The following is a 56,470-nucleotide window of genomic DNA, read 5'->3' as shown; positions in this document are numbered from 1 at the left end:
GATCGGGAAGAGCACGTCCGCCTCGAGCTGCTGCGCGTGCTCCGTCTGCCCCTGGGCGCGGACTTCGGCGATCTTGGTGACCGTCGCGCCGTCGAGCTCCTGCGCGAACACGGCGTACTCGGAGAGCTGCTGCATGACGTCCCACAGGTTCCCCTTCTCCTGCGCGAGCGCGGCGTTGTCGCGGAGGAGCTCGTCCTGGCCGGCCATGAGGGCCTTGATGATGCGGTCGAGCTGCGTTTGGGCGGATTCGTAGCGCTGGAAGTACTTGGCCACCTTGTTGCCGCCCGGAACGAAGCCGAGGATTTTGCGGCCCGTGCCGAGGTCGGCGCGGTTGGGGGTGAGGCTCTCGACGGTCGAACGGAGTTCGCCGAGCGTCGACGCGACGTAGGTCTGGGCGGTGTCGCCGGTTTTCTTCGCGCCGCGGATCGAGGTCGACGCGCGGTCGAGAAGCCGGCCCGACGCGTCCGACGACGCTATGATCTCGCGCCCGCCCACCCGATGGAGACCCTCGACCTTGCGCGCGAATTCGGGGCTGCGCGAGTCCATGGCCGCAACCTCCGCGACCCAGGCCTTCGCCTGCGCGGCAATCTCCGTCTGCCGGTCGGCGGCGACCGGAACCATGCCCGGCGCGTCCTCTTCCCGGATCACGGGGGTGGCGTCCGGGGCCTGGAGCACGAGCGCGTCTTCGGTGGAGGGGTCGGGAGGGGTCGGGAGGGTGCTCATCTGGGGTCTCCATTCTTCGCTGCCCGATTCAACTCTCTCGCTTGGCAGCGGCGTTCGCGACGTTTGACACACGCTAACTGGGCAACGGGGGAGGGGGCGGAGTGGTTCCCCGGTCCCTCGACGCCTGGCCACCTCTCGACCAACGGTTGGCCAGCTCTCGCCTGACGCGTGGCCAGAAAGACCCTGAAGCAAATGAATTGAGTTCATTTGCTGCGCATTCTGTACTTTAGACTTCGTGACCATGGAGCCCTTGACCACTGCCGTGACGTCCGCGAAGGCCAACCTTCCGGCCGATGCGCCAGGCTCAACCGCGCCGCGCCGCCGTGGGCGCCCGTCGCGCCCGGTCCTCTCGCGCGAGGGGATCACGGCGGGCGCGCTCGCCGTCATCGCACGGGCTGGGTATGAAGGGTTCACGATGGCCGCGCTCGCTCGCGAGCTCAAGACGGCTCCCTCTGCGCTCTACAACCATGTGGCCTCGAAGGACGAAGTCCTCAACTGGGTTCAGGACGACGTGAACGAGACGATCGACGTCTCGGGATTCGGCCGCGACCCCTGGGATCTCGCGCTCATGCGCTGGGCACACTCGTATCGCGACGCCTTCGCCGAGCACTCGCCCCTCATCCCCGTGATCGCCGTCCTGCCGATCACGGGCGCGCCCCACACGCTCGCGATGTACGAGCGCGTTGCCGAGGGGCTGCGCTCGGGCGGGTGGCCCGAGGACATGGTCATCGACACGATCGTGGCCGTGGAGTCGTTCGTGCTCGGCTCCGCGATGGACGTCTCCGCGCCGGAGTGGATCTTCAACGTGGGCGATCGGCGCGATCTCGCGCCGACGTTCGCCGACGCCGTCGCGGCCCGCCGCGGGAGCGGCCGAACAGCGGCCGACGACGCGTTCGCGCTCGGCCTCAACGCCCTCGTCGCGGGGCTTCGCGCGACTCTCGCGGCGGCTCAGGCCGCCCGCCACTAGCCACGCCTGGCCACCTCTCGCCAACGCCTGGCCACCTGTGGCGGACGCCTCGCTACCTCTCGCGGTCGCCTGGCCACCTCTCGCCAACGCCTGGCCACCTGTGGCGGACGCCTGGCCACTCAGTTGCCAGGCCGCAATAGCTGGCCAATCGTGGGTGGGATCTGGCCAATCGTGGGTGGGATCTGGCCAATCGTGGGTGGGATCTGGCCAATCGTGGGTGGGATCTGGCCAACCGTGGGTGGGATCTGGCCACGGGTTGGGCGGAGCTGGCCACGCAATAGAGCGGGGGACAGACGCAACCTCTTGACCGTGACCTGTGTCACTGCTCTAATAAACGAACGTCATTCATTTCTTCCAGTAAGGCAGACCCCACAGTGGCTCCCACCTTGTATGTCAACGCGCGGTTCTTCACCGCGGACCAGCCCGAGTGGGCAGAGGCCCTCGTCGTCGACGCGGACCGGATCGTGTACGTGGGGGATGAGGCGACGGCGCGCCGAATCGCGGGCGGGGCCGCGATCGAAGAAGACCTCGGCGGCCGCCTCGTGCTGCCCGGCTTCGTCGATGGCCACGCGCACATCGTCGGGACCGGCGACGCCGCAGGCCAGGCCGACCTGTGGGGCGCCCACGACCTCGACGAGATCCAGCGCCGCATCGCTCGCTGGGCCGAGGAGAACCCCGAGGCCCCGCGGGTCCGCGCTCAAGGCTGGCTCCCGGGCACGGTCCCGGGCGGCGCACCGACTCGCCACATGCTCGACGAGATCGTCTCCGACCGGCCCGTCTACGTGCAGACCTACGACTACCACTCGATCTGGCTCAACACGGCGGCCCTCGCGGAGCTCGGCATTGATCACGAGACCGTGGCCCCCGCGGGCGGCGCGATAGCCCGCGACGAGGCCGGCCACCCGACCGGCTACATCGACGAGACGGCGATGCAGCAGCTCGTGTGGCCCGCGCTCGACGGCGGTGCGAGCGACGACGAGCGCGATCGTCACCTCGCGGCGGCACTCGCCGGGTACCGCGCGTCGGGCGTCACCGCGGCGACCGACATGGGGCTCGACGACGCCGACCTCGCCGCGATGCTCCGCGCCGAGGAGGCTGGGACGCTCACGGCCCGCATCAACGCGCACTACCGCATCTACCGCGCTGAAGACTCGGCGGAGAACCTCGCCCAGGTCGCCCACGCCGCGGAGCTCGCGGCCCGACACGACTCGCCGTGGCTCCGCGTCGTCGGCATCAAGGTCATGGTCGACGGCACCGTCGACGGCTGCACGGCAGCACTCGGCCGCCCGTACGCTGACGGCTCGCTCGCGGACCCGATCTGGGACCTCGAAAGCCTCGCCCCGGTCGTGACGGCCGCAGACGCGGCTGCGCTCCAGGTGGCGATGCACGCGATCGGCGACGAGGCCGTGCGGATCGCGATCGCCGCCGTCGAACGTGCCGTCGCCGCCAACGGCCCGGCCGCGCGACGCCACCGGATCGAGCACCTCGAGGTCGCCGAGGAAGCGGACATCGCGCGCCTCGCCGCGCTCGGGATCACGGCGAGCATGCAGCCCGTCCACGCGGACCCTGCGATCCAGGCGAACTGGCGCGCGAAGCTCGGCGACGAGCGCGTCGAGCGCGGTTTCCCGTGGCCCGAGATGACCGACGCCGGCGCTACCCTCGCGTTCGGCACCGACTCGCCGACGTCGCCCTACGCGCCGTTGCCCAACATGTTCGTGGCCTCGACCCGCCGCTCGGCCTTCGACCCCACGCTTGAGCCGAACATCGCGCACTACGCGCTCCCCCTCGGCGAGGCCATCGTGCACGCGACACGCGACGCAGCGTGGTCGAGCCGCGCCGAGGACCGCATCGGGCGGCTCGCGGCCGGGCTCTTCGCGGACTTCGTCGTCGTCGACCGGAACGTCTTCGACGGCCCCGCCGAGGAACTGCTCGACGCCGCGATCGTGCGCACCGTCGTCGGCGGGCGCGAGGTCTACGCCGCGGCACCGGCCTACTCGGCGGCGGCGCACGGGGGACCGGCCGCCGAATCCGCGGGGGCGACCCGATGAGAACGGCGAGCTCGAAGGCCGCCCTGCACACGCTCCGCTTCCTCGGCGGCCGCATCGGCGGGCTCCTCGCGACGCTCCTCGCATCGAGCTTCGTGGTCTTCGGCGCCCTGTACCTCGCGCCGGGCTCGCCCATCACGTTCCTCACGCACGGCCGCTCGATGACGCCCGAGGCCATCGCGCAGATCAACGAGCAGTACCACTTCGATGAGCCGTTCATCGTGCAATACGTCCGCTGGCTCGGCGGGATCCTCCAGGGCGACTTCGGCCGCTCGATCCTCTACAAGGACGCCGTGGGCTCGCTCCTCGGCCAGCGCATCGGCACGACCGTGGCCCTCATCGCCCTGAGCGCCCTCCTCGTCGCGCTCATCGGCCTCGGGATCGGCATCTTCTCGGGCCTCAAGCCGGGGGTCGCGGCGAGCGCGCTCATGGGGGTCTCGACCGCCGCCATGGCCGTCCCGACGTTCGTCGCCGCGGTCGTGCTCACGCTCGTGTTCGCCGTCGAGCTCGGCTGGTTCCCCGTCTTCGGCGTGGGCGAGAACCCCATCGACATGCTGTACCACCTCATCCTGCCCGCGTTCGCGCTCGCGCTCGCCTCGATCGCGTTCGTCGCGCGCCTCTCGCAGGCCGCGATCCGCCAGGAGATCACGGCCGACCACGTGCAGACCGCGATCAGCCGGGGCTTCCCGTACGGCGTCGTCGTGCGGCGGCACGTGCTCCGCAACGCGTCCCTCCCCGTGCTCACGGTTCTCGGGCTCACGCTCGCGGGCATGATCTCGGGCACGGTCGTCGTCGAGCAGGTCTTCCAGCTCAACGGACTCGGGAGCCTCCTCGTGAGCTCCGTCCAGCAGAAGGACTTCCCGGTCGTGCAGGCGATCTGCCTCGTGTACGTCACGGCCTTCATCGTTCTCAACACCGTCATCGACCTCGCGTACTCGGTCCTCGACCCGCGCGTCTCGGTCGGGGGAGGAAAGTCATGACCGCCCTTGCCGCCGTCGCGGAGGCCCGCCGGCGCACGCGCAAGCGCCCGCCGGGCCGCCACCTGAGCGTCCTCGGCTGGGTCGCCGCCGCCGCGCTCGCCGTCGTCGCCCTCCTCGCGGTCTTCGGCCCGCTGCTCGTCACCGTCGACCCGAACGCCGTCGACCTCGGGAACGCGTTCGCGGGCCCGAGCGGAGACCACCTGCTCGGGCAGGACGCGAGCGGCCGCGACCTCTTCTCGCGCCTCCTCTCGGGCGCCCGGTCGTCGCTCATCGGGCCGCTCGTCGTCGTCATCGTCTCGACGATGCTCGGCACGGGCCTCGCGCTCACCGCGGTGTGGATCGGGGGATGGTTCGACACCGCCGTCGCCCGAGTCATCGACGCCGTGTTCGCGTTCCCCGGGCTCCTCCTCGCGATCCTCGCGACGGCGATCTTCGGCACCGGGCTGCAGGCCGCCGTCATCGCCCTCTCGATCTCGTACACGCCGTACATCGCGCGGATTGTGCGCGGCGCCGCCCTGCGCGAGCGCTCGCTCCCGTATATCGCCGCGCTGCGCGTGCAGGGCCTGCGCGGCACGACGATCAGCCTGCGCCACATCCTGCCCAACATCGCAGGCCTCATCTTCGCGAACGCCACGCTCTCCTTCGGCTTCGCGCTCATCGACCTCGCGGCCCTCTCCTTCATCGGCCTCGGCGTACAGGCGCCCACGGCCGACTGGGGCGCCATGGTCGGCAGCGGCATGGCCGGCATCCTGCAGCTCGAACCGCAGGAGGCCCTGTGGGCGAGCCTGCTCATCGTCATCACCGTCGCGGCCGCGAACAGCCTCGGCGACGAACTCGTCAAGCGATCGGAGGCCCGCGCATGAGCGCCTTGCTCGAAGTCGACGGGCTGAGCGTCGAGCTCCCCGTCGCCGGCGAATACCGCACCGTCCTCCAGGACGTCTCGTTCAGCCTCGAGGGCGGGAAGACGCTCGGGCTCGTGGGGGAATCCGGGTCCGGGAAGTCGATGACGGTGCGCAGCATCGCGCGCCTCCTCCCGCCGGGGGCGCGCACCTCCGGGCGCATCATGTTCGACGGCGCCTCCGTACTCGATCTGCGCGGCGACGCGCTGCGGAAGTTCCGCTCGCGCGACGTCTCGATGATCTTCCAGGACCCGCGCGCGCACACGAACCCCGTGCGCCGCATCGGCGACTTCCTCACCGAGGCGATGCGCGTCAACGGCCGCGTGCCGCGGCGCGAAGCCGAGCGGCGCGCCGTCGACCTCCTCGCCGAGGTGGGAATCCACGACGGCGAGCGGCGGCTCAGGCAGTACCCGCACGAACTCTCGGGCGGCCTGCTCCAGCGCGTCATGATCGCGGCGAGCCTCGCCGTCAGGCCTCGGCTCGTCCTCGCCGACGAGCCGACGACGGCGCTCGACGTCACGACGCAGAGCGAGGTCATGGCGATCCTCGCGCGGCTCCAGCGCGAATACGGCATGGCGATGCTCTTCATCACACACGACCTCGAGCTCGCGGCCGCCGTGTGCGATGAGACCGTCGTCATGTACGCGGGCGCGATGGTCGAGCACCAGCCGTCGTCGCGCCTCCACACGGACCCGCTCCATCCTTACAGCGCCGCGCTCATGCAGGCTCGCCCCGAGATCGACCGGCGCGTGCCGCGCCTTCCCGCCATTCCCGGCCACCCGACGTCGGCCTTCGAAACCCCCGAGGGGTGCGCGTTCGCGCCCCGCTGCCGCTTCGCCGAGAACGCGTGCCGCGCGGCGCTGCCCGCCTTCGAGCGCGTGGGCGACGGCGAATTCACCCGCTGCCGCCGCACGGACGAGCTGCGCGGGCGGCTGCTCGTCTCCGCGGGCATGTCTCACGAGGAGGTTGGGCGATGAACAGCCTGCGCACCGACAAAGAACGGACGACGACGGCGGCGGGCGGGGCGCCCATCCTCGCCGTCGAGGGGCTGCGCAAGACCTTCGGCCGCGGGCGCAAGGAGTCCGTCGCCGTCGACGGCATCTCCTTCGAGCTCGAGGCGGGCGGATCGCTCGGCATCGTGGGCGAGTCCGGCTCGGGCAAGACGACGACGGCGCGCATGCTCATCGGGCTTGAACAGCCGACGGCGGGGCGCATCGTGCTCGACGGCGCGGACCACACGCGGCCCGCGCGGCGGATCAAGGACCTGCGGACGCGCGGACGGCTCATCCAGATCGTCTTCCAGGACCCCTACACCTCGCTAGATCGGCGGCAGAAGATCGGCGACTGCCTCGGCGAGGTCGTACGGCTGCACTTCGGGCTCACGGGCACGGCCCTCGACGCGCGGGTACGGGAACTCGGCGAACTCGTGGGCCTCCACGACCGCCAGCTCCGGGCCCTCCCGCGCGAGCTTTCGGGCGGCCAGCGCCAGCGGGTCGCGATCGCCAGGGCGCTGGCCGCCGAGCCGAAGATCCTCATCCTCGACGAGGCCGTCTCGGCCCTCGACGTCTCGATCCAGGCCCAGATCCTCAACCTCCTGGCCGACATCCGCGAACAGCGCGGAGTCAGCTACGTCTTCATCAGCCACGATCTCGCCGTGATCCGGCAGATCACCGACACCGTCATCGTCATGCGGTACGGCCAAGTCGTCGAGCAGGGGCTGACCGCCGCCGTGCTCGACAGCCCCCAGGACCCGTACACCAGGCTCCTGCGGGACAGCGTCCCCCACGCGGGATGGCGCCCCGGAGCCGCATCGCTCGTCACGTCCTGAATCCGTCCCCCTTCTCATCTGCCCGCCCACCCACCCGCAGAAAGAACACACCCATGAACCAGAACCGCGTCCGGTCACGCGTGGCCGTTGCCGCCGCTGGCCTGCTCGCCACCGCCCTCGTGAGCGGCTGCGCCGGCGGGGCCCAGGCCAAGCCCAAGGATTCCGCGGCCGCCTCGGGCTCGACCATCATGACCCCAGTGGCGAAGTCCGAGGTCGACAAGATCACGTGGAACGTCTTCGAGGGCGAGCCCCAGACGATCGACCCGTTCAAGTCCGCCGACTACACGCCGAACATGATCAACGCCAACCTGTGCGAGAACCTGCTCGTGCAGACCCCGGACAGCCAGATCAAGCCGAACCTCGCGTCCAAGGTCTCGAACCCCGATCCGCTCCACTGGGTGTACGACCTCCGCACGGACGTCAAGTTCTGGGACGGGGCACCGATGACGGCCGACGACGTCGTCTTCAGCCTCCAGCACAACCTCACCGACAAGACGAGCCTCTACAACTACCTCTTCGGCAACGTCGACAGCATCGCTGCGACGGGCGCGAATCAGGTCACCGTGACGCTCAAGGCCCCCGACTACCTCATCAACGACGAGTTCGCGAGCTACGCCGGTGTCGTCGTCGAGAAGAAGTTCTTCGAGGCCCACGCCGCGGACTTCGGCTCGCCCGCCTCGGGCGTCATGTGCACGGGCCCGTTCAAGTACGACAAGTGGGCCCAGGGCCAGTCGATCTCTGTCTCCCGGAACGACGACTACTGGAACGCGGACCTCAAGCCGAAGGCCAAGAAGATCGACTTCACGTTCGTGACCGACGGCGCGGCCATCACGTCGGGCCTCCTCGCGGGCCAGATCGACGGGACGTTCAACGTGCCGACCGCGAGCCTCACCCAGCTCAAGAACACGCCCGTCGGGACGCTCAGCGAGGGCCCGGCTCCGTTCAACATGACGATGGTGTGGGCTGACCCCAAGGGCGCGGGCGCCAACCCGGATCTCCGCAAGGCCCTCCAGATGGCGATCGACTGGAACGGCGTCGCGAAGCAGACGTACGCGGGCACGGGCCAGCCGCTCAAGCTCCAGACGCCGTCCACCGTGTACGGCTTCGCCAAGACCCCGCTCGACTCCCTCGAGAAGTCCCTCCCGGACCCGGCTTCGGCGAAGTACGACGACGCGAAGAAGATCGTCGACGGCCTTCCGGCCGACGTGAAGGCCAAGAAGATCACGATGGTGGTTCCCGATGCCGCGGAGACGCAGCAGTTCGGCCTCGCGATCAAGGACGCGGCCGGCCGGATCGGGCTCAACTTCGACCTCAAGGTCGTTCCGCAGACGGGCTACACGAATTACCTCTACGACCCCGCGACTCGCGCCGGCGTTGACATCCTCTACACGCAGTTCTGGCCGAACGTCCCGAACCCGCTCGACTGGCTCGTGACCACGGCCGTCTCCGGCGGCCTCTTCAACCAGTACAACTACGCCGGCGTCGACGACCTGTACGCGAAGGCCGTCGCGACCGCGGACGCAGACAAGCGGGCCCAGCTCGTCTCCGACATCGAGACGAAGCTCCATGACGAGCTGCTTCCGATGGTTCCCGGCATCAAGCTCGACAACACCGTGTGGATGAACAAGAAGATCACGGGCGCACCGGCCGCGTTCTCGTACGTCTACTACCCATGGGCGGCGCACCTCGGCGGGGCTCAATAGCCTCTGCCCTGCGCAACGTCTGGCGCGGTCGCCCTGTGGCGGCCGCGCCAGAGGCGTCTGGTTGCCGCGGAATCACTCGGTTGGTGGGCCTTACCGCATCTCAGCCCTCCGCGCAAGTCTGGCGGCGGAGCGATGCTGATGTTAGCTTCATGTGACTGTCATCACGCATTTGAGACGCCATTTTTGGTGGCACTCGGATGCGCTCTGGGTGGTCCTTCGGGCCGCCCCCGATTCGGGCCTCAAACCCTCTGGACAGAGTGAGTTTGGGCCTATCGGGGCAGGCAGGCTGCCTGCCGTGGAATCCACAGGAAGCGGGGATGCATCAATGGAGATCATCGTTCGGTCCAGGCCCACCCGAGACGGGGTGCCTGCAGTTCTGAGGTACCGGGCCGTGCGGCCACAGCTGTCTGCCTCGGAGTGGGGGTGCGGCGGGCCGCCCCTCGGGAGCCCGTGCATTGCCGGAGGGAGGCATGCGGCCGATGCGCTCTAACGCACCTCAGTCGCCTCCCGTCTGGCAGGAGGTCCGGGACCGGGTCTGGCCCCAGGATCGCTCGATCGCTGCTCTCGTCGAGGCAGGGTTGAGCGAGGAACTCGCCCAGCAGCAGATCGATCGCCTGGCCGCAGGAGACATCTGGTGCGGCTGACGCGATGATCCTTCGGTGAGATTTGGCGGGTGCGGCCATCGAGGAGGCGGGCGCGCCCGCTGCTCGCCAGTATCGCGAGGACGATGCTCAGAGGTGAAGCTGGGTCCGATCGGTGAGCGGGCAGGCTTGAACCATAGAGGGAACTTGGCTGTTCGCCTCAAGCCATGATCTGAGACCCGGCGAGACGTAGCTGGCCAGTTCGAGAATGGTCTCCCGAGCTTCGCTGACAGAGACTCGACGAGGTTGTCCATTGGGGGAGCGCTGGCCGATTGTGGCCCACTCAGGCGGCATTTCCTGAGGCGACGGGAGGTGCGACCCCGCCCGGTAGACTGGGCTGCCGTGCCAGAACCCGCCGAGAACCGTGCCCGCCCCGCCGCGGCGCGCGTCTCGGCGTCGTCGTTCGGGGGAGCGGCCGCCGCGGCGCGGGGAGCCGGGAAGGCCTCCGCGATGCTCTCGCGCCTCGCCGAGCTCGAGGTGCTCACGAAGGGGCCAGCGTGGGCCCTGACCCGCTCGGCGCCGTGGGTCATCGCGGCGCTTCAGACGGCGTTTACACGCAACCGCCCGCACGTCGAGCTCGAGACGTTCCACGACGAGCTCGACGACTTCCTCGCCGAGCTCCGCACGCGGGACGCGGCCACCCACGCCCCGAGCACCGCGGGCACCCTGACCGGCCGCCTCGTCGCCGACGACTGGACGCGCCGCCGCTTCCTCTCGCGCCGCGCGCAGGGCGGGCGCATCGTCTACGAGCTCACCGAGGCCGCGGCGCGCGTGCTCGCATTCCTCGACTCGCTCTCCTCAGACCGCTCGACCCTCACGGGCTCGCGCCTCGGAACGCTCCTCGCCGACGTCGAGAAGCTCGCCCAGGAGACGAACCCGGATGCGAGCGCGCGCGTCGAGGCGCTCGAGGCCGAGATCGGGGAGCGGCGCGAGATGATCCGCGGGCTCGAATCCGGTGAGCTCGAGGCCGCCCTCGAGCCGGACAACGCCGTCGAGGCCGCCGAGAACATCCTCGACCTCGCGGCCGGCCTCCCGGCCGACTTCAAACGCATGCGAGATCGCATCGAGGAATCGGTCGGCCAGCTCCGCAACCAGATCATCGAGGAGTCGCTCAGCAAGGGCGCGACGATGGCGCAGGTGCTCGAGGCTGACAGGCGCCTCCGCGAGTCGAGCGAGGGCCGCACCTTCCGCTCGTTCACCGCGTTCCTTGAGAATCCCGAGCAGCAGCTCCGCTTCCGCTCGGCCATCGCCGAGGTGCTTTCGCGCGACTTCGCGGACCGCCTCGACGCCGAGGAGCGCCAGACGCTCCGCCACCTCGTCGCCGAGCTCCGCGACCAGCACTCCGAGATCCAGGGCATCTACGGCAAGCTCTCCGAGAGCCTCAACACGTACGTCCAGAGCGACGACTACCGCCAGTCCGTGCGGCTGCGCGACGCGATCCGGGACGCGGAGCGAGCCGTCCGCAAGCTCCCGTACCAGCGCGAGCAGGCCGCTTTCGCGCCCGCGCCCGAGCTTTTCGGCGCCGATTTCGACTCGCTCGCGATGGTCAAGCTCTTCGACCCGGACGAATACGTCGCGCCCCCGCGCCTCGCCGAGCCCATCGCGTTCGGCGAGGGGGACCGCGTCCGCTCGGCGCGCACCGGCAAAGCGAACGCCGGGGCGCTCCGGAGGGCCTTCGACGTCGCCCTCGCCGCCGGCGGCGGGCGCGCGAGCGCGGCGAGCGTGTGGCACGAGCTTCCGCCCGAGGAGCGCCACATCAACACGATCCGCGCGCTGCTCGGCGAGCTCCTGCACCGCGGCGCCGTCTTCGCGGGCAGCCGGGGTCGCGAGGGCTGGGAGGCGCTCGACTTCGAGCAGGTGGACGGCTCCGAGAGGCGCGCGTACGTGCCGCTGGCCGAGGCAAGGGCGGCCGAGGCCGCAAAGAACGAGGCCGCAAGAAATGGGGCCGCGAAGAACGCGGACGGCACCGAGAGGGGAACAGCATGAGCGAGACCGTCGAGCAGGAGCCTCACGCAGACGACGACGCCGAGGCCGTCGCCCCGCGCCGTTCGCCCAACGCGGCCGCGCTCTACGACGGGGACACGGGCGTGCTCGCCCTCCGCGTGCGCCAGACCCTGGTGCGCCTCCTCAAGGGCCCGTACCTCGACGGCGGCCGCGACGAGCGCCTCTGGACGACGCTGCTCGACAGCCAGGACGTGCTGCGCTCGCGCCTGTCCGAGCTGTTCCTGACCCTCCTCATCGACCACGAGCGGAAGATCGCCGTCGTCCGTCCCGTGGATCCGGAGCTGCTCGGCACCGCCGCGCGCTCGACCATCCTGCGCCAGCAGCGCGCCTTGAGCCGCGTCGAGACGATCCTCGTCCTGCGCCTCCGGCTCCTCCTCGACCGGCACACGACCGCCCACACCGAGCCGACGGTCACGCTCGAGGAGCTCTCCGACGTCGTCGCCCACTACCAGCCCGCCGACCAGCAGGACGCGCTCCGTGACGCGGACACCGTGGCCCGCGCCGTCCAGAAGCTCCAGGCCCGCCGGCTGCTCCTGCCCACGCCGCTCGACGACGTCTTCCTCATCTCGAACGCCCTCCCGCTCGCGCTGCCCTTCGAGAACATCGGGGATATCGCGCGGCACCTCGACGCGGTTGCGGCGGCGGACGCGGAGACGGCGGCTTCGGCCGTGGGCGCGCGGGAGGGAGGGGCGGGGGATGACAGTGACGACGGCGGCGCCCAGCCCGCGCTCGACCTCGCCGCGCTCGACCTCACCGCGCTCGACGGCGAGCCCGAGGGCGGGGGCGACGGCGAGCCCGAGGGCGATGCGGAGTCCGACCCCCTCAACCCGATGCAGGAGGAACTCGTATGAGCGTCGCGACCATGCTCCCGCTCGGCGTCGACGTCAACCCGGGCCAGTTCCGGCTGAACCAAGTCCAGATCGTCAACTGGGGCACGTTCCACGGCGCGCACACGATGTACGTCGACCGCTCGGGCACGCTGCTCACGGGCAACTCAGGTGTGGGGAAGTCGACGCTCTTCGACGCGATCGCGCGCGTCTTCGACGCCCGCCCGCGCTCGAACGAGGCCGCCGCGGCGCGCACGGGCCAGAGCGAGGACCGCCGCACGACCTTCACGTACATGCGCGGAAAGGTCGGCGACGTCGCGGTCGGGGAAACCCAAGCGAGCGCGTTCCAGCGGCCCGGCGCGACGTGGAGCGCCGTCGCCCTCACGTACGACAACGCCGCGGGCACCCGCTACACGCTCACGGCGCTGTTCGACCTCCCGAAGAACGGCACGGAATCGAGTCTCGGCCGCTTCTACCTCATCGACAACGTGCCGCTCGACGTGCGCGCGCTCGAAGGCATCGCGGACCGCCGCTTCACGCGGAGCGCCCTTGAGGCGATCTTCCCGAACGCCCAGGTGTTCGATGTCCACAAGAACTTCGCCGAGCGCTTCCGCCGGATCCTCGGCATCTCCTCGGACCAGGCCATCCCGCTCCTGCGCGTCATCCAGGCCGGCAAGGGCCTCGGCGGGAGCGTCAACAGCTTCTTCCGCGACCAGGTCCTCGACGCGCCCGAGACGCTCGCGGCCGCCGATCAGGTGGTCGAGGAGTTCAGCAACCTCATGTCCATCCGGCAGCGGCTCGAGGACGTGCGCCAGCAGCGCGACCAGCTCGCGCCCGTGCCCGCGCTCAACCAGCAGTACGCGAAGGCGCTCCTCGAAGCCAACCGCCTGCGCGACCTCACGGGCGAGGCGTTCGAGCGCGTCCGCGAGCAGTTCGCGGTCTCCGTCCAGGAGCGCATCGCGGCGCGCGCGGCCGATTCGGCCAAGTCGAAGGCGGCCGAGCTCGCGGCCGAGCGCAAGACCCGCGACGCCCTCGCGAAGCAGCTCCGCGCGCTCGAGGCCGAGTACAACAGCGCGGGCGGGAACCAGATCAGCGCGCTTGAGCAGCACGTCGAGAACGCGCGCGTTGGGCTGCGGCTGCGGCGCGAGGTGGAGGCGGCGGCGCGGCAGGGAATGGACGACGCCGGCCTGCAGCTCCCGTGGACGGCCGAGGGGTGGGCTTCGGCGCACGAGGAGGCCGCGACGGCGACCGCGTCCCTCGAGGGCGATTCCGCGGCGCTCCGCGAGGCGCGTTTCGAGGCCTTCGACGCGCACGCTTCGGCCAAGCGAGACCTCGCGGAAGCCCGCCGCGAGCTCGAGTCGATGGCCGCGCGCAAGAGCCTCCTGCCGCCGTCGTCTGTGGAAAACCGGGCCGCGATCGCCGAGGCGACCGGCATTCCCGAAGAGGACATGCCGTTCGGGGGCGAGCTCGTCGACCTCGCGGAGGGGCAGGAGCGGTGGCGGCCCGCAGCCGAGCGCGCGCTCCGCTCGCTCGCGACGACGCTCCTCGTGCCAGGCGAACATTTCGCCGCCGTCACGCGGTACCTCGACACGCACGCGATCCGCGGTGCGCTGCGCGCCGTCGACCTCTCCGTGCCCGTGCCCGGGGCCGCCGCCGCTCTCGCGGACGTGCGCGCCGACGATCTGCTCACGAAGCTCGAGATCCTGGACCACCCGGCGCACCCGGTGCAGAGCCGGGCGGGGGCGTACGTCCGCGAGCGCATCGCCGTCGACTACGCGTACCCGTGCGTTGAGGACCCGGACGAGCTTGCGTATCTCGATCGCGGGCTGAGCCTCGGCGGCGTCGTCAAGCGGCACCGCGGCGCGGTCGAGAAGGACGACCGGTTCGCCTCCCGCCAAGACTGGGTGCTCGGCTTCGACAATGCCGTCAAGATCGAGGACCTTACGGGCCGCATCCGCGAACTCGAGGCCGCGCTCGCGGGGGCCGCCGAGGCAGCGCAGGCGAGCGAGGACTCGCACCAGGGCATGGCCCGCCGCCTCGAGGCGCTCCGCCGCGTCGCTTCGGATTCGCGGGGCTGGGAGGAGGTCTCCGCCGTCGTCGCCGAGGACGAGCTCTGCCGCGCCGAGCAGCGCCTCGACGACGCGCGCGCCGCGCAGGCCGATCTCGAGCCGCTCCGCGCGAAGGTCGAAGCCGCGCGCGCCGAGCACCAGGCCTCGACCGAGGCCGCCGCCGTGCTCCAAAGCGAGCACCGGCACCTCGACGCGGCCGCGAGCTCGGCGGCGCGGCTCCTCGAGGCCGGGCGTTCCCGCGTCGCCGCGGCACCGCCGTCGGCTGACGACGCCCAGGCGCTCGCCCCCTATTTCGACGGCGCCGCAGGCCTCGTGGACCTCCACGGCCTCGACAACCTCGCCGCCGCCGCGCGGGCCCGGCTCCTCGAGGAGCTGCACGCGGCCGAGAGCCGGGGTCAGGCCGCCGCGGAACGGCTCACGCGCATCTTCGAATCGTTCGAACGCGAATGGGGGCCCGGTGTCTCGGCCGACCACGGCGTCTCCGTCGCCGCGGCGAGCGCTTTCGAGGCGCGGTACCACGGCATCGTCTCCGAGGGCCTGCCCGCGCAGGAGGCCGAGTTCCGGCGCTTCTTCCAGCAGCGCACGCACGAATCGTTCAGCACGCTCCTGCACCTCCTCGACGAGGAACGCCGCGCGATCTCGGCCCGCATCCTCCCGCTCAACAGCATCCTCGGCGGCGTCGGGTTCCACGAGGGCAGCTACCTCGAGCTCGACATCAGGCAGACCGTCCCCGCGTCCGCGCGCCAGTTCAAGGAGGCGATCGTCTCGGCGCTCAAGGCGCGGCACGGGGTGTCCGAGGCGCGCGGGGAGGCGAAGGACGACGGCGGGGCCTCGCCGTCGGCGTCATCCGCGCCTGCGTCGTCGTCCGCCGACGAGGCCCTCGCCGCGCGCTACAAGACGCTTGAGACGCTCGTGAAGCGGCTCGGCTCGTCGACGCCCGAGGACCGCCGGTGGCGGGCCGAGGTGCTCGACGTCCGCACGCACGTGTTCATCTCGTGCAAGGAGCACCGGGCCGTGTCCGGGAGCGGCGGAGAGGTTCGGGACGAGGTCTTCGTCCACGCGGACACCGGCAGCATGTCCGGAGGCGAGCGGCAGCGCTTCACGGCGTTCATCATGGCCGCCGCGCTCAGCTACCAGCTCGGGATCGCCGAGCAGGGCTTCACGACGTACGGGACGGTCATGATGGACGAGGCGTTCGTGCTCGCGTCCGAGGAGTTCGCGGGGGCCGGGATCTCGGCGCTGCACGAGTTCGGGTTCCAGCTCCTGCTCGCCGCGCCGGAGAACGTCATCGACCTCTCGAGGCACCTCGGCTCCGTCACCGAGATCCTTCGGGACAAGCGCACCAACCGCTCGGGGCTGCTCGAGGCGCCGGCGCGTCCGGGCAGTGCAGCGCAAGGCGCCGTCTCCCAGGCCAACCCAGTGGACATCGTGCTGCGCGACGGCGCGCACGGCCCGCGTCCAGTGAATTCGGAGGCTGCACGGGTACCGTAGACCCGCGTACCGTGGGCCTGCGCGTCGCGAACGGCGCGCGGCAGTCCTGACCGCCGACCCGAGGAGCCGCATGCGGCACACGACCGATCGCGAGGCCAGCGCGCCCAACGAGCCCTACCACGATCTCTACGGGCAGCTCATCGCCCGGGACCGCCGCCGGATCTTCCGCAGGCGGCGGGCTACGGTGCTCTCGATCGCGCTCGTCATCGTGCTCGTGCTCGCCGGCGGGATCTTCGCGCTCACGACGTATCTCGGGATCGAGAACGGGATCAAGCGGTCCCAGGCGCTCGACGGCGGCGCGGGCCTCGACCAGGACGCCAACATCCTGCTCATGGGCCTCGACAGCCGCCTCGACGAGAACGGCAATGCGCTGAGTCAAGAAGAGTACGACGCCCTCCACTCCGGCAGCTCGGACGACGGCGGGTACAACAGCAACGTGCTCATGCTCCTCCACGTGCCGAAGGACGGGAGCACCGCGACGATCATCTCGATCCCCCGCGACGACTACGTGGACCTCGCCGGAGCGCCCGACGGCGTCAAGAAGGGCAAGGTCAAGCAGGCCTACGGGTACGCGATGGACCAGGCCATGCGCGAGCTCAAGGCCAGCCAGGGGAGCAAGAGCGACGCCGAGATCTATCAGCAGGCGCGCGACGCCGGCCGCAAGGCCGAGATCGAGACGGTGCAGAACTTCCTCAACGTCAAGGTGGACCACTTCGTCGAGGTCACGATGGCCGCGTTCCTCTCGGTCGCGAAGGCCGTCGCGCCCATCACGGTGTGCCTCCAGGAGGCCACGAAGGATACGTACTCCGGCGCCGACTTCAAGGCCGGCCAGCAGCAGCTCAACGCGCAGCAGGCCGTTGCGTTCGTGCGCCAGCGGCGCGACACGTCCGGCTCGGGGGTCTTCCTCACCGACCTCGACCGAGCCCGCCGCCAGCAGGCGTTCATCTCCTCGCTCGCGACGCAGCTCAAGCAGAAGGGCACGTTCACCGATCTCGGCAAGATCCAGGGAATCATCGGCGCGCTCAAGGACAAGATGGCGGTGGACCAATCGCTCAACCTCATCGACTTCGGGCTCAAGGCCAAGCAGCTGACCGAGAACCGCACGAAGTTCGTGACGCTTCCGATTGTCGATTTCGGGTGGTCGGACACGGGGGAGTCGATCAACGTCGTGGACCAGGCCGCGATCCGGGCCCAGGTGTCGCAGCTCCTCTCGCCGCAGCCGTCGACGAGCGCGGCCGCCCCTCCGGCTGCTCCTCAGACCACCGGCGGCACGGCCCAGCAGGCTCCCGCACCGCAGGCGCCGGCTCAGGGGACTGGCCAACAGGGGACTGGCCAACAGGGCCCTCAGGGCGCCCCCGCGCCCGCCCAGCCGTCGCCGTCGGGCACGGGCTCGTACGACGCCGGCGACTGGTCGTCGTCGCTCTTCGGCGGCGGGATCCCCTGCGTCAAGTAACGCCTGGCCAGATCCCGCCCCACCCCTGGCCACCTCTCGCCCCACGCCTGGCCATCTCTCGCCCCACGAGTGGCCATCTCTCGCCCCATGCCTGGCCACATCCGGAGGCCCAGGCAGCCGCTTCACAGCGGGAACGCCGGTCCGCGCCCCTCGAGAACCTCGGGATGCTCAAGCGCGTAGCGCCGCAGCCCGCCCTTTCGGGGCACCTTGACGGGCTCGGGCCAGCGGGGGCGGAGCGAGTCGCCGAGCGTCACGCCGCGCAGCTTGCGGCCGATAAGCGGCAACACCCAGTCGTTGAGCCACTCGCGCTGGGCATCGATCCATTCGAGTGTGCTGCGGTGCGCGAGCGGCTCCCAGTCGAGGGGCTTGATCGGGGTCGGGACGCCGAGATGCGTGAGGACTTGGCGCGCGAGGAACTTGTGCCCGGCGGTCGACATGTGGAGGCGGTCCGCGTCCCACATGCGCTTGTCGTTGTACTCGTCGAAGCACCAGTAGTCCACGAGGACCGCCCGATGCTCGCGTGCGAGCTCTCGCACGCGAGCGTTGTACTGCCAATTGCGCCGGCGCAGCGGTTCGAGCAGGGGCGCGACCTTGACGTCGTAGCCGGTGAAAAGCACGAGGGTCGCGCCCGTTCCGGCCAGCCGAGCCACGAGTCCCGCATACTCCTCGAGCAGGCGGTCCATGTCCGTGCCCACGTCCAGGATGTCGTTGCCGCCCGCGTAGAGCGTCACGAGGGTGGGCTCAAGGGCGAGGGCGGGTTCGAGCTGGTCGTCGATGATTTGGCGGAGGCGCTTCGAGCGAACCGCGAGGTTGGCGTACTCCCAGCCCTTCTCGTGCTTTGCGAGCTTCTCCGCAACGCGGTCGGCCCATCCACGCACGCCGTTGGGCAGCCCGGGATGTACGTCCCCGACGCCCTCGGTGAAGGAGTCGCCGAGGGCGACGTACCGCCGTCGAACGCTGTCACCCACGTGGGCACTCTAAAAAGGGTCAGCCACGCCCGGGCAACGCGCAGGCGACGCGCGGGTTAACTCCCGTGACCGGATCCCGCCCACGGGCCCCGGACCGGCCACGACCGGGCCAGCCGTCGGGCGAGATGTGGCCACGGGAGCCGAGGGGACCGTCGACGTGTCATGTTGCTGACACGTCAAGGGCCGAATGAGCCCGCGAGCCCGAGTAAAAGTAGGCTGGCACGGTCGCACGAAAGGAACGCCATGCCACTGCCTGCCCTCAACCGCTCCGGCCATCTGAGCGGGGCATGGCTCCTCGTCCTCGCGCTGCTCGCCATGACCGCGCCGCTCTCGACCGATCTCTACCTCCCGGGCTTCCCCCGCGTGCAGCAGGACTTCGCGGCCTCGGCGTCCGGCGTCCAGCTCACCCTCACGGCGTTCCTCGTGGGCATGGCGTTCGGCCAGCTCGGCTTCGGGTCGATCTCCGATCGCTTCGGGCGCATCGTCCCGCTCGTGTGCGGCACGGCGCTCGCGCTCGCCGCATCGGCGCTCGCCGCCGTCGCCCCTTCGCTCGAGGTGCTCATCGCGGCCCGGCTCGTGCAGGGCCTCGGCGGGGCGGCCGGCGTCGTCATCGCGCGAGCGATCGTCGTGGACCTCACGCGCGGCACCGAAACCGCGCGGACCATGAGCCTCATGATGACCGTGGGCGGCATCGCGCCCATCCTCGCGCCGTCGATCGGTGCCTTCCTCCAGGGGCCCATCGGGTGGCGGGGCATCATGTGGACGCTTGCGGGACTGTTCGCGGTCATGATCACGTCGGTGGGGCTCGTCTTCCGCGAGACCCGCCCGCGCGAGAAGCGCGACGGCGCGAGCCCGCTCCGCTCCCTCGCCCACGTGGTCCGCGTGCCGCGATACGTCCTGTTCGCGGCGCTCTTCGCGACGACGTTCGCCGTCATGATGACGTACATCTCGGCGAGCAGCTTCGTGTACCAGAACGTCCTCGGGTTCAGCGCCGTCGGGTATGGCGTGGCGTTCGGCGTCAACGCCGCGGGGCTCATCGCGGCGGGCTACATCTCGTCTCGGCTCGCCCGGACGGTCGGACCGCTTCGCACCGTGCGGGTTGCCGTGCCGCTCCTGCTCGCGTTCTGCGCGCTCACGCTCGCGGTCGCCCTCCTGCCCGGGCCGAGCTGGCTCCTCGCGGTGCCGATCTGGCTTTCGGTCACGACCGTCGGATTCATCATGGGCAACTCGACCGCCCTCGCGCTCGACGCCGTCCGCCACGTCTCGGGAAGCGGCTCCGCGGGGCTCGGCTTCACGCAGTTCGTGTTCGGCGCCGCCGTCTCGCCGCTCTCGGGCATCGGCGGCGCAGGCACCGCGGTGCCGATGGCGCTCCTCATGACGACGGCGGCCGCGATCGCCATGCTGCTCTTGGCCGCGGCGGCGAGGCAGGGCCGCACGGCGTCGGCGTAGGGCGCGGACGACGGCGACTCCCCCCAAGGTGCCCGGGCTTCCGGACATTGCCCTGCGCCGAAGCAGGGGGCAACGTCCGTACCGGGAGGCATTCCGGGGCTCCTCGGTCCGCGGACGCCTTACCGCCGTCAAGACGCACCGAGGCCGTTCTCTCGGCCGCAACGCGTCTCCCGCCGCGCACCGAGTCACATCCCCCGGCCGCTACTCCGCCGCAACCTAGCCGCCACCTGCCCCCGCTAGACTCGCCTCACGGGGCCCCCGCACGGCCCCCGTGAGCGCAGCGAAGGAGCACGCCCATGACCACCTGGCGCATCCGGGACTTCCACCCCTCCGACCTCGACGGCATGTTGAACCTGTGGAGCGCCATGACGTCGTCGGGCATCGAGCCCGTCTACTCGCTCTCGGAGGTCCTCGCGAGCTGCCAGGCCGACTACGCGACGGTCGCGGTGCACGGCGAGGACGTCGTGGGCGCTGCCGTCGCGCGAGCGGCCCACGAACAGGGCTGGATCGTGTTCCTCGCGATCCTCCCCGAATGGCGCAGCCGCGGGATCGGCACGGCGCTCCTGGCCTCGATCGAACACCGCATGGCGCCGCTCGGCCTCACAAAGCTCTCGGCGCTCATGCCGGACACGGAGACGCGCGTGGACGCGTTCACGGCGCGCGGCTTCAAGGACGTCAAGAACCTGCGCTTCTTCGAGCGGCAGATCCCGGTTCAGCGCGCTGAACTGGGCCCGCTCGCGCAGCTCGGCGGGCGCGTCCTCCCGCGTGACCTGTGGGAGAACGTCGCCGGCATGCAGCGAGAGAAGCAGCTCCTCGAGCGGCGGCTCGTGCTCCCGCTCGCCGAGGCGGAGCTCGCGGACGAGTTCGGCGTCGTGCCGCCGCGCGCCGTCGTCCTCTTCGGCCCGCCCGGCACGGGCAAGACGACGTTCGCGAAGGCCATCGCATCCCGCCTCGAGTGGCCGTTCGTCGAGGTGTTCCCGTCCCGCCTCGCGTCCGACTCGGAGGGCCTCGCGGGCGCCCTCCGGCGCACGTTCACGGAGATCGCCGAGCTCGAGCATGCGGTCGTGTTCCTCGACGAGGTCGAGGAGATCGCGTCCCACCGCGCGGGCGACCCGCCCAGCCCCACCCAGGGCGTCACGAACGAGCTCCTCAAGATCATCCCCGCGTTCCGCGAGCAGTCGGGCCGCCTCCTGGTCTGCGCGACGAACTTCATCCGCGCCCTCGACTCTGCCTTCCTGCGCCATGGGAGGTTCGACTATGTCATCCCGATCGGCCTGCCTGACGCCGAGGCCCGGCAGGCGATGTGGCAGCGTTTCATCCCCGAGGCGGTCGTCGACTCGGTGGACGTCGGGCAGCTCGTCGAGCGCACCGTCGGTTTCTCGCCCGCGGACATCGAGTTCGCCGCCCGTTCGGCGTCGCAGCGCGCGCTCGAGAAGGCGGTCTACGCGCCGGCGGCGGTGGTTGCCTCGGCCGCGGGCGACAGTGACGCAGCCGACGACGGCGCCGCCGCCTCTGGGGCGCATCTCGCCGGTTCTGCCCCGGCCGGGGCGGGTGCGAATGGGCGGCGCGGTCCGACCACCGAGGACTACCTCGAGGCTATCTCGGAGACCAAGACAACCGTGAGCGACGAGGTCGCGGCGGCGTTCCTCGAGGACATCGAGCAGCTGGCCCGCGTGTGAGGGAAAGCGCACGCCCGCCGACGTTGCGCCGTCGCCGTTTCTGTGACGCGCGCCAACCCGTGGCAAAGTGTTGCGCATGACCCGACCCCTCCTCAAGGCCGCCCATCGCGTCGGCGACCGCGTGCACGCTGTCCAAATGGGCTGGGCGCGCAGGTTCGGGTTCATCCCCGAGGTCGTCGCGTATCGCGGGTACGGCACCACGACCCGCGTGCGGATCCTCGCCCGCGTCCTCTACGGCGCCCCGGGCCTGCACCGCATCGGCGCCAACACGACGCGCGAGCCCAGCCGCGGCCGCGACGGGTGCCGCCCCGGGTGGTCCGAAGCGCGGCCACAGGGCTGGACCGGCACGGAGAACGTGCGCGGATGGCGCGCGTTCACGAGCGTCCCGATCGAGCACTCTGTTGTGACGATCGAGATCGGCGACACCACGCAGACCGCGCGCGCGGACTTCGGCGGGGTCGTGGACGCGATGGTAGACGTCACGCTCGAGCCTGGCTGGCATCCCGTCCGCCTGAGCGCCGACGGCGCTGTGCCGGCGGTCGGCCAGGTCCTCGTCGTCGACCCCGCGACGACGTTCGGCATCGTCTCCGACATCGACGACACCGTCATGGTCACGGCCCTCCCGCGCCCGTTTCTTGCCCTGTGGAACACGTTCGTGCTGAGCGAGCGGGCCCGGACGCCCACGCCCGGCATGTCCGTGCTGCTCGACCGGCTCGCTGCCCGGCATCCCGAGGCCCCGGTCATGTACCTCTCGACCGGTCCGTGGAACGCCGCCCCGACGCTCTCGCGGTTCCTCGGCCGGAACCTGTACCCCGCGGGCCCGCTGCTCCTGACTGACTGGGGCATGACGCCGGACAGCTGGTTCCGCAGCGGCCGCGAGCACAAGGCCCGCAACCTCGCCCGGCTCGCGGCCGAGTTCCCGGACGTGAAGTGGCTCCTCATCGGGGACAACGGCCAGCACGACGAGGCGATCTACGCCGAGTTCGCGCGGCGGCACCCCGAGAGCGTCGCGGCCGTCGCGATCCGCGAGCTCACGGGCAGCGAGGCCGTGTTCTCGGGCGGCACGATGCACGACGGCCACCCCACCCCCGTTCCCGGCGTGCCGTGGGCGTCGGAGCCCGACGGCGCAGCCCTCGCCGAGCAGCTCGAGGCCCTCGGGGTGCTCTGAGGGGCGTCCCCGCCGGTGCCGGTTCCCCGCAGCTGTGCCGCTTCGCCGCAAACGGGCTGCGGACCCGCAGCACATGTGCGGGGAATAGGCACACGAAGTCTTCGACGCCGACAATCCAGCGCTCACCCCTTGCCCCCACGGCACCACCAGCGGCGAAAATGGCCCATGACGGTGCTCATGAGGTCCCTTGAAACCGCAGTTCCCGCGACAGTCCTCAAGCAGGCCGAGGCCCGGGACGTCTTCGCAGCCCAGGAGGGCCTCACGCGCCTCGGAACGCGGCTCGTGCGAGCGTGCTTCGACGCCGCCGCGATCGATACGCGGCACAGCGCGGTCGCCGAATTCTCGTGGGACCGCCCCGACCACGATCCCGACTTCTTCGATTCATCGACGGGAACGCTCCTCACCCCGAGCACGAAGGTCCGCAACGACCTGTTCGTCCGCGAGGCCACGCCGCTCTTCACCGAGACGGCCCGCCGCGCCCTTGAGGCAGCCGACGGCATCGCCCCCGAGGACGTCACGCACGTCATCACGGTCTCCTGCACGGGCTTCTTCAACCCGGGCCCGGACTATCGGATTGTCCGCGCACTCGGGCTGAACCCCGCCGTCCAGCGGTTCCACCTCGGCTTCATGGGCTGCTACGCGGCGTTCCCGGCCCTCCGCGCGGCGAAGGCGTTCTGCGATGCGGACCCGCGCGCCGTCGTCCTCGTGGCCATCGTCGAGCTCTGCAGCCTCCACGTGCGCAGCTCGAACGACCCGGACACGATCCTTGGCGCATCGCTCTTCGCCGACGGCGCCGCCGCCGCCATCGTCACGGCCCGCGACCTCCCGCTCACGCGCCCGGCCCTGAGCCTCGACGCGTTCGAGACCACGCTCACGCCCGTGGGCGAGGAGACGATGGCGTGGAACATCGGCGATCGCGGCTTCGAGATGGTCCTCGGCACGTACGTCCCGCACCTCATCGACGACCACATCACGGGCGCCCTCGAACCCCTCTTCGCGCGCGACGACGCGCTCTCGGGCCGGCCCCACGCCGAGATCGAGCACTGGGCCATCCACCCGGGCGGGCGCAGCATCGTGGACAAGGTCGTCGCGAGGCTCGGCCTGAGCGAGGCGCAGGCCGAGCCGGCACGCGAGACGCTGCGCGAGTTCGGGAACATGAGCAGCGCGACCGTCATGTTCGTCCTCGAGCGCATCCTCGCTCGGCCGCGTGCGGACGACGGCGGCCCCCACGGCGGCTCGCGCCCTGGCTCCGAGCGCGTGTGCGCAATGGCGTTCGGCCCCGGGCTGACCGTCGAGACGGCGCTCTTGACCCGCGTGCTTCCCTGACGGCATGACTGCGCCCGAGCGGCACGACGTCGTCGTCGTCGGGGGCGGGCCCGTGGGCCTCTGCCTGGGGGTGCTCCTCGCGCGGCGGGGCGTCGACGTCGTCGTGCTCGAAGCCCGCGCCGAGCGGCTGCGGCATTCGCGCGCGATCGGCATCCACCCGCCCGGCCTGCGCGTCCTCGAGTCGGCGGGTGTCGCGGCCGGCCTCGCGGCGGCGGGGGTGCAGCTTCGCGACGGCGTCGCGCGAGCGGGCGGCCACGATATTGCGCGCCTCGAGTTCGATCCGCCCATCCTCGCGGTCCCGCAGTGGCGCACCGAGGAGGCTCTCGAGACCCGCCTCGCCGAGCTCGCTCCCGACGCGCTGCGGCGCGGCGTGCGCGCGGTCGCCGTCGAGCCCGAGGCGGGCGGCGCCGTCGTCCATGCGGAGGTCCCCGCGGGCGAGACGCGGTTCGCGGCGCGGCGGGTCGCGGCGGCCGACGGCGCGCACTCGCCACTCCGGGCCGCGCTGGGCATCGCGGTGCGCGAGCGGGCGTACCCGGACGCGTACGTCATGGGCGACTATGCCGACGCGACCGACGACGGCCACGCCGCCGTCCTGCACCTCGAGCCGGGCGGGATCGTCGAATCGTTCCCGCTCCCGGGCGGCGTGCGGCGATGGGTCGTGCACCTGGATTCTCCCTTGGCGGACGCGACGCCGGGCGAGCTCGCGCGGCTCATTGCGCAGCGCACGGGGGTGGCCGTCGACGCTGCGACGAACTCGATGCTCAGCACGTTCACCGTCCGCGAGCGGCTCGCGGAGTCGATGGTGCGGGGGCCCGCGGTGCTCCTCGGCGACGCCGCGCACGAGCTGAGCCCGATCGGCGGCCAGGGCATGACCCTCGGCTGGCTCGACGCCGAGGCCTTCGCGCCACTGCTTGCGCGGGCGGCGAAGGACGACGGCGCGTGGCCCGAGCTGTGGGCTGCGGTCGAGAGCGGGCGACGGCGCGCGGCGGCCGAGGCGGCCCGGCATGCGGGGCTCAACATGGCCTTGGGGAGGCCGCTCCCGGGGCCGCTCATGGCGGCGCGGAATGCGGTTTTCGGGGAGCTCTACCGCGTCGACGCCGTGCGGGCCTGGACGTCGCGGCGCTTCACGATGCAGTAGGCGCTCCTCGGTGGTGCCAGGTCGCGGGGACAGCTCAGACGGCGGTGGATCCGCCCAGACCCGAGAGCTCAGCGCGATGAGGCGGCCGCGACGTCAGCTCCGCGGGGTCGAGCACCCACGGCTCGCGGGGGAGCGCGGCAGGGGCGAACGCGGCGAGGGCGGCGGAGGGGGAACCGGGGAGCCGGACCGACGCGAGGAGCAGCTCCGTGACGCGCTCCGGCCCGACCCCGGCGCTGGCAAGCGCCGCGAGGGTCACGGCGCCGTCGCGCTTCGCGAGACGCCGGCCGGCCGGGTTGAGCACGAGAGGCACGTGGGCGTACTCGGGCACGCGGTACCCGAGGAGCCCGGCGAGATAGGCCTGCCGCGGGGTTGACGGCAGGAGGTCGTCGCCACGGACAACCTGGTCCACGCCCTGCTCGGCATCGTCCACGACGACGGCGAGGTTGTACGCGACTACCCCGTCGTTGCGCTGGAGCACGAAGTCGTCGACGAGCCCCGCATACCGCCCGTGAAGGACGTCCGTGACGGCCCACTCGCTGACCCCCGCGCGCAGGCGGATCGCCGCGGGACGCTCGGCACGCCGTCGTTCGCGCTGCGCCTCGGTGAGGTCGCGGCACGTGCCGGGATACGCGCCCTGCGGTGCGTGCGGGGCGCTCGGCGCCTCCTGGATCTCGCGGCGCGTGCAGAAGCACTCGTAGGTGAGGCCGTCGGCGGCGAGGCGGCGCAGGGCGCTCGCGTGCAACTCGGCGCGCTCGGTCTGGCGCACCACATCGCCGTCCCAGTCGATCCCGATCGATGCGAGATCGCGGAGCTGAAGCTCCTCGGCGCCCGCCCGCGCCCGGTCGAGGTCCTCGACGCGGACGAGGAAGCGGCGGCCCGTCGATCGCGCGAAGAGCCACGCGAGCAGCGCCGTGCGGAGGTTCCCGACGTGGAGTTCGCCAGAGGGGCTGGGGGCGAAGCGGCCGGCGGACGTCATGCCCCAAGGTTAGCCACGCGCCGTCGTCTGTGGCCGTTTCGGGGTCACCTCCCGTGGGTGATATCCACAGCACGTGACCCCCAGAACGGCACGCGAGCCGCTAGGCCGGCGGCGGGACCGTCAGCGCGAGCTCGTCCCGGATCTGGGCGAGATGCGAGGGCTGGGCGGCGAGCTGGGCCGGGACGGGCGGCGCCGTCGGAGCCGTGACCCCCGCGAGGGGATCGTCGCTGCGGGGAACGTCCAGCGTGAGCGCCCCGCCGACGTCGGGCGCCGCGGCGTCCCGGTGCGTGAGGGGAGGGAGGTTCCAGCGGTGCTCGACCGTGGCGAGGATGCTCGTGTGGTCGAACGGCGTGCCGCTGTCGGGGACGCGGAACACCGAGCCCGCGGGGATGAGCGGGCTCACGAGCACGGTCGGGACGCGCGGCCCGAAGCGCGTGAAGTCGAAGCCGAACTGGCCCAGCGAGCTGTCCGGAGGCGTGGCGCCGCCGGGCGGAGGGACGTGGTCGTAGCAGCCCCCGTGCTCGTCGTACGTGATGATGAGGAGCGTCTTGGCCCAGCCGGGGCCTGCCGCGAGGGCCCGATACGTGTCGAGGATGAGCTGCTCGCCGAGGGCCATGTTGTAGTTCGGATGTTGGCTGTTCCCGGTCGAGCTCCAGCTCGGCTCGAGGAACGCGAACGCGGGGAGTGTGCCGGCCGCCGCGTCCGCCTTGAAGTCGGCGAAGAGGCCGATGTTCGCGGCGCCCGCGGAGTGCGTGTCCGGGAAGTTGAGCCGGGTGAGGGGCTGTTTGCTGTACCCGTAGATCTTCCACGGGACGCCGTGCTGGCCGAGGAGCCCGAAGATGCTCGTGACGGAGTACGACTTCGTTGCGTCGTCCATGTGGCCCTGGCTCGTCCCGGCGCACGTGAAGGCGCGGTTGGGGAGGGTCTCGGTCGGTACGGAGCTGAACCAGTGGTCGCACACCGCGAAGCCGCGCGCGAGCCCGCTCAGCACGGGGAGGGCCTCGGGCGTGTAGCAGCCCATGATCCACTCGGGCGCCGTGCCGGGCACGACGTACCACTTCTTCGCCTGGTTGTCCTTGATCGCCTGTGCGTAGTCGGTCACGAAGCCGTTCATTGCCGGGGTGGCGCCGGGCTGGGGATTCGGCGTCCCGAAGAGCTGGCTGTTGGCCCGTTTGAAGCCCTCGCCTGGGTCGGCGCCCGGCATGAAATACGCATCGGGCGTGGTCGGCGTGATGGGGTGCACGGCCACGGGCTTGCCGTCGGTCCCCGGGCAGCTTTCCGTGCCGGAGAGGCCTGCGAACGGGGCGCCGCTCGGCGAGACGTTTCCGGACGAATGGTAGAGGTAGCCGAGCATATGGTCGAAGGATCGATTCTCGAGCATGAGGACGACGATGTGGTCGATCGCGGCGAGACCTGCGGTCATGGCGTTCCTTCCCGAGCGGACGTGTGGGGCCTCCGCGAGACAGGCTAGAGGAGCGGGCGACGGCGCGGAACAGCGAGCGGGAAGGAGGTCGCCTCGGGTCCAAGCCGGGAGACCGTCCTATGCTTGGTATCCGTGACGGAACCCCGCTGGCTCTCGGCCGACGAGCGCCGCGCCTGGCTGGCCCTCTTGAGCGTGACGACGCTCCTCCCAGCCGCGCTCGACGCGCATCTGACCTCCCTCGGGAGGCTCTCCCTCTTCGACTACAACGTCCTCGCGATGCTGAGCGAGGCGGACGGCCGGTCCCTCCCGATGAAGGAGCTCGCCGCCCGCACCTCGGCGTCGCTTTCGAGGCTCTCCCACGTCGTGTCGAAGCTCGAGAAGCGCGGGTGGATCGATCGCGAGCCCTCGCCCGACGACGCCCGCGTCACGACCGCACACCTCACTGATCACGGATGGGAGACGATCCTCGATCTCGCCCCGGACCACGTGGAGCGCGTGCGCGAGATGGTGTTCGACGGGCTCGACGAGAACGACACCCGGCTCCTCGCCGACGTCGCGGAGAAGATCGTCGCGCAGCTCGACGACGCCTCGTGGATCTTCCGCGACGTCACCCGGGATCCCACCCTTCCGTGCCCGAAGCACCAGCCCGCGCGCGACGGCGGGGGAGCGGCATGAGCGCGGAGTTCAGCACGCGCTGGGTCGCCTTGGGGGATTCGTTCACGGAAGGCGTCGGCGATCCCGACCTGTCGCGGCCGAACGGCGTCCGCGGGTGGGCCGATCGCGCGGCCGAGCGCCTCCAGGCCGCCGATCCCGCTTTCGCGTACGCGAATTTGGCGATCCGCGGGAAGAAGCTGCGCCAAGTCGTGGCCGAGCAGCTTGAACCGGCACTCGCCCTCCGCCCGACTCTCGTCACGTTGTACGCGGGCGCGAACGACATCCTGCGCCCGCGCGTCGACATTGACTCCTTGCTCGAGGAGTATGACGCCGCCGTCGCCCGCCTTCAGGAAGCCGGGGCGCGAGTCGTCCTCTTCACTGGCTTCGACGCGGGCTCGTCGAAGATCTTCGGCGCGATGCGCGGGCGGACGGCCGTCTACAACGAGCAGGTCCGGTGGATCGCGGACCGGCGCGGTGCGACGCTCGTGGACTACTGGCGCTATCACGAGTTCCAGGATTGGCGCATGTGGGCCGAGGACCGCATGCATATGTCCGCCCTCGGGCACGCGACGATGGCCAACCGTGTGCTGGGCGTCCTCGAGCATGAGGGACTCGCAGAGCTCCCAGACGCGCCCGAGCTTCCCGTCCTGAGCGCGCGCGAGCGGCTGCGCGCCAATGCCGTCTGGGCGCGCGAGTTTGCGGGGCCGTGGGTCATGCGCCGGCTCACGGGCCGCTCCTCGGGCGACAACCTGAGCCCCAAGTATCCCGCCCTCACCCGTCTCTAGCCCCGTCATCGACTGCTCCATAACTGTCGTTTTGAGCCTCGAAAACGACAGTTATGGAGCAGTCGATGGGAGAGCGGCCCTTGCCAATCGCGTTAGCCAACGCTAACGTATTCATCGTGCCCGATCTCCTGGAAGTCGCTGCGGAGCCGAACCGCCGCAAGCTCCTCCAGCTGCTCGCGGCCGGGGAGTGCTCGGTGACCTCGCTCGCCGATCACTTCAGCGTTTCGCGTTCCGCCATCTCCCAGCACCTCCTCCTGCTCGCCGACGTGGGCCTCGTCGAGGTCCGCAAGGAAGGCCGGAACCGCCTTTACCGGCTCTCGCCCGGCGGTATGGCCCGCCTCCGCGAGCAGGTCGCCGTGTTCTGGACGCGGGAGCTCGACCTCCTCGTGGCCGACGCCGAAGCGCTCGCACGCCTGACCCCACGCCCCAGCCGCCAGACCGACCCCGACTGAAGGAACCGCCATGTCATTCACGAAGACCGTCTTCCTGCCCGTCGAGCCTGCGGAGGCCTTCGAGCTCATCACCCAGCCCGAGCGCCTCCGCCGCTGGATGACCATCTCCGCCCGCATCGACGTGCGCGCGGGCGGCGACTTCCGATGGACCGTCGTCCCGGGCGCCCACGCAGCCGGAACCGTGATCGAGGTCGAGCCCGGCCGGCGCATCTCCTTCGCTTTCGGCTGGGAGGGCAGCGAGGAGGTCGCCCCAGGCAGCTCGGATCTGAGCCTCACGCTCGAACCGGCCGACGGCGGTACGAACCTCACGCTCGTCCACGCTGGGCTCAGCCCCGAGCAGGAGGCCATGCACGCCCAGGGCTGGACCCACTACCTCGGCCGCCTCGTTGCGCTGGCCGAGTCGGGCGATGCCGGGCTCGACGTCTGGGAGAAGCCCGAGGATTTCGACCAGCTCAACGGCGCCGACGCCTCATTCGCCGTCCTGTCGCGCGTGCTCACCGCCATCGGCGCTGAGGCTGCCGGTCTCCCGACCCCGTGCTCCGACTTCACCGTCGCCGCCCTCACGGATCACCTCCGCGGGAGCATCGTGAGCATCGCCAAGGCGCTCGGCGCGGCTCTTCCGGACGACGACGCCAACGCCCCCGCCGAGGTGCGCATCGCCGCCGTCGCCCAGCCGACGCTCGAGGCCTTCGCGCGCCACGGTCTCGGCGGCGAGCTCGACATGGGCTTCGCCGTCCTCCCCGCCGCGTTCGTGGGCAACATCCTCAACCTCGAGTTCCTCGTCCACGCGTGGGACTACGCGACGGCCCTCGGCCGCCCGCTCGAGGTCACGCCCGAACTCTCGGAGTACATCCTCGGCCTCGCGAAGGCCACGATCTCCGACCAGGTCCGCGCGGGCGGATCGTTCGCGGAGGAGACGGTCGTCGACGAGTCCGCCCACGCCCTCGATCGCCTCGTCGCGTTCACCGGCCGGGTGCCCGTCCGTGGTTGACGTCCTGACCTCGGCTGTCATCCACCGTCCCCGGGCGGACGTCGCGGCCTACGCGGCGGACCCGGACAACGCGCCCGAGTGGTACGTCAACATCCGCTCGGCCACGTGGCGCACCCCGAAGCCGCTCGCGGTGGGCAGCGAGGTCGATTTCGCCGCCCGCTTCCTCGGGCGCGACCTCGCGTACACGTACCGCGTCGAGGAATTCGTGCCCGGGGAGCGGCTCGTGATGGCGACGGCACAGGGCCCCTTCCCGATGCGCACGACGTACACGTGGGCGGACGACGGCGCAGGCGGCACCCTGATGACCCTCCGCAACGCGGGGCAGCCGAGCGGATTCGCGTCCGTGGCCGCGCCGTTCATGGCGTCGACGATGCGGCGCGCGAATGTCAAGGACCTCGCGCGGCTCAAGGGGATCCTCGAGCGGCGCGCGCGAGCGTAGGCCGGGCCTACGCAGCGCGTGGCGCCCGGAAGCCGGGCGTCGCGAGCAGTTCGCCCTCGCGCATGACGGCGAGCACGTCGACGTCCCATTCGGCGGCTGCGAGGTCGAGCATCTCGCGGCCCCCCGCGACGATCGCGGTCGCCAAGACGTCCGCCGTCACGATGTCCGGCCCGGCAACGCTCACTTGGGCGAACTCGGGCCTGCCGCAGCCGACCGCCCAGATATGATCGCCGCGCTCCGCGCTCCCGGACGTCGCGAGCGCAAGCCGTCGGCCCGCCGTCGTGCGCCCGGGAACTTCGGGCGCGCCGCACAGCGGATAGGCGCCCAGCAGCGTGCGCCGGTCCGCCGGGTCGACGATCCCCGCAAGCCACGGGCGCTCCGCGTGCGAGGAGTTCCCCGCGCGAGCGGACGACGGCGCAGGCGTGCCTGAGACGAGCACGTCGCCGCCGGCGTTGAGGCACCAGTCGTGCAGGCCGAGGGCTGCGAGCGAACTGCCGGCCTCGGCGATCGCGCGACCCTTCACGAGCCCGCTCAGGTCGAGGACGCCGTCGGGCCGCTCGGCCGTGAAGGCACCGTGCGTGAGCCGCCGCCACGTGACGGCTTCGACATAGCACTCGCGCATTTCGGGGCTCGCATGGGCCAGCCGGAGCACGCCGCGGGCGACGTCGCTCGCCTCGGAATCCGCGCGATAGAGGCTGAAGCGCCGCTCGAGGGCCTCGAAGTCGGCCTCGATCACGCGGCTCGCGGCTGAGATCCGGTCCGCGGCCTCGTCCCGCGCGGTGTCATGAGGGAACGCGACGGTGAGGCTCACGACGGTCCCCATCGCGAGGAACGTCCGCGTGACGCAGTGCGGATCAGGCGCGGGCTGCATCGAGCGCCGCCTGGAGCGATGAGAGATACGCGTCGGACGTCACGGTGGCGCCGCTCACCGTGTCGACATTCGCGGACTGCGCCTGCAGCACCTCGGACCGGAGGGTCGGGGCGGCATAGGCGCTGATCATCTGCGAGCGGCGCTCGGCGTCCGTGAGATGCAGCGCCTTGACGTCGGTGATCTTCCCGCCGGCCACGACGATCTGCACCTGCACCTCGCCGAAGCGCGTTTCCTCCGCCGCGCCCGTGAACGTCCCGTTCTTGAGGGAGCCGGACGACGACGACCCCTGGCTTCCCGAGGCGGAGCCCGCCGAGCCGGAGGTGCTTCCGGCGCCGGAGGTTCCCGCGCCCGAGCCGCCCGACGTGCCCGAGCCGCCTGCAGCGCCTGACGCGCCCGAGTTTCCGAGCGCGGTGCCGCTCGTCCCGGTCGTGACGCTCGCGGCCTCGACGACCCGCGCGCCTGCCTGCCACCCGGCCGCGAGGATCCCGGCGGACGCGAGGGCGGCCGCGGCTGCTGCCCGGGCCCTCACCAGTCGAACCTCTCGTGATGGAGCTGCTCGTCGGAGAGCCCCGAGGCCTTCGCGTCGGCGAGGACGGAGTCGGCCCACGTGGTCGGCCCGCAGACGTACAGATCGGATTCCGCAAGGTTCGCGACGTAGTCCGCGAGCCGGAGCCCCGATTGATGGCGGGGGAGCCACGTATTGCCGCTACGGGCGCGGTGGCCTACGAGCTCGTACAGGGTCGCCCCTTTCTGCCGGCAGAGCTCGGCGATCTCGTCGCGGAGGTAGAGGGTCCCCTGAGTCGAGCCGCGCAGGATGACGGTCGCGTGGCCGGGTGCGAATTCCGCGCGCTCGAGGATCGCGCGCAGGGGGGTGATCCCGATGCCCGAGCCCACGAGCACGAGCCCGGGGCGGGTCCGCGCGGCATGGCCGAAGAGGCCGTGGGGGCCGGAGAGCGAGACCTTAGTGCCAGGCTTCGCAGCCATGAGGGACGCGCTGCCTCGGCCGAGGTTCCGAACGGTGATGCGGAGGCTGCCCGCGGCGGGGTCCGCCGAGAGGCTGAACGGATGGTGGTGCCACCAGAGCCCCGGGGCCAGGAATCGCCAGATGAAGAAGCGCCCGCCCGAGCCGGCCAGCTCCTCGAGGCGCAGGCCCGTGAGCTCGATGTTGACGGCGCCGTCGCCCGCCGGCTCGACGCGCTGGACGGTGAGCTGATGGCGGAAGGTCAGTGCGATCGGCGCCCAGATGCGGTAGCGGACGAGGGCGGCGAGCACGAGGATGTAGAACGCGATCCAGTACCAGCGCTGCCACTGCCCGTCTGCGAACAGGCCGCCGACGCTGAACTGGTGCGGGAGTGCCGTGAGCACGGCCGCGTACGTGAGCAAGTGGACGACGTACCAGAACTCGTACGGGAAGCGCCGGCGTACGGCCACGAGGCTCGTCACGACGACGGCGAGGAACAGCACGATCGAGAGGAACGCGAGCCACATGTCGGGCAGGTTGACCCACATCGAGACGCCCTCGGCGATCGGGTTGAGGCCGTCCGTGACGCCATAGCCAAGCAGGAGGAAGACCATGTGCGCGAGGATGAGGTACAGCGCGGGCTTGCCGAGCTTCCCGTGCACGGCCATGGCCCGGTCGTGGCCGATCGCGCGGTCGATGAGCGGGATGCGCGCGGCGAGCAGGAGCATGACGAGCACGAGGTCGGTGCCGATGAGGCCCGCGACCACGCCGATCGCGGTGAGCGCGGGGCTCAGTCCGTGGAATTGCGCGGCACCGCCGTCGGCGAGGTAGAGGGCGACGGCGGCGGCCCCGGATGCCCACGCGAGCACCGTGAGCGCGTCCTCCCGGAAAAGACGACGGCGGCCGCGGTCGCGGAGTGTCTCGGCCAGCGCGGCGCCGGGGCCGTGGCCCGGCGGCCTGGAGTGCCGTTCGGAAGAGCGGAGGGCTGTCGTCATGCCCTCTACTCTCGCGACCGCTCCTGTCGTTCTCCTGTGATGCTGCTGGAGCGCGATTGTGCATCGGCGCGTGCCCCTCACCTGGAGGCATCCCGATGTGAGGCCCCTCGGAGTTCGCCCGCGCCGCCGCCTGTTACCGGCCCGGGAAGACGGGGGATCTCTTGGCGACGAACGCCTCGGTCCCTTCCTTCATGTCCTCGGTCTCGAACGCGGCCCGGAAGGCGTTCGCTTCGACGTCGAGCCCTTCCGCCGTCGTCCGGCCCACGGCCTCGTTGATCGACCGCTTGGCGAAGGCGACGGCGGTGGGCGACTTCGTGGCGATCTCGCGGATCGTCGCGGCCGCCGCTGCGAGGAGTTGCTCGCGCGTCGGGAAGACGCCGTTGACGAGGCCGAGCGAAGAGGCCTCGTGCGCGGTCAGGCGCCGGGCCGTGTAGATGAGCTCGCGCGCCATGCCGAGGCCGATGCGCTGAGGGAGCCGCACGGAGCCGCCGAAGCCGGGGACGAGGCCGAGGTTGACCTCGGGTTGGCCGAACTGGGCGCTCTCGCTCGCGTAGATGAAGTCCGCTGCGAGCGCGAGCTCGCATCCACCACCGAGCGCGTAGCCGTCGACGCACGCGATCACGGGCACGGGGAGGGCCTCGAGAGCGAGCGTCACGGCGTGCATCGAGCGCGCGTAGGCCACGGCCTCGTCAGGCGACATCGAGGTCATCTCCCGGATGTCGGCGCCCGCGACGAACGCCTTCCCGGCCGCGCCCGTGAGGATCACGCCGCGAACAGGCCATGCGCCGTCGTCGTCCGCACCGGCTCCGCCGCGGTTCGCGCCGTCGCCGTCCTCGCGCCGCGCGTCGCCCAGGCCGCTGAAGAGGTCGCAGACCTTCGCGAGCTCGTCGATGACCTCACGCGAGAGCGCGTTGAGGGCTTCGGGGCGGTTGATCGTGACGGTCGCGACGCCGTCGGCGAACTCGACGATGAGGGTCTCGTAGCTGCCGAAGTCCATGTTCGTGCTCCTGCTCGCTCGTGGTGGCTTGGTGCACACAGGCTAACCCGCGGCCCCGACAGACCCGCGCACTACATTGGGTCCATGGTGACCCTCAGCGATCTCGACCGGCAGCTCCTGTCCGCCCTGCGCGAGGACGGGCGCGAGTCCGTGGCGAGCCTTGCACGGCGGCTCGGCGTGGCGAGGGCGACCGTGAGCAGCCGCATCGACCGGTTGGTCTCCTCAGGCGTCATCATCGGCTTCACGGCGCGCGTGCGCGACGAGGCCGATCCGCTCGCGATCCATGCGATCGCGCTCATCGAGGTCGAGGGGAAGTCGGCGGACAAGGTCATCGCGAGGCTGCGCGGCTTCCCCGAGATCCTCGCGCTGCACACGACCAACGGGCGCTGGGATCTTGTCGCCGAGCTGCGCACCGAGAGCCTCAGCACGTTCGACGGCGTGCTGGGCCGGATTCGCGGGATCGACGGAATCGTCAACAGCGAGACGAGCCTTCTCCTGAGCTCTGTGCTCCGCTGATTATTTGCAGAATGCCCAAACGGGCTCGTCGAAGTGATTAATTGATCGACGAAAGTCGCGCTCTTCGGCCGTTGATGGTGCATATCGTCGGTTCATAGTGTGAACGGGACCCCGTGATCCACCGAAGGAGCCCGTTCACATGGCACGTTTCGTCGACGTCCGCAACATGGTCCGCTGGGCCGCAGGCCGCGGTGCCGAGGACATCATGTCCGGCATGATCGCCTACCTCGAGGAGGACTTCCGCCGCTGGGAGTCCTTCGACAAGACGCCCCGCGTCGCGAGCCACACGGCGTTCGGCGTCATCGAGCTCATGCCGACGAGCACGGACGAGACCTACGGGTTCAAGTACGTCAACGGCCACCCTTCGAATCCGGCCCGCGGCTACCAGACGGTGACCGCGTTCGGCGTCCTCGCGGACGTCCACAACGGCTACCCGACCTTCCTCGCCGAGATGACGGTGCTCACGGCGCTGCGGACGGCGGCGACATCGGCCATGGTCGCGAAGCGCCTCGCCCGCACGGACTCGCGGACCCTCGCGCTGATCGGCTGCGGGACGCAGGCCGAGTTCCAGGCCCTCGCGTTCCGCGCCGCGCTCGGCATCGAGTCGGTTCGCGTGTGGGACACCGATCCCGCCGCCATGGAGAAGCTCGCCAGCAACTTGGGCCCGCTGGGCTTCGACGTCGTCGCGACGTCCTCGGCGGCCGAGTGCGTCGCGGACGCCGACGTCATCACGACGTGCACCGCGGACAAGGCGTACGCCACGATCCTCACGGCCGATCTCGTCCGCCCCGGCGTGCACATCAACGCGATCGGCGGAGACTGCCCGGGCAAGACGGAGCTCGATTCCGCGATCCTGGCCCTCGGCGACGTCTTCGTCGAGTACACCCCGCAGACGCGGATCGAGGGCGAGATCCAGCAGATGCCCGCCGATTACCCCGTGACCGAGTTCTGGGAGGTGCTCACAGGCAGGGCCCCGGGGCGGGTCTCCGAGGAGCAGATCACGATCTTCGACTCGGTCGGGTTCGCCGTCGAAGACTTCGCCGCCCTGCGCTTCGTGCGCGACGCCGTCGACGGCACGGACCTCTACGAAGAGATCGACCTCGTCGCCGCGCCCGAGGACCCGAAGGACCTCTTCGGGCTCATCCGGGCGGCCGCGCCGGCGCGGGTCTGACGCCGCCGGCACCCCCCCTTACCACCAGGCGCGCGCCAATCCGGGTGCTCCGGGGTGATGCCTGACCGTGGCCCGCGCGATGAGGAGGATCTGGCGCTGCTGATGGGTGAGGGCATCCCACGCCTCCGGAGGGAGGCTCTCAATGACGTCGCTGACCTCTTGCACGATCTGCCACTCGCGCTGTGGTTGATCACGTTTCGACAGCGGATCGCCGTCAGCGATCAGCCCGCGATCACGGAGCACTCTCATGGCGTCGGCAAGGATCTCCGCCTGTGCGTTCACTTGGACCCCCTGTTGTCGGTGTACGGCAGGTCCAGTCTCCTGCGGCGCGACGGCAGCGCGCCTCAGTGGCGGGTACCCGATTCCGGTGGGGCCAGTACCTGCCAGTACCTGCCAGTACGCAGGACCGGTCAGGGAACTCACCAAAACGTCCGTACGGGGACTTCGTCACTGAACCCCTCGGGCGGTAACGCGATCATGTCCGAAGCGGTGTCATCCACCGTAGGAAATTCCGGCTCTCACGCGTGCCGGATGGCGTCGCGCAGCTCGACGGACCGTGCGACGGCGGCCCGCATCGCCCGCTCGGAGAGGCTCGCGAGGGCGCCTTCCTCGAGGACGGCGATCGCGCGTTCGGTCGCGCTGCCAGGGCTCGCGATCTCGCCCAGGAGGGCGGAGGCGGCACGCCCTGACGCGTCGAGCAGCGCGAGGGCGCCGTGGAACGTCTCGCGCACGAGCGTCGACGCGACCGCGTCGTCGAAGCCGAGGCCGCGCGTGGCGGCGGCGAGCTCCTCGAGCAGGAAATACGCGTACGCCGGGCCCGCGCCCGAGACCATGGCGAGCACGTCCAGTCGGTCCTCGGGGACGTCGACGACCGTGCCCACGAGCTCGAAGAGGTCTCGAGCGAGCGCGGCTCCGCCCGGGCTCGCGTGGGTTCCCGGGCTGAGCCCGGTCACGCCCAGGCCGAGTTCGACGGGGAGGTTGGGCATCGCGCGCACGACGTCGACCGACGGCGGAAAGGCGCGTTCGAGGTCCGCGGCGCTCACGCCGATCGCGAGCGGGACGACGACGGCGCCCGGCTGGACGTCGTGCGCGATCTCGGCCGCGAGCGGCATCGTCTGCGCGGGCCTGACCGCGAGCACGACGACGTCGGCCCACGCGGCAAGCGTCTGGTTCGCCCGCGCGTCGTCCTCGAGGCTCGCAGCCCAGACATCCGGGCCGAGATCGCTCGGGCGGCGCGTCGTCGCGGCGAGCTCGATCGCCTCCCGGGCCGGGGACCGCGCGAGGCCTGCGAGGATCGAGCGGCCGAGCTGACCCGCGCCCAGGACGGCGACCCGCAGCGGCTCGCGGGGCTCGGCTTTCCGGCTCTCTTCGATCTGGCGAGAAATCATTCGCTTCTCCTTGGTAGATCCGTCCCGGATGCGAGTCTGCCCCGCGGCCGCAGGGCAGCGGGGCAGACTCGCGGGCCGGGTCAGCGCGCGTGGTTGTGCATGACGTGCTTCGTGCGGGAGTAGTCGTCGAGGGCGTAGATCGAGAGGTCGCGGCCGTAGCCCGATCCCTTGAAGCCGCCCCACGGCGCTTCCGTGGCGATGACGAGATGGGAGTTGACCCACACCGTTCCCGCGTCGATCCGCGCGGCAGCCCAGTGGCTGCGCCGGGCGTTCTCGGTGAACACGGACGCGGCCAGGCCCACGGGGACGTCGTTCGCGCGGCGGATCGCCTCGTCGTCGTCCGCGAAAGTCTCCACCGTTACGACCGGACCGAAGATCTCCTCGCGCGCGCATTCGGCGCCCTCGGGGACGTCGATGAGCACGGTGGGGGCCACGAAGTAGCCCGGCCCGGGCAGGGCGGAGCCGCCGACGACGGCGCGGATGCCCTCCTGCTGGGCCCGGTCGAGGTAGCCCAGGACGCGGTCGTAGTGCTCGCGCGAGAAGAGCGGGCCGATCTCGATGTCCTCCCCGGCGAGCGGCTCGCCGACGGCGAGCTCGCGGACCTGGGCGACGAGGCGGTCGATGAACTGCTCGGCGACGGACTCGTGCACGAGGACCCGGCACGCGGCTCCGCATTCCTGGCCCGAATTCCAGAACGAGGCCGTGCGCAGCGACGCCGCGGCGGCGTCGAGGTCGGCGTCGTCGAAGATCACCACGGGCGCCTTGCCGCCGAGTTCGAGGTGGACGCGCTTGAGGGTCTCTGCCGCGGCGCGCGCGACGATGCGGCCGCTGCCGACCGAGCCGGTCAGGGCGATCATGTCCACGTCGGGGTGCTCGGCGAGGCGGGCGCCGACGACCGAGCCCTTGCCCGTGACGACGTTGAACACCCCGGCCGGGAGGAGGTCCGCGACGAGCTCGGCGAATTTGAGCGTCGTGAGCGAGGTCTGCTCGGCGGGCTTGATCACGAGGGTGTTCCCCGCGGCCAGGATCGGGGCGATCTTCCACGCGGCCATGAGCAGCGGGTAGTTCCACGGCGTGACGACGCCGACGACGCCGAGCGGCTCGCGCAGGATGACCGAGAGGTGGTCTTCGGCGTAGTCTCCCGCGGCCATCGTCGTCGTCGCCCGCAGCGCGCCCGCCATGAAGCGGAAGCAGTCGATCGTGCTGTCCACGTCGTCCCGGGAGACCGAGAACGGCTTGCCCGTGTCCGCCGATTCGAGCCGGACGAGGAGGTCGTAGTGCTCGGCCACGCGGTCCGCGATGCGGAGCAGGAGCCCCGAGCGCTCCTTGGGCAGCATCCGGCCCCACTCCGCCTTGGCGGCGACTGCCGCGGCGACCGCCGCGTCGACGTCGTCGGCCGTTCCGACGGCGACCTGGGCGAAGGCCTGCTCCGAGCAGGGTTCGACGACGTCGGCCAGCCCGCCGGCGGGATCGCGGAAGGCGCCGTCGATGAAGTGCTGGGCCGGGGGCAGCTCCTCCGGAGCGAGGAGCGAGGCCGCGCCCGAGGCGCGCCGGAGGGTGAACGCGGTCTGATCTGAGACGGTCATGGGGACTCCTTGCCGGGTTGGGGCGGCGTTAGCCGATGGTCTGTGTGAGGGCGGGGGCGTTCTTGAGGGCCGCGAGGGCGTGCTCGAGCCGAGCGAAGTCCTCGGCGTTGAGGCCGGCCGTGGGGCGCCGCGGCGAGCCAGCCGGGATCCCCTGCAGGCCGAGCCCGGCCTTGACGGACGGGATGAACGGCACCGAGAGGAGCGCGTCGATGACGGGGTACACGCGGTTCCACAGCTCGCGGGCTCCGAGGAGGTCGCCGTCGGCGATCCGGCGGCTCACGGCCACGATCTCGTCCGGTACCACGTTCGCCGTGCCGGCCATGACGCCGGCCGCGCCTTCGACGAGGGCGCTGAACGCGTAGGCGTCCCAGCCGATGAACGTGCCGATCACGTCGCCGTGGTGATGGATGAGCTGGAGCGCCTGCTCCCAGTTCGCGCTCGAGTCCTTGATGTAGCGGATGTTCTCGACCTCCTCGGCGAGCGAGCGGACCGTGGCGGGGTCGAGGTTGACGCCCGTGACGGCCGGGATGTTGTAGAGCATGACCGGGAGGTCGACGGCGCCGGCGACGTCCTTGATGTACGCGACCGTTTCCTCCACGGAGAGCGGCTCATAGTAGGGCGTGATGAGCATGAGGACATCGGCGCCGGATTTCTCGGCGGCCTTCGAGAGGCGGATGGCCTCGGCCGTCGAGGTCGCGCCGGTCTGGGCGATGACTGGGACGCGGCCGTTCGCGTGCTCGATGACCGTGTCGATGAGGAGCAGGCGCTCGTCGGAGGAGAGGGCGCCGACCTCCCCGGTCGAGCCCGCGGCCACGACTCCGTCGACGCCGGCGTCGATCGAGCGGTCGACGACGCGCCGCAGCGTCGCGACGTCAATGGCCTCGTCTTGGTCGAAGGGAGTGGCGAGCGCGGTGAGGACACCGCGGAGGTTCTGGGACATGAGTGATCTTTCGTTGTCAGACGAGCAGTGGTTTCGGTTGGTGTGGGCGGCGGGGTGGGGGAGTCAGGCGGCGTCGGTCGAGACCCCGGAAAGGCGCGGCGCCTGGCGGTCCGTGGCGAGCACGCTCGCGGCTTCCTGTGCCGCCGAGAACCCCGAGGTGATCGAGCTCTCGGTGTAAAGGGTCCCGAGGAAGTCTCCGGCGAGGAAGACGCGCCGGGCCCCCTGCATGAGCGTCGACTGGAGCTTGGCGCGGCCGGGGAAGCAGTACGGCGAGGCGACCTTCCACCGCGCGGCCTTGGCCTCGACGACGCTGTCGGCGAATCCGTGGCCGAGGATCGCATCGAGATCGGCGAGGTGGGTCTGGATGATTTCCTCGTCGCTCTTGTCCAGGAGCGCGCGTCCGAGGCTCGCCGGGGAGAAGGTCATGAAGCTCCCGCCCGGCTTGCGCACGGACTCCGATCCGCGCACGATGCTGGCCTGGTTGAGAGCGATCGCGAACGAGCGCTTGGGCGCCGCGATGGCGTAGATGTCGTCCCACGGCCGCGCGGAGGTCTCGTTGGTCAGGAACGCGGTGCTCACGTGCGGGCCGTACTTGATCTGGCTCAGGGCCCCGCGCAGATCCTCGGGGAGGTCGACGCCGATCCGGTGCGAGACGTCGGCGGTCGTCGCCAGGACGACGGCGCGAGCCTCGACTTCGCGGTCCACGCCGCCCTGGCTGTATCGGACGAGGACGGAGTCCTTCCTGTGCACGACCTCGTGCACGGTCGCCCCGAGCTGGACGCGGTCGCCGAGCGAGGCCGCGATCGTCTCGGTCAGGGTCGAGGGGCCACCCACGATGCCGCGGTTCAGCCCCTGGCCGATGCCCAGGACGAGGCTGAAGTAGCCGATGCCGGCACCCGCCGAGATCTGGTCCATGTCGCCGGCCGATCGCGTGACGGTGGTCTTGAAGAGGGCGGCCGCGTCCTCCGGGAGATCGCCGACGAAGTCGAGGAACGAGGTGTTGTTCTCGAAGTCGTAGATGCGCTGCTGGCGCATCGCGCCGGACTCCCCGGGACGCTTCCGCACGACGCCCGTGTACTTCGCGACGCCGGCCACGACCTTCATGCCTGCGCGCAGCGTGGCGATGCGGGACGAGAGCGGCATGGGAATCCGGAAGGGATACGTGGCGATATGCCCCTCGCGGATGAACGCACCGTTCATGGCTAGTGCCTGGAGCGAGCCGGGGATTTCGACGGCGGTCACCCCGACCTCGTTCAGCAGGGCGTCGGTCGAGGAGCCGGGACCTGCGAAGACGTGCCCGCCCCAGTTCAGCCAATAGGCGCCCCGGCGTTCCGAGCGGATCCGCCCGCCCACGCGCTCCTCCGACTCGAGCAGCAAGGTGTCCCAGTGTCGAAGGCGCCAGCCGGCCGAGAGGCCAGCGAGGCCGCCACCGACAATGACAACGTCTTTCATTGGAAGTGCCCTTCTACGAAACCGATTCGATCTCCCTCGCCGCGACCTCGAGCAGGGGAGTGCCAGCGCTGCGCAGGGCTGAGGGAGTTCACCGCCCTCATCGGCGCTGCCGGGATGCGGGGGCTGGTGTGACGCTCACCATAGTAGTATTCGATCAAAGATCAAACAAGATCGAATCTGGATGGGGCGACGTCGGCCGCAGTCCGCGCGATCGATTCGAGCGAGGCGGCACGGCGGCGCACGGGCGCGTCCTTATATTTGATCCATGGCGATTTCCAAGAGGGCCGAGCCGGCGCTGCTGACGGATCAGGTCTACGCGACGATCCACGAGGCGATCCTCAACGGCGATCTGCCCGCGGGCTCTCGGCTCACCGTGCGGGAGCTGGCAGAGCAGGTCGGAACGAGCGCCATGCCCGTGCGCGAGGCCATCCGTCGGCTCGAGGAGGCCGGCATGGTCGAACGCCAGCCTCATCGGGGGGCCGTCGTCAAGGCGCTCACGCTCGAGGAACTCGTCCACGTCTACGACATCCGGCGCCTGCTCGAGGTCGAAGCGGCCCGACTGGGTGCCGAGCGCATCACGGCCGAAGACTGCGACCGGATGCAGGCCGAGTACGACCTCATGCGCGAGGCGATCGACGACCACCGCGTGCCCGCGCTCCTCGATCACGACGAGGCCATGCTCGCGATCCTCTACAACGCCGCGGGCAATCCATTCCTCGTCCAGGTGATCCGGAACCTCTGGCTCCAGTGCCGGGCCTACAAGATCGTGGGTGCCACGGGAACTCTCGAGACGCCTGGAGACGATTCGCTCTGGCGCTATCAGCAGGACCTGATCGCCGCGGCCCGCCACAACGACCCGATCGGCGCGGCCGCAGTCAACGACGCGTCCCTCGCCAACGCGACCGACCGCATCAAGGCCCTTCTGGCCGCCCAGCCCAGCGGCCGCTAGCCTCCCTCAACCCACGACGACGCCGAGGCCCCTGTTCGCCGCAGGGGGCCTCGGCGTCGTCGTTCGCCAATTTTTTAGATCTTTGATCCAAAACCCTTGCGCGATCTTTGATCGAATCTTACCTTTATCCGTGAGACCTAGCTCACAAGCGCTGACGGCGACGTGGAGCGAATGTCTCTGACCCGTTAGCGCGGCCGGGCGACCCATCCCGGCTTTTCCCTTCCCCGCGACCACCTTCGCGCCCCAGGAGGCGGCGAGGTCCTGCCGCCGCACCCACATCACAAGGAGTCTTCGATGAGAACCAACGCGTTGGGAGCCATCACATGAGCGCCGCGAGCGATACCCGCGCGGCGACCGAGACCGACGACGGCGTCCGCGTCGCGCATCGGGCGCATTGGGGGTGGTGGGTGCTCACCGCCTTCGTGCTCCTGTTCGCGGCCGGGATCGTGCAGATGCTCTTCACCAACCCGAATCTGGAGTGGGGCGTCGTCGTGAGCTGGTTCTTCAGCCAGAGCATCGTGTTCGGCCTCCTGCGGACCCTCGAGCTGACGGTCCTCGCGATGGTCTTCGGCATCCTGCTGGGCATGCTGACCGCGGTGATGCGCCTCTCGCCGATCAAGATCCTCTCGACGGTCGCGTGGTTCTACACGTGGTTCTTCCGCGGCACCCCGCTCCTGGTCCAGCTGATCTTCTGGTACAACCTCGCGGCGCTCTTCCCGACGATCGATATCGGCATCCCGTTCGTCGGGCCCACCGTCTGGGCGGGCAACGCGAACCAGATCGTGACGCCGTTCATGGCAGCCCTCCTCGGGCTCGCGCTCAACGAGGGCGCGTACATGTCCGAGATCGTCCGCGGCGGAATCCTCTCGGTGGACCAGGGGCAGCACGAGGCGGCCGTCGCGCTCGGGATGCGGACGTCGCGCGCGCTGCGGCGGGTCATCCTCCCGCAGGCCATGCGCGTGATCGTCCCGCCGACGGGCAACCAGGTCATCGGCATGCTCAAGTCGACGTCCCTCGTGAGCGTCACCTCGATGCCCGAGCTGCTCTACTCGGCCCAGCTCGTCTACAACCGCACGTTCCAGACCATCCCGCTGCTCATCGTCGCGAGCATCTGGTACCTCATCGTCACGAGCGTCCTGAGCGTCATCCAGTACTACATCGAGCGCCACTACGCGAAGGGCGGCCGCCGCGCGCTGCCTCCGACCCCGTGGGAGAAGCTCAAGCGCACGCTCGCGCGGCTCGCACCGCCCCAGACCACGACCGCCTCCAGGAGGGCCTGATGACCGCAACACCCACTGCCCCGACGGGCTCCGAGCCCGGCATGCGCGAGGTCGTCCTCCGGGTCACGGGCCTCAAGAAGCGATTCGGGCCGCTCGAGGTCCTCAAGGGCGTCGACCTGACCGTTGAGCGCGGCGAGGTGATGTGCATCATCGGGCCCTCGGGCTCGGGCAAGAGCACGCTCCTGCGCAGCATGAACCATCTCGAGGAGATCGACGGCGGCCGGGTCGAGCTCGACGGCGAGCTCGTCGGCTACCGGCAGCACGGCCACAAGTACGTGACCCTTCCGGAGAAGCTGCTCGCGAGGCAGCGGACCAAGATGGGCATGGTCTTCCAGTCCTTCAACCTCTTCCCGCACATGACAGTGCTGCAGAACATCGTCGAGTCCCCTGTCGGCGTGCTCAAGCAGAATCCGAAGGAGGCCAAGGCCACCGCCATGGCCCTGCTGGCCAAGGTCGGCCTCGCCGAGAAGGCCCACTACTACCCCCGCCAGCTCTCCGGCGGCCAGCAGCAGCGCGTCGCGATCGCACGGGCGCTCGCGATGAAGCCCCGCCTCATGCTCTTCGACGAGCCCACGTCCGCACTCGACCCCGAGCTCGTCGGCGAAGTCCTCGACGTCATGAAAGACCTCGCGAAAGAGGGGCTCACGATGGTCGTGGTCACCCACGAGATGGGCTTCGCGCGGGAGGTCGCGGACACGGTGCTCTTCATGGACGGCGGCGTCGTCGTCGAACGCGGGCACCCCCACGACGTCCTGCTCAACCCCCAGATGCCCCGGACCCAGGAGTTCCTCTCCAAGGTCCTCTGAGTTCGCCCCACCCATCCCTTCAATCGTCCGTCTCACCCTCCCCACCCATGCCCGCCCGCGGGCCAGACCACTCCGAGAGGTCCCCCCATGTATCCACGCCCTGCCCTGCGCGCCTCCTTCGCCGTCGCCGCCGTGGCCTCCCTTGCCGCCCTGGGACTGTCCGCCTGTTCCGACCCGGGGTCGGCGTCGAACGCGGGAGGCGCCGGGACGGCCAGCGCCTCCGCCTCGGGCGGCTCCAACGTGACCACCACGTGGGGGCTCAAGCCCGTCGACTCCGTGGCGGCGCTCGTGCCGGCCGAGTTCAAGGACAAGACGATCCAGAACGGGATCTACAACGACTTCGCGCCCCAGGACTTCGAGGAGAACGGCCAGCTGGTCGGTATCCAGCCGGACATCGTCCTCGCGATGAGCGAAGTCATGGGCGTCAAGGTCAACAACGTCTCCGTGGGCACCTTCGATTCGCTCATCCCCGGCCTCAGCAGCGGGCGCTACGACGTCTCCTCGGCGGACTTCGGCGTCACCAAGCCGCGGCTCGGCCAGGTGGACTTCGTCTCCGAGTTCGCGGTCGGCACCTCGTTCGCCGCCAAGACCGGAAGCAGCATCACCGTGAACAGCGAGACGGACCTGTGCGGCCACACCATCGGCGTGCTCGCCGGCTCGTACTTCATCGATCAGGTCAACCAGGCGAGCGCCGACTGCACGAAGGCCGGCAAGTCGGCGATCACGCTGCAGACCTACCCCGACGACGGCGCGCGGATCCTCGCCGTGACCAACGGCCGCAGCGAGCTCACAGCCACGACGACGGATGCGATGGCCTTCGTGATCAAGTCGCAGAACGTCCCGCTCACGCTGCAGAAGTTCGTCTACGAGCCCCTCGAGCTCGGCATCGCGCTCAAGAAGGGCAGCAGCCTCGGCCCGGCGATGAAGGCGGCCATGAAGGAGATCATCAGCAACGGGACCTACGCCAAGATCCTCAAGAAGTGGGGCGTCGACAGCACCGCCTACACCTCGCCCGAGAAGGTGACCCTCTACACGAGCCCCTCGCAGCTCCCGGCCAGCTGAGGGCACGCGGGAGGCGGTGGTGCTCGACGCGCCACCGCCTCCCGCGCATACCAAGAGAGCATCTTTAGATCTTTGATCGAAAAGTGCTTGACGTGATCTTTGATCGAATCCTATTCTGGGATGAGACGCACCTCACAGACAGCAAAGAAGCCCTGAGCGTGCAGTCGTTTCTCTCCGAGAGAAGCCGCAACGGAACCCCCGTTGCCGCGAGTATGAGGAGTCCCAGATGACAACCAACCCTTTGGACGACGCCACACTGTCCCCCTTCCACAAAAAGCTCGCCCTGTTCTCTTCGGGCGGCCCCTTCCTCGACGGCTACATCCTGTCCATCATCGGTGTGGCACTTGCGCAGATCACCGGGCAATGGCGCCTCAACGAATCTGAGCAGGGCCTCATCGGCGCCTCGACGCTCCTCGGCATCTTCCTCGGTGCCTTCGCGGGCGGATGGCTCACGGACAAGTTCGGCCGGAAAACCCTCTTCACGGTGGACCTCGTGGCCATCATCGTCTTCTCCGCGGCCCAATTCTTCGTGGGAGACGTCGTCTGGCTCATCGTGCTGCGCCTCCTGATCGGTATCGCGGTCGGCGCCGATTACCCCATCGCGACGTCGCTGCTCGCGGAGTTCTCCCCGCGCAAGTACCGCGGGCCGCTGCTCGGCCTCTACGTGACGATGTGGTTCGTTGGGGCCGCAGCGGCCTACATCTTCGGCGAAATGCTCACGGGCCTCGGCGAGGGCGGCTGGCGCTGGATGCTCGCGAGCGCCGCACTGCCGGCCCTGGCCATCGTCCTGGCCCGGATCGGGACGCCCGAGTCTCCCCGCTGGCTCGCCAAAGTCGGCAAGGTCGAGGAGGCGAACGCGGTCCTCGAGAAGGTCTACGGGCCGGGCGTCAGCATCGCCGACCTGCCCGAGGAGGTCAAGGAGGGCTTCAACGTCCGCGCCCTCATCACCTCGGGCTACGGCGGCCGCATGATGTTCGTGACGGTCTTCTGGACCGCGTCGATCGTCCCCCTGTTCGCCGTCTACGCCTTCGCCCCTGCCATCCTCGGCGCCCTGCACCTGGACGGCAGCATGGCGCAGGTCGGCTCGGCGGTCATCACGGTCATGTTCATGGTCGGCTGCCTGCTCGCGTGCCTCGTGGTCAACCGGATGGGCCGGCGCCCGCTCATGATCCACAGCTTCCTCTGGTCCGGCCTCGCGCTCCTGCTCCTGGGGCTCTTCCCGAGCGCCCCGACGGCCATCGTCATGGCGCTGTTCATCGGCTACGCCGTGCTCATCGGCGGAACCCAGATCATGCAGTGGGTCTACCCGAACGAGCTCTTCCCCACGGAGATCCGCGGATCCGCCGTCGGCCTCGCCTCCTCGCTCAGCCGGATTGGCGCTGCCATCGGCACGTATCTCGTCCCGGTCGCGCTCAGCGGCCTCGGCATTGGCGTCACGATGCTCATCGCGGGAGTCATCACGCTCCTCGGTGCCGGGATCTCCCTCGTCTGGGCACCGGAGACCCGCGGCCTCTCGCTGGCCGAGAGCGCAGCCCTCGGCGGCAAGTCCTCGTCGCGGTCGCGGCCGGTGGGGCTGTCCCAGCCTTGACCTCCGGTCCCGACCAGAGCACGGCGGGCCCGCACCTGAGCGCTCAGGTGCGGCCCGTCGTCGTCCGTCGGATGACCGGGCCACGGACCCCTCCGCCCCGCTAGGCTGAACCATGGCGACGGAGCAGACGCGTGCCCATCCCGGGTCGCGCGCGAGTTCGGCACCGTCGGCGCGGATCGCAGGCACCCAGGAGGCAACGCATGACGACGACGCCCGCCAGCTCCGAGCGGCCCTCACCGCGCATCGCGGTCACCTGGGCGGACACGGCCCCCTCGCATGAGGACTGGTTCCACGCCGAGCTCGACGCCCTGACGCGCAGCGCGGCGGCCGCCGTCGAACGCGCGGGCGGCACCGCCGTCGTCCTCGATGCCTCGGATCCAGAGCTCGCAGGCGTGCTCCTCGGCGACGAACTCGAATGGGACGGCCTGCTCGTCATGGGCGGAGGCGACGTCGATCCCGTCCTGTACGACGGCGATCCGTACGTCCCGGCCATCGAGGGCGTCGACGCGCAGGCCGACGCGTTCGAGGCCTCGGCCATCGTGCAGGCCGTCGCGACGGGCCGGCCCGTGCTGGGGATCTGCCGCGGGCTCCAGATCATCAACGTCGCTCTCGGCGGGAGCCTCCACGAAGACCTCGGCACGCCCGAACTTGGCGCGACGGCGCACCGCAATCACGGCGATCCGGGCGGCCTCATGGTCCTGCACGAGGTCGAGATCGCGCCCGGCTCGCGCCTCGCCGAGGCTCTGGGCGAGCGGGCCACGGTCGTCTCGGGCCACCATCAGGCGGCCGCGCGCATTGCGCCAGGGCTCCGTGTCACGGCGACGGCGCCAGATGGGATCGCCGAGGCCCTCGAAGCCGCGGATCCGTCCGATTGGCTCGTCGCCGTCCAATGGCACCCCGAGGAGGCGCAGACGGAGCCGGGGCAGCTCGAGGCCATCCTCGGCGCGTTCGTGGCAGCGTGCCGCGCACGCGCGGAGGCCGCCGCCCAGCCGACAGCCGAGGAGGCCCGCCGATGAGCGAGCACATCCTGTCCGAGGTCCGCGGCGGCCTCGGGATTCTCACCCTCGATCGCCCGAGGGCGCTCAATTCGCTCGACGACGGCATGGTCCTCGCGATGGAGCGCGTGCTCCGCGACTGGGCGGAGGCACCCGAGGTGCGCGCCGTCGTCGTCCGCGGCGGGCCGCGCGGACTGTGTGCGGGCGGCGACGTCCGCGCGCTGTTCACGGGCAGCGACGCCGATGCCGTCCGCTTCTGGGCCGACGAGTACCGCCTCAATGCGCTCATCGGCGCCTATCCGAAGCCCTATCTCCCGCTCATGGACGGCATCACCATGGGCGGCGGCCTCGGGATCTCGGCCCACGCGCCGGCCGCGTCGGGCTCGCTCCGAATCGTCACGGAGCGAACCCTCGTCGCGATGCCCGAGACCCGCATCGGCTTCACGCCGGACGTCGGCATGCCCCTCCTCCTCGCGAACGCGCCCGGCGAGCTCGGCACCCACCTGTGCCTTACGTCGGGCCAGGCCGGGGGAGCGGACGCGATCCACCTCGGCTGGGCCGATGTCATGGTCCCGTCCGAGCGGCTCGACGAGCTCGTGGACGCGCTCACCGAGGCCACGGATGCGGCGTCGTGGGAACCGGGCGCAGCGCACGACGTCGTCGCCTCCTTCGCCATTGAGCCGCCGCCCGCTCCGCTCGCCGAGCAGCGGGCGTGGATCGACGACGCCTACGCAGGCGACTCGGCGCTCGCCATCGTCGCGCGCCTCGAGGAGCTCTCGGCCGCCGACGGCCCCGCCGGTCCGTCAGTGGCGGGCGCAGCGGCCGCCGCACTCGCCGAGCTCCGGACCGTGTGCCCGTTCTCAGTGGCGGTGACCCTCGCGGCCCTGCGCAGCGCCTCGAAGCTCGGCTCGCTCGAGGCGGTCCTCGCGCAGGACCTCGCCCTCGGCACCGCGCTCATCGCGCGAAGCGACTTCCGCGAGGGCGTCCGGGCGCTCCTCATCGAGAAGGATGGTGCCCCCACGTGGAACCCCTCGCGGATCGAGGACGTGGATCCGGTCGAGGTCGAGGCGGCGTTCGCGACCCGCCCGTTAACCTAGCTGGCCCCATACCCGCGGCCGGCTCTATCCGTACCGGGCGCCCTTCCCCTCACCGGGCGCCTTTCCCCGCTACTGGGCCGCTGCCCCGCGGCACAATAGCGGCTTAGCAGCACCAGTGCGGGCAAGCGGCACAGGTGGACTCCAAGGGCCCGAGGCGCCGGCTCTACCTCCGCACCGACCGCCGCACGTCTGGCTTCGAGCTCGGCCCGTCGGTCCGCTCGGCAATCCACGGCCCGGTGCCCTCGGACTGATCGAGCACGCCGGCCTCGAGCCACGCGAAGTCGCCCGCGAGGACGCGCTTCGCGACCCCGTGGTCGCCCGGATCCGTGTTGACCCAGAGCGCGTCGAAGAGGGCCTCGACCCGAAGCCTGGACTGGTCGCAGAAGGCGTCGGCGAGGTCGCGCGCGTTCGAGCCACCCGGCGCCCCGGTGGTGCGAAGGTGCTCTGCCCAGCTGCACGAGGCGGCCATCGCGAAGAGCTCGGCGCCGATGTCCACGACGCGCCCGAGGAACGCCTGCCGATGCTCGAGCGCGGCCTGCCAGCGTCCCATCCCGGCGAATGTATGCCGCGCGAGCCGCCGCGACGCGCGCTCGACGTACCGCAGGTGCTTCGCGAGGGAGCCGAATTCCCGGAAAGCCCGCGGGTCCATGCCCGGTCCCGCGAAGAGGCCCGGGAGCCAGCGGGCGTAGAAGCCCGAGGCGTCCTTCGCGGCGCGCGCCTTCTCGGCGAGGGTCGCGTCGGCGCGAGCGAGGCTTCCGGCCGCGGCGAGGTGAGCATCGACGGCCTCGCGTGCGATGAGCAGCTGCATGATCTCGGTCGAGCCCTCGAAGATCCGGTTGATGCGCAGGTCGCGGAGGAGCTGCTCCGCGGGGACCGCCCGCTCGCCCCGGGCGCGGAGGGACGCAGCAGTCTCGTAGCCGCGCCCACCGCGGATCTGGAGGAGTTCGTCCGCGACGTCGTATGCCATCTCGCTCGACCACAGCTTCGCGAGCGCCGCCTCGATGCGCACATCCTTCATGCCCGCGTCCGCGAGGGCCGCCGAGAGCTCGAAGACCGCCTCGAGCGCGAACGCGGTGGAGGCGATGAACGCGATCTTCTTGCCGACGGCCTCGTGCTGGCCGATCGGCCGGCCCCACTGGACCCGCGCCTGGGACCATTCGCGCGCGATCTTGAGCGACCACTTCGCAGCCCCCGCGCACAGCGCCGGGATCGACAGCCGGCCGGTGTTGAGCGTCGTGAGAGCGATCTTGAGTCCCTGCCCCTCGCGCCCTACGCGGTTCGCGGCCGGCACCCGCACGGCGTCGAACCGGGTCACGCCGTTCTCGAGCCCTCTGAGGCCCATGAAGGCGTTGCGGTTCTCGACCGTGATGCCCGGGCTCTCCGTCTCGACGACGAAGGCCGTGATTCCGCCCTGGCCCGCGGGAATGCCGCCCGCGGCGTCGTGGGGGAGGACCTTCGCCATGATGACGACGAGCTCCGCGATGACCCCGTTGGTCGTCCACAGCTTCGAGCCGTCGAGCACGTAGCTCTCGCCGTCCTCGGCGAGCTGCGCCGTCGTCGTGAGCCGCGCGGGATCCGAGCCGACGTCGGGCTCGGTGAGCAGGAACGCAGTCACGGCGCCTGCCGCGCACCGCGGCAGGAAGGCGTGCTTCTGCGCCTCGGTGCCGAACATCTTGATCGGCTCGGGCACGCCGATCGACTGGTGCGCCGAAAGCAGCGCCCCGAGGCTCGGGTGCACCGAGCCGAGCAGCATGAGGGCGCGCCCGTAGTACGCGAGCGAGAGTCCGAGGCCCCCGTATTCCTTGGGGATCTTCATGCCGAACACGCCGAGCTCGGCGAGCGCGCGGAGGTATTCGTCGGGGATGCGGTCCTCGGACTCGATCCTCGCGCCGTCGAGCGTGCGTGCGAGGTCCGCGAGCCGGCGCAGGAACGCCTCGCCCTCCTCGACGGTCGGTGCCGTCGGCGCTGGGGGCGGGTAGATGAGGTCCCATTGGAAGTCGCCGAGGTAGAGGGACTTCGCGAAGCTCGGTCGGGTCCATTCGGTCTCGCGGCTGGCTTCCGCGACGGCGCGGGATTCGTCCCAGTCGGGGTCCCGGGCGCTTGACGCGGTTCCGGATGTCGTCTCCGTGCTCATGGCAGCCCCCTCGATCCCGGGGCCGCCGTGGGCCGGTGACCCTTTCAGCTGTCCCCCCATGCTACGCCCGAGTATTACTCGCGGGTAGGGGCCTCCGGGCGCGGCGAGGCCTCGCTCGAGGCATCCCGCGTGAGCCGCGCGATCACGTCCCCGCACACCTCGGGCCGCTCCCAGTGCACCATGTGTCCCGCGCGCTCAACCGATTCGAGCCGCCACGCAGGGTGCCGCTCCATGAACGTGGTGATCTCCCGCGGCTCCCGAGTGAGGTCCCGGGCTCCGAGAACGACGGCGGTGGGAGCCGTGATCTGGCACTCCACCTCGGGTGCGACGCCGTCGAGCGCCGCGATGAGCGAGCCGTACAGCACCGCGGGCGGCAGCGCGAAGGCGGCCTCGACGTCGGCGCGGAACGTCGGGTCCAGGCTGGCCTCGCCGTACCAGCCCGCGATGCACGCCTCGATGGCGGCCCTCGCGGGAGGCATCGGCGGAACGAGGCCGAGGCTTCCGAACAGTCCGGTGAGGCGCCGCCGCGTCGCGTCGGCGGGCGGCACCGGCACCATGCCCACGAGCACGAGTCCCGCAACGAGTTCCGGGCGCGTCGCCGTGAGCTGTGCGGCGACGGTCCCGCCGAGCGAATGGCCGACGACGAGGACCCGCTCCCGCCGCGCGGCGCTCGGCGAGTTCTGGTGAAGGCGGGCGACCGCCTCGGCCGCTCCCGCCGTCGTCCACGCCTCAGCAGCGCCCGACCAGTCGCCGTCGTATCCGGGAAGCGTCACGGCGCGCGCCCGAAGGCCCCGCCGCGCGAGGTCCGCGAGCAGCGGGTTCCAGTACGACGCCGGGCACGCCCAGCCGTGGATCAGGACGATCTCGGGGAGGCACGCATCGGTCATGGCGCTGGCCGCGCTTGACCCCGTTGCACCCACGACTCCGCGATCCCTTCCTACTCCGCCCGGACGATCCTCAACGCCGTGTCCCACTGGAATTCCGGGAGGCCCTCGTTGGCCTGGAGCAGCATGTGGAGGAAGCCAGCCTGCTCGAGTTGGCGCGCACGGCGCAGCGGGCCGACGACGATCGGCGTGAGGCCCCCGGCTCTGACGAGGTCTGCGACGGCGCGGACGGCCTCGTCGTCGTCGCCTGCGATGAGCACATCGAGCGGCTGCCCGGCGACCTCGCCCTGCACGAGCGGGCCCGCGAACGTCGTGTTGAACGCCTTGACGACGCGCGCGTCCGTCGTCTTCTGGAGCTCTTCGGCGGCGGAGGTGTCGTGGGGAACGGCGAGCCCCTCGAAGGTCGAGGCGTCGACGGGGTTCGTGATGTCCACGTAGACCTTGCCCCCGAGGGCCCCGCGATGCTCGGTGACGAGCATCTTCGCGGCGTCGAAGGGGACCGCCCCGATGACGATGGCCCCGGTGATCCCGTCTCCGACGATCCCGGTGCTGATCCGTCCTGTGCTGGTCTTGTCCGCTCCGCTGAGTTCGGCTGCGAGCTTGTCGGCTTTGCCCTTGTCGTCATGGGCCAGCAGCTGGACGCTCCGCCCGCCCGCAAGGGCCCGGACAGCGATACTGCGGGCCATGCTCCCGGTGCCGATGATGGTGATGTCGTTCATGATGTGCTTCCTCAAATCCCGAGTATTTATTGAAGCTACAACTAACACTCAACTCCGAATCCCCTGGGGCGTCAAGGCTGGAGCATGCCGAATTGACGCGTAGGAAATTTCCTACGTATCATGAACGCATGCCCCGCCAAAGCAAGGAGACGCCCATGGACCACGTGTTCGCGGCGCTCTCGCACCCGGTCCGCCGGGACCTGCTCGCGGCACTGCTCGACGGCCCCGAGACCGCCCAATCGCTCGCGGACCGCTACGAGATGGCGCGCCCGAGCGTCGCCGAGCACCTCAAGGTGCTGCGCGGCGTCGGCCTCGTGTCCGAGCGCCAGGCGGGCCGGAATCGCTACTACTCCCTGACCCCCGAGCCCCTCGCGCTCCTGCGCGCATGGCTCGAACCCTACGAGCAGTTCTGGCGCGGCCGGGTGTCCCAGCTCGCCACGGTCCTCGATGCCCACGCGCCATCCCCTCAGAGAAGGAGCCCCTAGCATGACTGAGACAGAAGACCTCACCGCCATCCGCGTCGTCGATTTCTTCCCGCACCCGCCCGCCGTCGTCTGGCGCGCCGTCACGACGCCCGAGCTGCTCGCGCAATGGCTCATGCCCAACGACTTCGCGCCCGTCGTGGGGCATCGCTTCACGTTCCGCACCGAGCCGGTCCCCGCGACGGGCTTCTCCGGCGTAGTGGCGTGCGAGGTCCTCGAGCTCCGCGAGCCCGAGGAACTCGTCATCTCGTGGGAGGATGAATCTCCCGAGAACGACATGATGACCACCGTCACCTTCCGCCTGGAGGCGCACGACGGCGGGACTCGCCTCACGCTCATCCAGGCTGGCTTCCGTGCGGATCACCAGAACGACCAGCTCGCGCGGAAGATCATGGGCGGCGGCTGGGGCAGCCACATCCTGCGCCGGCTCGGCGGGATTCTTGGAGCGGCGGCCTGATTTGCAGGCCTTCCGCGTGGGGCCTAGTATTTAACGCTGTCGTATGCAGTGGATTCCACTCTCGGCACTGAAGACACCGTCCAACCCGCGGCGAGGGACTTCGGCTGGCTCTCACCCCGCCTGGTTAACCTCCGGAAAGCTGCAGAACTACGGTGCATCGAGGTGGCGGGGACGCTGTCTGCGGACCGCCATTTACTGCAACTGTTGACTACAACTTTGAGGAGCGAACTGTGGCAGCACATTGCCAGGTGACCGGGGCGAAGCCCGCTTTCGGTCACTCGATCTCGCACTCGCACCGCCGCACCAAGCGTCGGTTCGATCCGAACATCCAGAAGAAGCGCTACTGGGTGCCGTCCCTGCGCCGCAACGTGACCCTCACGGTCTCGGCCCGCGGCATCAAGACCATTGACGTGCGTGGCATCGACTCCGTCGTCGCCGAACTCCTTGCGAAGGGTGTGAAGCTCTGATGGCCAAGAAGGACAAGGACGCGCGTCCCATCATCAAGCTCAAGTCCACTGCGGGCACCGGGTACACGTACGTGACGCGGAAGAACCGCCGGAACGATCCCGATCGTCTCGTCATGAAGAAGTACGATCCGGTCGTCCGCAAGCACGTCGAGTTCCGAGAGGAGCGCTAAACCATGGCCAAGAAGTCCAAGATTGCCCGCAACGAGCAGCGCAAGGTCATCGTCGAGCGCTACGCCGCGAAGCGCGCCGAGCTCAAGAAGACCCTCGTCGACGAGAACGCGACGGACGAGGCTCGTGAGGCCGCCCGCCTCGGCCTCCAGAAGCTTCCCCGCGATGCTTCGCCGGTGCGCCTCCGCAACCGCGACCAGATCGACGGCCGCCCGCGCGGCACGTTCCAGAAGTTCGGCATCTCGCGCGTCCGCTTCCGCGAGATGGCTCACCGCGGTGAGCTCCCGGGCGTCACGAAGTCGTCCTGGTAATCAGCCGGCCTCGGCCCGCTGAACCACCCGTCCGCAGGGGCGGCATCCGCAAGGGTGCCGCCCCTGCGGCGTCTCACCCCTGCCGCCGGTTCCGGGGCTCACCGCCTGCGGCGCGGGGCTTCCCTGTGCCTCGCGTTGGCCCGAGCATGGACGCATGGAGAGCGTCTATCCGTCCGTGTACCGGCTGCGGCACAGCGCGGGATCCAACGGCTACGTCGTGCTCGACGGCGCCCGGGCCGCGGTCATCGACCCGGGGCTTCCCCTCGGGGCCAACGCCGTGCTGCGAGAGCTCCGCGGCGCCGCGCTCCTCGACAAGGTCACGGACATCCTCGTGACGCATTCCGACATCGATCACATTGGGGCCGCACCTGCTCTGCAGGCCGCCACGCGCGCGAGGGTGTGGCTGGGCCGCGACGATGCGGGCTTCCTCGATGGAACCCGACGCGCGGCGACCCCGTTCCGACGCCTTCTCGCCTACTGGCCGGTGAGCCCCTTCGAGCACGGCCTCACGCTCCTCGACGGCGGCGAAGAGCCGTTCCCGGGGGTCAGGGCTGTGGCGACCCCTGGGCATACCCCGGGGCACATGGCGTTTGTGTTCCGGGAGGTCGTGTTTGCGGGCGACGCCGTGCTGGGCACCTCGAGCGGATTCCGGCAGCTCCCGGGCTTCATCACGAGCGATCGCGAGCGGGCACGGGAGTCCGAGCGGCTCATCGCCGAGCTCGGTGCGCGGTGGTTCTTCCCCGGGCACGGACGCGCGCGGGACCTGTCCTCGCTCACGCGGCGCAGCTAGGCCACGGGCCGAGTTGCGGGCATGCGCAGGGCCGTGTACTGTTGATCAGGTTGCCGCCGAGAGCGAGCAGCAAAACCCCTTTGGAAATCTGAACGGCATTTCGCCGCGCTGGGCCATCTGCCCGGCCGGGAAATCCGATTTTCGGACGACGGATATCGCGAGAACGAGCGAATCAGGCAGAAATGCAGATTTGCGGCGGGATGGCGATTCCGGTAAGGTTGAACATCGTTCCGACGAGGAGATAGACCGGCCGATCGGCCTGGTGGATGTACTCGGGGGGCCTGTTGTTTGAGAACTCAATAGCGTGCCATGTTTGATCGACGCCA

Annotated in this window: 53 protein-coding genes (1 of these 53 cut by a window edge); 37 read left to right on the top strand and 16 right to left on the bottom strand. The window is 70.5% G+C overall.

Features of this window, described 5'->3' with window-relative positions; translation table 11 throughout:
* Positions 1-723, bottom strand: the 5' portion of a protein-coding gene (locus SPF06_RS13310; RefSeq protein WP_323279584.1) for a toxic anion resistance protein. It extends 480 nt beyond the left edge of the window; only the first 723 of its 1,203 coding nucleotides appear in the window; its start codon is at positions 721-723; its stop codon lies beyond the left edge, outside the window.
* Between the two features lie 241 nt (positions 724-964).
* Here SPF06_RS13310 and SPF06_RS13305 point away from each other — a divergent pair, with 241 nt between their 5' ends.
* The 12 genes from SPF06_RS13305 to SPF06_RS13250 all read left to right on the top strand — a co-directional run bounded on the left by SPF06_RS13305 (position 965) and on the right by SPF06_RS13250 (position 17,630).
* Positions 965-1,690, top strand: a complete 726-nt coding sequence (locus SPF06_RS13305; RefSeq protein ID WP_323279583.1) for a TetR/AcrR family transcriptional regulator — start codon at positions 965-967, stop codon at positions 1,688-1,690.
* Positions 1,691-2,064: 374 nt separating this feature from the next.
* The gene (locus SPF06_RS13300) at positions 2,065-3,738 is read left to right on the top strand and encodes an amidohydrolase (RefSeq protein WP_323279582.1); all 1,674 of its coding nucleotides are present in this window, start codon (positions 2,065-2,067) and stop codon (positions 3,736-3,738) included.
* Complete coding sequence (locus SPF06_RS13295; RefSeq protein ID WP_323279581.1) at positions 3,735-4,715, top strand: ABC transporter permease; 981 nt, start codon at positions 3,735-3,737, stop codon at positions 4,713-4,715. Before SPF06_RS13300 ends, SPF06_RS13295 begins: the two co-directional genes overlap by 4 nt.
* Positions 4,712-5,578, top strand: a complete 867-nt coding sequence (locus SPF06_RS13290; RefSeq protein ID WP_323279580.1) for an ABC transporter permease — start codon at positions 4,712-4,714, stop codon at positions 5,576-5,578. The genes SPF06_RS13295 and SPF06_RS13290 overlap by 4 nt, the downstream gene beginning before the upstream one ends.
* On the top strand, positions 5,575-6,591 hold the full coding sequence (locus SPF06_RS13285) for an ABC transporter ATP-binding protein (protein ID WP_323279579.1): 1,017 nt from the start codon (positions 5,575-5,577) through the stop codon (positions 6,589-6,591). The genes SPF06_RS13290 and SPF06_RS13285 overlap by 4 nt, the downstream gene beginning before the upstream one ends.
* Positions 6,588-7,442 carry an ABC transporter ATP-binding protein gene (locus SPF06_RS13280; protein ID WP_323279578.1) on the top strand — a complete coding sequence of 285 codons (855 nt, stop codon included), beginning with the start codon at positions 6,588-6,590 and terminating at the stop codon, positions 7,440-7,442. The genes SPF06_RS13285 and SPF06_RS13280 overlap by 4 nt, the downstream gene beginning before the upstream one ends.
* 53 nt (positions 7,443-7,495) lie before the next feature.
* Positions 7,496-9,145: an ABC transporter substrate-binding protein gene (locus tag SPF06_RS13275; RefSeq protein WP_323279577.1), complete on the top strand. Its 1,650-nt coding sequence runs from the start codon at positions 7,496-7,498 to the stop codon at positions 9,143-9,145.
* Between the two features lie 479 nt (positions 9,146-9,624).
* Positions 9,625-9,789, top strand: coding sequence for a hypothetical protein (locus SPF06_RS13270; RefSeq protein ID WP_323279576.1), 165 nt, complete (start codon positions 9,625-9,627; stop codon positions 9,787-9,789).
* A 447-nt stretch (positions 9,790-10,236) separates the two neighbouring features.
* On the top strand, positions 10,237-11,772 hold the full coding sequence (locus tag SPF06_RS13265; protein ID WP_323279713.1) for a DUF3375 family protein: 1,536 nt from the start codon (positions 10,237-10,239) through the stop codon (positions 11,770-11,772).
* On the top strand, positions 11,769-12,641 hold the full coding sequence (locus tag SPF06_RS13260) for a DUF4194 domain-containing protein (RefSeq protein WP_323279575.1): 873 nt from the start codon (positions 11,769-11,771) through the stop codon (positions 12,639-12,641). The genes SPF06_RS13265 and SPF06_RS13260 overlap by 4 nt, the downstream gene beginning before the upstream one ends.
* Entirely contained in the window at positions 12,638-16,177 is a 3,540-nt protein-coding gene (locus SPF06_RS13255) for an ATP-binding protein (RefSeq protein ID WP_323279574.1), read from the top strand. The genes SPF06_RS13260 and SPF06_RS13255 overlap by 4 nt, the downstream gene beginning before the upstream one ends.
* A 70-nt stretch (positions 16,178-16,247) precedes the next feature.
* Positions 16,248-17,630 carry an LCP family protein gene (locus tag SPF06_RS13250; RefSeq protein WP_323279573.1) on the top strand — a complete coding sequence of 461 codons (1,383 nt, stop codon included), beginning with the start codon at positions 16,248-16,250 and terminating at the stop codon, positions 17,628-17,630.
* A gap of 122 nt (positions 17,631-17,752) precedes the next feature.
* Here the strand turns inward: SPF06_RS13250 and SPF06_RS13245 are convergent, their stop codons facing one another.
* Entirely contained in the window at positions 17,753-18,598 is an 846-nt protein-coding gene (locus tag SPF06_RS13245) for an SGNH/GDSL hydrolase family protein (protein ID WP_323279572.1), read from the bottom strand.
* 243 nt (positions 18,599-18,841) lie between these two features.
* Here SPF06_RS13245 and SPF06_RS13240 point away from each other — a divergent pair, with 243 nt between their 5' ends.
* The 5 genes from SPF06_RS13240 (at position 18,842) to SPF06_RS13220 (ending at position 25,358) form a co-directional block, all read left to right on the top strand.
* Positions 18,842-20,047, top strand: a complete 1,206-nt coding sequence (locus SPF06_RS13240; RefSeq protein WP_323279571.1) for a multidrug effflux MFS transporter — start codon at positions 18,842-18,844, stop codon at positions 20,045-20,047.
* Between the two features lie 296 nt (positions 20,048-20,343).
* Complete coding sequence (locus tag SPF06_RS13235; RefSeq protein ID WP_323279570.1) at positions 20,344-21,726, top strand: ATP-binding protein; 1,383 nt, start codon at positions 20,344-20,346, stop codon at positions 21,724-21,726.
* Between the two features lie 76 nt (positions 21,727-21,802).
* On the top strand, positions 21,803-22,894 hold the full coding sequence (locus tag SPF06_RS13230) for an App1 family protein phosphatidate phosphatase (RefSeq protein ID WP_323279569.1): 1,092 nt from the start codon (positions 21,803-21,805) through the stop codon (positions 22,892-22,894).
* 129 nt (positions 22,895-23,023) lie between these two features.
* Entirely contained in the window at positions 23,024-24,220 is a 1,197-nt protein-coding gene (locus SPF06_RS13225; RefSeq protein WP_323279568.1) for a type III polyketide synthase, read from the top strand.
* Between the two features lie 4 nt (positions 24,221-24,224).
* Entirely contained in the window at positions 24,225-25,358 is a 1,134-nt protein-coding gene (locus tag SPF06_RS13220; protein ID WP_323279567.1) for an FAD-dependent oxidoreductase, read from the top strand.
* A 34-nt stretch (positions 25,359-25,392) separates the two neighbouring features.
* Here SPF06_RS13220 and gluQRS read toward each other — a convergent pair whose 3' ends face one another.
* Positions 25,393-26,334, bottom strand: coding sequence for a tRNA glutamyl-Q(34) synthetase GluQRS (gene gluQRS, locus SPF06_RS13215; RefSeq protein ID WP_323279566.1), 942 nt, complete (start codon positions 26,332-26,334; stop codon positions 25,393-25,395).
* Positions 26,335-26,434: 100 nt separating this feature from the next.
* Entirely contained in the window at positions 26,435-27,757 is a 1,323-nt protein-coding gene (locus tag SPF06_RS13210; RefSeq protein WP_323279564.1) for an alkaline phosphatase family protein, read from the bottom strand.
* A gap of 132 nt (positions 27,758-27,889) precedes the next feature.
* Here SPF06_RS13210 and SPF06_RS13205 point away from each other — a divergent pair, with 132 nt between their 5' ends.
* From SPF06_RS13205 to SPF06_RS13185, 5 genes are all read left to right on the top strand, one after another.
* Positions 27,890-28,432, top strand: a complete 543-nt coding sequence (locus tag SPF06_RS13205; protein ID WP_323279563.1) for a MarR family winged helix-turn-helix transcriptional regulator — start codon at positions 27,890-27,892, stop codon at positions 28,430-28,432.
* Complete coding sequence (locus tag SPF06_RS13200; protein WP_323279561.1) at positions 28,429-29,196, top strand: SGNH/GDSL hydrolase family protein; 768 nt, start codon at positions 28,429-28,431, stop codon at positions 29,194-29,196. Before SPF06_RS13205 ends, SPF06_RS13200 begins: the two co-directional genes overlap by 4 nt.
* Positions 29,197-29,312: 116 nt before the next feature.
* Positions 29,313-29,648, top strand: coding sequence for an ArsR/SmtB family transcription factor (locus SPF06_RS13195; protein WP_323279560.1), 336 nt, complete (start codon positions 29,313-29,315; stop codon positions 29,646-29,648).
* A gap of 10 nt (positions 29,649-29,658) precedes the next feature.
* Positions 29,659-30,639 (top strand): TIGR03086 family metal-binding protein, encoded by a 981-nt coding sequence (locus SPF06_RS13190; protein ID WP_323279558.1) that lies wholly within the window; start codon positions 29,659-29,661, stop codon positions 30,637-30,639.
* Complete coding sequence (locus tag SPF06_RS13185) at positions 30,632-31,078, top strand: SRPBCC family protein (protein ID WP_323279557.1); 447 nt, start codon at positions 30,632-30,634, stop codon at positions 31,076-31,078. Before SPF06_RS13190 ends, SPF06_RS13185 begins: the two co-directional genes overlap by 8 nt.
* A gap of 7 nt (positions 31,079-31,085) precedes the next feature.
* Here SPF06_RS13185 and SPF06_RS13180 read toward each other — a convergent pair whose 3' ends face one another.
* From SPF06_RS13180 to SPF06_RS13165, 4 genes are all read right to left on the bottom strand, one after another.
* Positions 31,086-31,949: an FAD:protein FMN transferase gene (locus tag SPF06_RS13180; RefSeq protein WP_323279556.1), complete on the bottom strand. Its 864-nt coding sequence runs from the start codon at positions 31,947-31,949 to the stop codon at positions 31,086-31,088.
* A complete protein-coding gene (locus SPF06_RS13175) occupies positions 31,933-32,478 on the bottom strand; it encodes an FMN-binding protein (RefSeq protein WP_323279555.1) in 546 nt (181 codons plus the stop codon). The genes SPF06_RS13180 and SPF06_RS13175 overlap by 17 nt, the downstream gene beginning before the upstream one ends.
* Complete coding sequence (locus SPF06_RS13170) at positions 32,475-33,905, bottom strand: ferredoxin reductase family protein (protein WP_323279554.1); 1,431 nt, start codon at positions 33,903-33,905, stop codon at positions 32,475-32,477. The genes SPF06_RS13175 and SPF06_RS13170 overlap by 4 nt, the downstream gene beginning before the upstream one ends.
* Before the next feature lie 133 nt (positions 33,906-34,038).
* On the bottom strand, positions 34,039-34,902 hold the full coding sequence (locus SPF06_RS13165) for an enoyl-CoA hydratase/isomerase family protein (RefSeq protein WP_323279553.1): 864 nt from the start codon (positions 34,900-34,902) through the stop codon (positions 34,039-34,041).
* Between the two features lie 84 nt (positions 34,903-34,986).
* Here SPF06_RS13165 and SPF06_RS13160 point away from each other — a divergent pair, with 84 nt between their 5' ends.
* The gene (locus SPF06_RS13160) at positions 34,987-35,418 is read left to right on the top strand and encodes an Lrp/AsnC family transcriptional regulator (RefSeq protein ID WP_323279552.1); all 432 of its coding nucleotides are present in this window, start codon (positions 34,987-34,989) and stop codon (positions 35,416-35,418) included.
* Between the two features lie 139 nt (positions 35,419-35,557).
* Positions 35,558-36,589 carry an ornithine cyclodeaminase gene (locus tag SPF06_RS13155; protein WP_323279551.1) on the top strand — a complete coding sequence of 344 codons (1,032 nt, stop codon included), beginning with the start codon at positions 35,558-35,560 and terminating at the stop codon, positions 36,587-36,589.
* Positions 36,590-36,607: 18 nt separating this feature from the next.
* On the opposite strand, the gene SPF06_RS13150 is transcribed toward SPF06_RS13155, so the two are convergent.
* The 5 genes from SPF06_RS13150 to SPF06_RS13130 form a co-directional block, all read right to left on the bottom strand.
* A complete protein-coding gene (locus SPF06_RS13150; RefSeq protein WP_323279549.1) occupies positions 36,608-36,871 on the bottom strand; it encodes a hypothetical protein in 264 nt (87 codons plus the stop codon).
* A 236-nt stretch (positions 36,872-37,107) separates the two neighbouring features.
* A complete protein-coding gene (locus SPF06_RS13145; protein ID WP_323279548.1) occupies positions 37,108-37,977 on the bottom strand; it encodes a pyrroline-5-carboxylate reductase family protein in 870 nt (289 codons plus the stop codon).
* A gap of 80 nt (positions 37,978-38,057) precedes the next feature.
* Entirely contained in the window at positions 38,058-39,563 is a 1,506-nt protein-coding gene (locus tag SPF06_RS13140) for an aldehyde dehydrogenase family protein (protein WP_323279547.1), read from the bottom strand.
* A gap of 28 nt (positions 39,564-39,591) precedes the next feature.
* Positions 39,592-40,503: a 4-hydroxy-tetrahydrodipicolinate synthase gene (gene dapA, locus SPF06_RS13135; RefSeq protein ID WP_323279546.1), complete on the bottom strand. Its 912-nt coding sequence runs from the start codon at positions 40,501-40,503 to the stop codon at positions 39,592-39,594.
* A 63-nt stretch (positions 40,504-40,566) separates the two neighbouring features.
* Positions 40,567-41,955 (bottom strand): protoporphyrinogen/coproporphyrinogen oxidase, encoded by a 1,389-nt coding sequence (locus SPF06_RS13130; protein WP_323279545.1) that lies wholly within the window; start codon positions 41,953-41,955, stop codon positions 40,567-40,569.
* A gap of 265 nt (positions 41,956-42,220) precedes the next feature.
* On the opposite strand from SPF06_RS13130, the gene SPF06_RS13125 reads away from it, so the two are divergent.
* From SPF06_RS13125 to SPF06_RS13095, 7 genes are all read left to right on the top strand, one after another.
* Positions 42,221-42,904, top strand: a complete 684-nt coding sequence (locus SPF06_RS13125; RefSeq protein WP_323279543.1) for a GntR family transcriptional regulator — start codon at positions 42,221-42,223, stop codon at positions 42,902-42,904.
* A 323-nt stretch (positions 42,905-43,227) separates the two neighbouring features.
* Positions 43,228-44,184 (top strand): amino acid ABC transporter permease, encoded by a 957-nt coding sequence (locus SPF06_RS13120; RefSeq protein WP_323279542.1) that lies wholly within the window; start codon positions 43,228-43,230, stop codon positions 44,182-44,184.
* Positions 44,185-44,225: 41 nt separating this feature from the next.
* Positions 44,226-44,990 carry an amino acid ABC transporter ATP-binding protein gene (locus SPF06_RS13115; protein ID WP_323279712.1) on the top strand — a complete coding sequence of 255 codons (765 nt, stop codon included), beginning with the start codon at positions 44,226-44,228 and terminating at the stop codon, positions 44,988-44,990.
* Between the two features lie 87 nt (positions 44,991-45,077).
* Entirely contained in the window at positions 45,078-46,052 is a 975-nt protein-coding gene (locus SPF06_RS13110) for an ABC transporter substrate-binding protein (protein WP_323279541.1), read from the top strand.
* 226 nt (positions 46,053-46,278) lie between these two features.
* Complete coding sequence (locus SPF06_RS13105; RefSeq protein WP_323279540.1) at positions 46,279-47,640, top strand: MFS transporter; 1,362 nt, start codon at positions 46,279-46,281, stop codon at positions 47,638-47,640.
* Between the two features lie 200 nt (positions 47,641-47,840).
* Complete coding sequence (locus SPF06_RS13100; protein WP_323279539.1) at positions 47,841-48,656, top strand: gamma-glutamyl-gamma-aminobutyrate hydrolase family protein; 816 nt, start codon at positions 47,841-47,843, stop codon at positions 48,654-48,656.
* Positions 48,653-49,732 (top strand): enoyl-CoA hydratase/isomerase family protein, encoded by a 1,080-nt coding sequence (locus SPF06_RS13095; RefSeq protein WP_323279538.1) that lies wholly within the window; start codon positions 48,653-48,655, stop codon positions 49,730-49,732. Before SPF06_RS13100 ends, SPF06_RS13095 begins: the two co-directional genes overlap by 4 nt.
* Positions 49,733-49,895: 163 nt before the next feature.
* On the opposite strand, the gene SPF06_RS13090 is transcribed toward SPF06_RS13095, so the two are convergent.
* The 3 genes from SPF06_RS13090 to SPF06_RS13080 all read right to left on the bottom strand — a co-directional run bounded on the left by SPF06_RS13090 (position 49,896) and on the right by SPF06_RS13080 (position 53,469).
* The gene (locus tag SPF06_RS13090) at positions 49,896-51,866 is read right to left on the bottom strand and encodes an acyl-CoA dehydrogenase family protein (RefSeq protein WP_323279536.1); all 1,971 of its coding nucleotides are present in this window, start codon (positions 51,864-51,866) and stop codon (positions 49,896-49,898) included.
* Between the two features lie 74 nt (positions 51,867-51,940).
* Positions 51,941-52,786, bottom strand: a complete 846-nt coding sequence (locus tag SPF06_RS13085) for an alpha/beta fold hydrolase (protein ID WP_323279534.1) — start codon at positions 52,784-52,786, stop codon at positions 51,941-51,943.
* A gap of 17 nt (positions 52,787-52,803) precedes the next feature.
* Positions 52,804-53,469 (bottom strand): NADPH-dependent F420 reductase, encoded by a 666-nt coding sequence (locus SPF06_RS13080; protein WP_323279533.1) that lies wholly within the window; start codon positions 53,467-53,469, stop codon positions 52,804-52,806.
* 128 nt (positions 53,470-53,597) lie between these two features.
* Here SPF06_RS13080 and SPF06_RS13075 point away from each other — a divergent pair, with 128 nt between their 5' ends.
* The 6 genes from SPF06_RS13075 (at position 53,598) to SPF06_RS13050 (ending at position 56,144) form a co-directional block, all read left to right on the top strand.
* Positions 53,598-53,954 carry an ArsR/SmtB family transcription factor gene (locus SPF06_RS13075; protein ID WP_323279532.1) on the top strand — a complete coding sequence of 119 codons (357 nt, stop codon included), beginning with the start codon at positions 53,598-53,600 and terminating at the stop codon, positions 53,952-53,954.
* A 1-nt stretch (position 53,955) separates the two neighbouring features.
* A complete protein-coding gene (locus SPF06_RS13070) occupies positions 53,956-54,408 on the top strand; it encodes an SRPBCC family protein (RefSeq protein WP_323279530.1) in 453 nt (150 codons plus the stop codon).
* Between the two features lie 230 nt (positions 54,409-54,638).
* Positions 54,639-54,875 carry a 50S ribosomal protein L28 gene (rpmB, locus tag SPF06_RS13065; protein ID WP_043122008.1) on the top strand — a complete coding sequence of 79 codons (237 nt, stop codon included), beginning with the start codon at positions 54,639-54,641 and terminating at the stop codon, positions 54,873-54,875.
* Positions 54,875-55,045: a 50S ribosomal protein L33 gene (rpmG, locus tag SPF06_RS13060; RefSeq protein WP_323279529.1), complete on the top strand. Its 171-nt coding sequence runs from the start codon at positions 54,875-54,877 to the stop codon at positions 55,043-55,045. The genes rpmB and rpmG overlap by 1 nt, the downstream gene beginning before the upstream one ends.
* A 3-nt stretch (positions 55,046-55,048) precedes the next feature.
* The gene (rpsN, locus tag SPF06_RS13055) at positions 55,049-55,354 is read left to right on the top strand and encodes a 30S ribosomal protein S14 (RefSeq protein WP_307967853.1); all 306 of its coding nucleotides are present in this window, start codon (positions 55,049-55,051) and stop codon (positions 55,352-55,354) included.
* A gap of 154 nt (positions 55,355-55,508) precedes the next feature.
* Positions 55,509-56,144, top strand: coding sequence for an MBL fold metallo-hydrolase (locus SPF06_RS13050; RefSeq protein WP_323279528.1), 636 nt, complete (start codon positions 55,509-55,511; stop codon positions 56,142-56,144).
* Positions 56,145-56,470 lie beyond the last annotated feature (326 nt).

Source organism: Sinomonas terricola (genome assembly GCF_034931225.1).
GTDB classification, from domain to species: Bacteria; Actinomycetota; Actinomycetes; order Actinomycetales; family Micrococcaceae; genus Sinomonas; species Sinomonas terricola.
The sequence above is the reverse complement of the archived record's forward strand: the minus strand, read 5'-3'. Positions and strand labels throughout refer to the sequence as shown.

Coding starts and splice junctions, on each gene's coding strand:
- SPF06_RS13305 (WP_323279583.1), top strand. CDS start 965: ATGGAGCCCTTGACCACTGCCGTGACGTCCGCGAAGGCCAACCTTCCG.
- SPF06_RS13295 (WP_323279581.1), top strand. CDS start 3,735: ATGAGAACGGCGAGCTCGAAGGCCGCCCTGCACACGCTCCGCTTCCTC.
- SPF06_RS13290 (WP_323279580.1), top strand. CDS start 4,712: ATGACCGCCCTTGCCGCCGTCGCGGAGGCCCGCCGGCGCACGCGCAAG.
- SPF06_RS13285 (WP_323279579.1), top strand. CDS start 5,575: ATGAGCGCCTTGCTCGAAGTCGACGGGCTGAGCGTCGAGCTCCCCGTC.
- SPF06_RS13280 (WP_323279578.1), top strand. CDS start 6,588: ATGAACAGCCTGCGCACCGACAAAGAACGGACGACGACGGCGGCGGGC.
- SPF06_RS13275 (WP_323279577.1), top strand. CDS start 7,496: ATGAACCAGAACCGCGTCCGGTCACGCGTGGCCGTTGCCGCCGCTGGC.
- SPF06_RS13270 (WP_323279576.1), top strand. CDS start 9,625: ATGCGCTCTAACGCACCTCAGTCGCCTCCCGTCTGGCAGGAGGTCCGG.
- SPF06_RS13265 (WP_323279713.1), top strand. CDS start 10,237: ATGCTCTCGCGCCTCGCCGAGCTCGAGGTGCTCACGAAGGGGCCAGCG.
- SPF06_RS13260 (WP_323279575.1), top strand. CDS start 11,769: ATGAGCGAGACCGTCGAGCAGGAGCCTCACGCAGACGACGACGCCGAG.
- SPF06_RS13255 (WP_323279574.1), top strand. CDS start 12,638: ATGAGCGTCGCGACCATGCTCCCGCTCGGCGTCGACGTCAACCCGGGC.
- SPF06_RS13250 (WP_323279573.1), top strand. CDS start 16,248: ATGCGGCACACGACCGATCGCGAGGCCAGCGCGCCCAACGAGCCCTAC.
- SPF06_RS13240 (WP_323279571.1), top strand. CDS start 18,842: ATGCCACTGCCTGCCCTCAACCGCTCCGGCCATCTGAGCGGGGCATGG.
- SPF06_RS13235 (WP_323279570.1), top strand. CDS start 20,344: ATGACCACCTGGCGCATCCGGGACTTCCACCCCTCCGACCTCGACGGC.
- SPF06_RS13230 (WP_323279569.1), top strand. CDS start 21,803: ATGACCCGACCCCTCCTCAAGGCCGCCCATCGCGTCGGCGACCGCGTG.
- SPF06_RS13220 (WP_323279567.1), top strand. CDS start 24,225: ATGACTGCGCCCGAGCGGCACGACGTCGTCGTCGTCGGGGGCGGGCCC.
- gluQRS (WP_323279566.1), bottom strand. CDS start 26,334: ATGACGTCCGCCGGCCGCTTCGCCCCCAGCCCCTCTGGCGAACTCCAC.
- SPF06_RS13210 (WP_323279564.1), bottom strand. CDS start 27,757: ATGACCGCAGGTCTCGCCGCGATCGACCACATCGTCGTCCTCATGCTC.
- SPF06_RS13200 (WP_323279561.1), top strand. CDS start 28,429: ATGAGCGCGGAGTTCAGCACGCGCTGGGTCGCCTTGGGGGATTCGTTC.
- SPF06_RS13190 (WP_323279558.1), top strand. CDS start 29,659: ATGTCATTCACGAAGACCGTCTTCCTGCCCGTCGAGCCTGCGGAGGCC.
- SPF06_RS13180 (WP_323279556.1), bottom strand. CDS start 31,949: ATGCAGCCCGCGCCTGATCCGCACTGCGTCACGCGGACGTTCCTCGCG.
- SPF06_RS13170 (WP_323279554.1), bottom strand. CDS start 33,905: ATGACGACAGCCCTCCGCTCTTCCGAACGGCACTCCAGGCCGCCGGGC.
- SPF06_RS13165 (WP_323279553.1), bottom strand. CDS start 34,902: ATGGACTTCGGCAGCTACGAGACCCTCATCGTCGAGTTCGCCGACGGC.
- SPF06_RS13160 (WP_323279552.1), top strand. CDS start 34,987: ATGGTGACCCTCAGCGATCTCGACCGGCAGCTCCTGTCCGCCCTGCGC.
- SPF06_RS13155 (WP_323279551.1), top strand. CDS start 35,558: ATGGCACGTTTCGTCGACGTCCGCAACATGGTCCGCTGGGCCGCAGGC.
- SPF06_RS13145 (WP_323279548.1), bottom strand. CDS start 37,977: ATGATTTCTCGCCAGATCGAAGAGAGCCGGAAAGCCGAGCCCCGCGAG.
- SPF06_RS13140 (WP_323279547.1), bottom strand. CDS start 39,563: ATGACCGTCTCAGATCAGACCGCGTTCACCCTCCGGCGCGCCTCGGGC.
- dapA (WP_323279546.1), bottom strand. CDS start 40,503: ATGTCCCAGAACCTCCGCGGTGTCCTCACCGCGCTCGCCACTCCCTTC.
- SPF06_RS13130 (WP_323279545.1), bottom strand. CDS start 41,955: ATGAAAGACGTTGTCATTGTCGGTGGCGGCCTCGCTGGCCTCTCGGCC.
- SPF06_RS13125 (WP_323279543.1), top strand. CDS start 42,221: ATGGCGATTTCCAAGAGGGCCGAGCCGGCGCTGCTGACGGATCAGGTC.
- SPF06_RS13120 (WP_323279542.1), top strand. CDS start 43,228: ATGAGCGCCGCGAGCGATACCCGCGCGGCGACCGAGACCGACGACGGC.
- SPF06_RS13115 (WP_323279712.1), top strand. CDS start 44,226: ATGCGCGAGGTCGTCCTCCGGGTCACGGGCCTCAAGAAGCGATTCGGG.
- SPF06_RS13110 (WP_323279541.1), top strand. CDS start 45,078: ATGTATCCACGCCCTGCCCTGCGCGCCTCCTTCGCCGTCGCCGCCGTG.
- SPF06_RS13105 (WP_323279540.1), top strand. CDS start 46,279: ATGACAACCAACCCTTTGGACGACGCCACACTGTCCCCCTTCCACAAA.
- SPF06_RS13100 (WP_323279539.1), top strand. CDS start 47,841: ATGACGACGACGCCCGCCAGCTCCGAGCGGCCCTCACCGCGCATCGCG.
- SPF06_RS13095 (WP_323279538.1), top strand. CDS start 48,653: ATGAGCGAGCACATCCTGTCCGAGGTCCGCGGCGGCCTCGGGATTCTC.
- SPF06_RS13090 (WP_323279536.1), bottom strand. CDS start 51,866: ATGAGCACGGAGACGACATCCGGAACCGCGTCAAGCGCCCGGGACCCC.
- SPF06_RS13080 (WP_323279533.1), bottom strand. CDS start 53,469: ATGAACGACATCACCATCATCGGCACCGGGAGCATGGCCCGCAGTATC.
- SPF06_RS13075 (WP_323279532.1), top strand. CDS start 53,598: ATGCCCCGCCAAAGCAAGGAGACGCCCATGGACCACGTGTTCGCGGCG.
- SPF06_RS13070 (WP_323279530.1), top strand. CDS start 53,956: ATGACTGAGACAGAAGACCTCACCGCCATCCGCGTCGTCGATTTCTTC.
- rpmG (WP_323279529.1), top strand. CDS start 54,875: ATGGCCAAGAAGGACAAGGACGCGCGTCCCATCATCAAGCTCAAGTCC.
- rpsN (WP_307967853.1), top strand. CDS start 55,049: ATGGCCAAGAAGTCCAAGATTGCCCGCAACGAGCAGCGCAAGGTCATC.
- SPF06_RS13050 (WP_323279528.1), top strand. CDS start 55,509: ATGGAGAGCGTCTATCCGTCCGTGTACCGGCTGCGGCACAGCGCGGGA.